Annotated in this window: 49 protein-coding genes and 1 pseudogene (2 of these 50 only partly in view); 29 read left to right on the top strand and 21 right to left on the bottom strand. The window is 55.1% G+C overall.

Features of this window, described 5'->3' with window-relative positions; genetic code table 11:
* A protein-coding gene (trpE, locus tag FOM92_RS04250; protein WP_143775522.1) for an anthranilate synthase component I crosses the window boundary here: on the bottom strand, nucleotides 1-970 show its 5' portion. The gene continues 506 nt to the left of window position 1, outside the view; 970 of the gene's 1,476 nt are visible here — the first part of the coding sequence; its start codon is at nucleotides 968-970; its stop codon lies off the left edge, out of view.
* Nucleotides 957-2,897, bottom strand: a complete 1,941-nt coding sequence (locus FOM92_RS04255) for a peptidylprolyl isomerase (RefSeq protein WP_143775523.1) — start codon at nucleotides 2,895-2,897, stop codon at nucleotides 957-959. The genes trpE and FOM92_RS04255 overlap by 14 nt, the downstream gene beginning before the upstream one ends.
* 155 nt (nucleotides 2,898-3,052) lie before the next feature.
* On the opposite strand from FOM92_RS04255, the gene tpiA reads away from it, so the two are divergent.
* The 3 genes from tpiA to FOM92_RS04270 all read left to right on the top strand — a co-directional run bounded on the left by tpiA (nucleotide 3,053) and on the right by FOM92_RS04270 (nucleotide 5,992).
* Complete coding sequence (gene tpiA, locus FOM92_RS04260; RefSeq protein ID WP_211347348.1) at nucleotides 3,053-3,799, top strand: triose-phosphate isomerase; 747 nt, start codon at nucleotides 3,053-3,055, stop codon at nucleotides 3,797-3,799.
* An 81-nt stretch (nucleotides 3,800-3,880) separates the two neighbouring features.
* Nucleotides 3,881-4,255 carry a preprotein translocase subunit SecG gene (gene secG / locus FOM92_RS04265; RefSeq protein WP_211347349.1) on the top strand — a complete coding sequence of 125 codons (375 nt, stop codon included), beginning with the start codon at nucleotides 3,881-3,883 and terminating at the stop codon, nucleotides 4,253-4,255.
* A 102-nt stretch (nucleotides 4,256-4,357) separates the two neighbouring features.
* Nucleotides 4,358-5,992, top strand: coding sequence for a CTP synthase (locus tag FOM92_RS04270; RefSeq protein WP_143775525.1), 1,635 nt, complete (start codon nucleotides 4,358-4,360; stop codon nucleotides 5,990-5,992).
* Between the two features lie 165 nt (nucleotides 5,993-6,157).
* Here the strand turns inward: FOM92_RS04270 and FOM92_RS04275 are convergent, their stop codons facing one another.
* Entirely contained in the window at nucleotides 6,158-6,640 is a 483-nt protein-coding gene (locus FOM92_RS04275; RefSeq protein ID WP_143776312.1) for an Hsp20 family protein, read from the bottom strand.
* 420 nt (nucleotides 6,641-7,060) lie between these two features.
* Between FOM92_RS04275 and FOM92_RS04280 the strand changes: the two genes are divergently transcribed.
* The 6 genes from FOM92_RS04280 (at nucleotide 7,061) to FOM92_RS04305 (ending at nucleotide 15,142) form a co-directional block, all read left to right on the top strand.
* Nucleotides 7,061-8,311, top strand: coding sequence for a lipoprotein-releasing ABC transporter permease subunit (locus FOM92_RS04280; RefSeq protein ID WP_143775526.1), 1,251 nt, complete (start codon nucleotides 7,061-7,063; stop codon nucleotides 8,309-8,311).
* Entirely contained in the window at nucleotides 8,304-8,975 is a 672-nt protein-coding gene (locus tag FOM92_RS04285; RefSeq protein WP_143775527.1) for an ABC transporter ATP-binding protein, read from the top strand. Before FOM92_RS04280 ends, FOM92_RS04285 begins: the two co-directional genes overlap by 8 nt.
* A 39-nt stretch (nucleotides 8,976-9,014) precedes the next feature.
* Nucleotides 9,015-9,503 (top strand): glutathione peroxidase, encoded by a 489-nt coding sequence (locus FOM92_RS04290; protein ID WP_143775528.1) that lies wholly within the window; start codon nucleotides 9,015-9,017, stop codon nucleotides 9,501-9,503.
* Between the two features lie 96 nt (nucleotides 9,504-9,599).
* A complete protein-coding gene (gene dnaE / locus FOM92_RS04295) occupies nucleotides 9,600-13,076 on the top strand; it encodes a DNA polymerase III subunit alpha (protein ID WP_143775529.1) in 3,477 nt (1,158 codons plus the stop codon).
* Nucleotides 13,077-13,103: 27 nt separating this feature from the next.
* Nucleotides 13,104-14,702 carry a long-chain fatty acid--CoA ligase gene (locus FOM92_RS04300; RefSeq protein ID WP_143775530.1) on the top strand — a complete coding sequence of 533 codons (1,599 nt, stop codon included), beginning with the start codon at nucleotides 13,104-13,106 and terminating at the stop codon, nucleotides 14,700-14,702.
* A gap of 2 nt (nucleotides 14,703-14,704) precedes the next feature.
* Nucleotides 14,705-15,142 (top strand): DUF1330 domain-containing protein, encoded by a 438-nt coding sequence (locus FOM92_RS04305; RefSeq protein WP_143775531.1) that lies wholly within the window; start codon nucleotides 14,705-14,707, stop codon nucleotides 15,140-15,142.
* Here the strand turns inward: FOM92_RS04305 and FOM92_RS04310 are convergent.
* Genes FOM92_RS04310 through FOM92_RS04325 form a run of 4 tightly spaced genes read right to left on the bottom strand, consistent with a single transcriptional unit; the run spans nucleotide 15,139 to nucleotide 19,266 of the window.
* Nucleotides 15,139-16,227 (bottom strand): PA0069 family radical SAM protein, encoded by a 1,089-nt coding sequence (locus FOM92_RS04310; protein WP_143775532.1) that lies wholly within the window; start codon nucleotides 16,225-16,227, stop codon nucleotides 15,139-15,141. The two genes, FOM92_RS04305 and FOM92_RS04310, sit on opposite strands and share 4 nt — an antisense overlap.
* A 54-nt stretch (nucleotides 16,228-16,281) precedes the next feature.
* Entirely contained in the window at nucleotides 16,282-16,809 is a 528-nt protein-coding gene (gene moaB / locus FOM92_RS04315) for a molybdenum cofactor biosynthesis protein B (RefSeq protein ID WP_143775533.1), read from the bottom strand.
* Complete coding sequence (locus FOM92_RS04320) at nucleotides 16,796-18,577, bottom strand: lytic transglycosylase domain-containing protein (protein WP_143775534.1); 1,782 nt, start codon at nucleotides 18,575-18,577, stop codon at nucleotides 16,796-16,798. Before FOM92_RS04320 ends, moaB begins: the two co-directional genes overlap by 14 nt.
* The gene (locus FOM92_RS04325) at nucleotides 18,535-19,266 is read right to left on the bottom strand and encodes a uracil-DNA glycosylase family protein (RefSeq protein ID WP_170226786.1); all 732 of its coding nucleotides are present in this window, start codon (nucleotides 19,264-19,266) and stop codon (nucleotides 18,535-18,537) included. Before FOM92_RS04325 ends, FOM92_RS04320 begins: the two co-directional genes overlap by 43 nt.
* Before the next feature lie 148 nt (nucleotides 19,267-19,414).
* On the opposite strand from FOM92_RS04325, the gene FOM92_RS04330 reads away from it, so the two are divergent.
* From FOM92_RS04330 to FOM92_RS04360, 7 genes are read left to right on the top strand one after another with little or no spacing between them, the layout of a single operon-like run.
* On the top strand, nucleotides 19,415-21,055 hold the full coding sequence (locus FOM92_RS04330) for an electron transfer flavoprotein-ubiquinone oxidoreductase (RefSeq protein ID WP_143775536.1): 1,641 nt from the start codon (nucleotides 19,415-19,417) through the stop codon (nucleotides 21,053-21,055).
* A complete protein-coding gene (locus tag FOM92_RS04335) occupies nucleotides 21,030-22,673 on the top strand; it encodes a tetratricopeptide repeat protein (protein WP_143775537.1) in 1,644 nt (547 codons plus the stop codon). The genes FOM92_RS04330 and FOM92_RS04335 overlap by 26 nt, the downstream gene beginning before the upstream one ends.
* The gene (locus tag FOM92_RS04340; protein ID WP_143775538.1) at nucleotides 22,673-23,509 is read left to right on the top strand and encodes a 4-(cytidine 5'-diphospho)-2-C-methyl-D-erythritol kinase; all 837 of its coding nucleotides are present in this window, start codon (nucleotides 22,673-22,675) and stop codon (nucleotides 23,507-23,509) included. Before FOM92_RS04335 ends, FOM92_RS04340 begins: the two co-directional genes overlap by 1 nt.
* Complete coding sequence (locus FOM92_RS04345) at nucleotides 23,506-24,252, top strand: N-formylglutamate amidohydrolase (RefSeq protein ID WP_246087142.1); 747 nt, start codon at nucleotides 23,506-23,508, stop codon at nucleotides 24,250-24,252. The genes FOM92_RS04340 and FOM92_RS04345 overlap by 4 nt, the downstream gene beginning before the upstream one ends.
* A 26-nt stretch (nucleotides 24,253-24,278) precedes the next feature.
* Nucleotides 24,279-26,000 carry a dihydroxy-acid dehydratase gene (gene ilvD, locus FOM92_RS04350; RefSeq protein WP_143775540.1) on the top strand — a complete coding sequence of 574 codons (1,722 nt, stop codon included), beginning with the start codon at nucleotides 24,279-24,281 and terminating at the stop codon, nucleotides 25,998-26,000.
* On the top strand, nucleotides 25,987-26,397 hold the full coding sequence (locus FOM92_RS04355) for a hypothetical protein (protein WP_143775541.1): 411 nt from the start codon (nucleotides 25,987-25,989) through the stop codon (nucleotides 26,395-26,397). The genes ilvD and FOM92_RS04355 overlap by 14 nt, the downstream gene beginning before the upstream one ends.
* Before the next feature lie 30 nt (nucleotides 26,398-26,427).
* Nucleotides 26,428-27,633 carry a class I SAM-dependent RNA methyltransferase gene (locus FOM92_RS04360; RefSeq protein WP_143775542.1) on the top strand — a complete coding sequence of 402 codons (1,206 nt, stop codon included), beginning with the start codon at nucleotides 26,428-26,430 and terminating at the stop codon, nucleotides 27,631-27,633.
* Between the two features lies 1 nt (nucleotide 27,634).
* Here the strand turns inward: FOM92_RS04360 and FOM92_RS04365 are convergent, their stop codons facing one another.
* The 5 genes from FOM92_RS04365 to FOM92_RS04385 form a co-directional block, all read right to left on the bottom strand.
* On the bottom strand, nucleotides 27,635-28,078 hold the full coding sequence (locus FOM92_RS04365; RefSeq protein WP_143775543.1) for an MAPEG family protein: 444 nt from the start codon (nucleotides 28,076-28,078) through the stop codon (nucleotides 27,635-27,637).
* An 11-nt stretch (nucleotides 28,079-28,089) separates the two neighbouring features.
* Nucleotides 28,090-28,509 (bottom strand): MAPEG family protein, encoded by a 420-nt coding sequence (locus FOM92_RS04370; protein ID WP_342778159.1) that lies wholly within the window; start codon nucleotides 28,507-28,509, stop codon nucleotides 28,090-28,092.
* A 73-nt stretch (nucleotides 28,510-28,582) separates the two neighbouring features.
* Nucleotides 28,583-29,788, bottom strand: a complete 1,206-nt coding sequence (locus tag FOM92_RS04375; protein WP_143775545.1) for a type III PLP-dependent enzyme — start codon at nucleotides 29,786-29,788, stop codon at nucleotides 28,583-28,585.
* 128 nt (nucleotides 29,789-29,916) lie between these two features.
* A complete protein-coding gene (locus FOM92_RS04380; protein WP_143775546.1) occupies nucleotides 29,917-31,071 on the bottom strand; it encodes a carboxynorspermidine decarboxylase in 1,155 nt (384 codons plus the stop codon).
* Nucleotides 31,071-32,279 (bottom strand): saccharopine dehydrogenase family protein, encoded by a 1,209-nt coding sequence (locus tag FOM92_RS04385; protein WP_143775547.1) that lies wholly within the window; start codon nucleotides 32,277-32,279, stop codon nucleotides 31,071-31,073. The genes FOM92_RS04380 and FOM92_RS04385 overlap by 1 nt, the downstream gene beginning before the upstream one ends.
* Nucleotides 32,280-32,332: 53 nt before the next feature.
* Here FOM92_RS04385 and FOM92_RS04390 point away from each other — a divergent pair, with 53 nt between their 5' ends.
* Entirely contained in the window at nucleotides 32,333-33,310 is a 978-nt protein-coding gene (locus FOM92_RS04390; protein WP_143775548.1) for a threonine ammonia-lyase, read from the top strand.
* Here the strand turns inward: FOM92_RS04390 and hemA are convergent.
* Entirely contained in the window at nucleotides 33,307-34,527 is a 1,221-nt protein-coding gene (hemA, locus tag FOM92_RS04395) for a 5-aminolevulinate synthase (protein ID WP_281285554.1), read from the bottom strand. The genes FOM92_RS04390 and hemA overlap by 4 nt on opposite strands.
* A 127-nt stretch (nucleotides 34,528-34,654) precedes the next feature.
* Complete coding sequence (gene murI, locus FOM92_RS04400) at nucleotides 34,655-35,458, bottom strand: glutamate racemase (protein WP_143775550.1); 804 nt, start codon at nucleotides 35,456-35,458, stop codon at nucleotides 34,655-34,657.
* A gap of 101 nt (nucleotides 35,459-35,559) precedes the next feature.
* Between murI and plsY the strand changes: the two genes are divergently transcribed.
* From plsY to topA, 3 genes are all read left to right on the top strand, one after another.
* On the top strand, nucleotides 35,560-36,159 hold the full coding sequence (gene plsY, locus FOM92_RS04405; protein WP_143775551.1) for a glycerol-3-phosphate 1-O-acyltransferase PlsY: 600 nt from the start codon (nucleotides 35,560-35,562) through the stop codon (nucleotides 36,157-36,159).
* A gap of 9 nt (nucleotides 36,160-36,168) precedes the next feature.
* The gene (gene dprA, locus FOM92_RS04410; RefSeq protein WP_143775552.1) at nucleotides 36,169-37,260 is read left to right on the top strand and encodes a DNA-processing protein DprA; all 1,092 of its coding nucleotides are present in this window, start codon (nucleotides 36,169-36,171) and stop codon (nucleotides 37,258-37,260) included.
* A gap of 80 nt (nucleotides 37,261-37,340) precedes the next feature.
* Nucleotides 37,341-39,881 (top strand): type I DNA topoisomerase, encoded by a 2,541-nt coding sequence (topA, locus tag FOM92_RS04415; protein WP_143775553.1) that lies wholly within the window; start codon nucleotides 37,341-37,343, stop codon nucleotides 39,879-39,881.
* Between the two features lie 16 nt (nucleotides 39,882-39,897).
* Here the strand turns inward: topA and era are convergent, their stop codons facing one another.
* From era to lepB, 3 genes are read right to left on the bottom strand one after another with little or no spacing between them, the layout of a single operon-like run.
* The gene (era, locus tag FOM92_RS04420; RefSeq protein ID WP_143775554.1) at nucleotides 39,898-40,791 is read right to left on the bottom strand and encodes a GTPase Era; all 894 of its coding nucleotides are present in this window, start codon (nucleotides 40,789-40,791) and stop codon (nucleotides 39,898-39,900) included.
* Nucleotides 40,788-41,456 (bottom strand): ribonuclease III, encoded by a 669-nt coding sequence (gene rnc / locus FOM92_RS04425; RefSeq protein ID WP_246087143.1) that lies wholly within the window; start codon nucleotides 41,454-41,456, stop codon nucleotides 40,788-40,790. The genes era and rnc overlap by 4 nt, the downstream gene beginning before the upstream one ends.
* The gene (lepB, locus tag FOM92_RS04430) at nucleotides 41,453-42,337 is read right to left on the bottom strand and encodes a signal peptidase I (RefSeq protein ID WP_281285555.1); all 885 of its coding nucleotides are present in this window, start codon (nucleotides 42,335-42,337) and stop codon (nucleotides 41,453-41,455) included. The genes rnc and lepB overlap by 4 nt, the downstream gene beginning before the upstream one ends.
* 111 nt (nucleotides 42,338-42,448) lie before the next feature.
* Here lepB and pgi point away from each other — a divergent pair, with 111 nt between their 5' ends.
* Both pgi and gorA read left to right on the top strand, forming a co-directional pair.
* Nucleotides 42,449-43,951, top strand: a complete 1,503-nt coding sequence (gene pgi / locus FOM92_RS04435) for a glucose-6-phosphate isomerase (RefSeq protein ID WP_143775557.1) — start codon at nucleotides 42,449-42,451, stop codon at nucleotides 43,949-43,951.
* 97 nt (nucleotides 43,952-44,048) lie between these two features.
* The gene (gene gorA, locus FOM92_RS04440; protein WP_143775558.1) at nucleotides 44,049-45,395 is read left to right on the top strand and encodes a glutathione-disulfide reductase; all 1,347 of its coding nucleotides are present in this window, start codon (nucleotides 44,049-44,051) and stop codon (nucleotides 45,393-45,395) included.
* Here the strand turns inward: gorA and FOM92_RS04445 are convergent, their stop codons facing one another.
* The 3 genes from FOM92_RS04445 to FOM92_RS04455 are packed head-to-tail and all read right to left on the bottom strand — an operon-like array spanning nucleotide 45,396 to nucleotide 48,399.
* Entirely contained in the window at nucleotides 45,396-46,022 is a 627-nt protein-coding gene (locus FOM92_RS04445; protein ID WP_143775559.1) for a glutathione S-transferase, read from the bottom strand.
* A gap of 4 nt (nucleotides 46,023-46,026) precedes the next feature.
* Nucleotides 46,027-46,965, bottom strand: a complete 939-nt coding sequence (gene trhO, locus FOM92_RS04450) for an oxygen-dependent tRNA uridine(34) hydroxylase TrhO (RefSeq protein WP_143775560.1) — start codon at nucleotides 46,963-46,965, stop codon at nucleotides 46,027-46,029.
* 27 nt (nucleotides 46,966-46,992) lie between these two features.
* On the bottom strand, nucleotides 46,993-48,399 hold the full coding sequence (locus FOM92_RS04455; protein ID WP_143775561.1) for a helix-turn-helix domain-containing protein: 1,407 nt from the start codon (nucleotides 48,397-48,399) through the stop codon (nucleotides 46,993-46,995).
* A 141-nt stretch (nucleotides 48,400-48,540) separates the two neighbouring features.
* On the opposite strand from FOM92_RS04455, the gene FOM92_RS04460 reads away from it, so the two are divergent.
* From FOM92_RS04460 to FOM92_RS04490, 7 genes and pseudogenes are all read left to right on the top strand, one after another.
* Nucleotides 48,541-50,067, top strand: coding sequence for an acyl-CoA carboxylase subunit beta (locus tag FOM92_RS04460; RefSeq protein ID WP_143775562.1), 1,527 nt, complete (start codon nucleotides 48,541-48,543; stop codon nucleotides 50,065-50,067).
* Between the two features lie 9 nt (nucleotides 50,068-50,076).
* Nucleotides 50,077-50,514, top strand: coding sequence for a methylmalonyl-CoA epimerase (mce, locus tag FOM92_RS04465; RefSeq protein WP_143775563.1), 438 nt, complete (start codon nucleotides 50,077-50,079; stop codon nucleotides 50,512-50,514).
* A 39-nt stretch (nucleotides 50,515-50,553) separates the two neighbouring features.
* Nucleotides 50,554-51,336 carry an enoyl-CoA hydratase-related protein gene (locus FOM92_RS04470; RefSeq protein ID WP_143775564.1) on the top strand — a complete coding sequence of 261 codons (783 nt, stop codon included), beginning with the start codon at nucleotides 50,554-50,556 and terminating at the stop codon, nucleotides 51,334-51,336.
* Nucleotides 51,337-51,420: 84 nt separating this feature from the next.
* Nucleotides 51,421-53,544 carry a methylmalonyl-CoA mutase gene (gene scpA / locus FOM92_RS04475; protein WP_143775565.1) on the top strand — a complete coding sequence of 708 codons (2,124 nt, stop codon included), beginning with the start codon at nucleotides 51,421-51,423 and terminating at the stop codon, nucleotides 53,542-53,544.
* Between the two features lie 114 nt (nucleotides 53,545-53,658).
* Nucleotides 53,659-54,666 (top strand): biotin synthase BioB, encoded by a 1,008-nt coding sequence (bioB, locus tag FOM92_RS04480; RefSeq protein ID WP_143775566.1) that lies wholly within the window; start codon nucleotides 53,659-53,661, stop codon nucleotides 54,664-54,666.
* Between the two features lie 232 nt (nucleotides 54,667-54,898).
* Nucleotides 54,899-56,921 (top strand): annotated as a pseudogene (locus FOM92_RS04485) (ATP-binding protein).
* 6 nt (nucleotides 56,922-56,927) lie between these two features.
* Nucleotides 56,928-57,332: an MAPEG family protein gene (locus FOM92_RS04490; RefSeq protein ID WP_143775567.1), complete on the top strand. Its 405-nt coding sequence runs from the start codon at nucleotides 56,928-56,930 to the stop codon at nucleotides 57,330-57,332.
* Nucleotides 57,333-57,342: 10 nt separating this feature from the next.
* On the opposite strand, the gene FOM92_RS04495 is transcribed toward FOM92_RS04490, so the two are convergent.
* On the bottom strand, nucleotides 57,343-57,671 hold the end of the coding sequence (locus FOM92_RS04495) for a cyclase family protein (RefSeq protein ID WP_143775568.1). 445 nt of this gene lie beyond the right edge of the window; the window shows 329 of its 774 coding nt (coding positions 446-774); its start codon lies off the right edge, out of view; it ends in the stop codon at nucleotides 57,343-57,345.

Below are 57,671 nucleotides of genomic sequence, written 5' to 3' on the forward strand. Positions count from 1 at the left end.
TCGGGTCGGCAAGCAAAGAGGCCTTGTTTTCCGCATCCTCGATGCTGTTCTTACCCCTCGGTCTTGTGCCCGCAATAGGCCGGATAGTGACTTCACCGCCACGGGCACGCACGAGTATTTCCGGACTTGAGCCAATCAGCGCAAAACCGGGAAGGTCGATGAAATAGAGGAAGGGGGACGGATTAATACGACGCAGCGCGCGATAGAGGTCGATTGGGGGCAGGGCAAAAGGCGCCGTAAAACGCTGGGCCAGAACAACCTGAAAGATATCACCCGCTTCGATATAATCCTTGGCCTTTGCAACCATTGTTCCGTATTTTCCGGCGGGCAACACCGGATTAAGCTGGACCGATTGCGGATCAAATTGTTCGGAGCCGGACAGATTTTTTACGATGGCCGCATCCAGTTGCCGTTCGGTTTCATCCAGACGCTCATGCGCCAAAGCGACAGCTTTTGCGTCATCAGCGCCTGTCCACACCGGCGACACCAGAAACATTTCATCCTTCAAACGGTCGAACACCAGTATGACTGTCGGCCGCACAAAGAGCATATCAGGCAATTCCAGCGAGGACTGGACCGCACGTGGCAGTTTTTCCACAAGGCCTATGGTTTCATAACCAAAATAGCCGACCAGGCAGGCGAGCGCAGGTGGCAGTTCCGGTGGTACATCCATGCGGCACCGGGTTGCCAGCGCGCGCAACGCATCCAGCGCCGGCAAAGGATCGGGTTCGAAAGCGTCCCGTTTGCTTAACCAATTCCGATTGATTTCGGCATTCTGGCCTTGCGCACGAAACACCAGGTCAGGAGCCAGTCCAATCAGGCTATGGCGGCCACGCGTTTCTCCGCCTTCAACCGATTCCAGGATAAAATCACCGCGCTCGGGCTCGAATAGCTTAAGTGCTGCAGATACCGGCGTTTCGGTATCTGCAATACGCTTACGCCAGACAAGAGCGGGTTTAGTTGTTGTCACGGTTGGTCAGGCGCGCCCGAAGTTCGGCGATGCCGTCGTCATTTTTCTTGACGCCCACATCCTTGGCAGCGGCCGCAATCAATTGTGCACCATATTCGGTCTGTAGCAGACCCGAAATTTCCTGTTTGCGTGCACGCAACATTTCGGCATTCCCGCTGGCGTCGCCTTTTACGACATCGGTCAGGTGCACGACATACCAACCACGGTTGCCGCCACCCTGCAATATTTTCGCTGTTCCCTTTTTCATCGCGAACATCATCGATAGCGGCGGTGCGATAGGCTGTCCCTGGCGCGAGAGATCGGCGCGGGTTCCCTTAATGGATTCGACCTGGGCACCCTGAATATTGGCGGCAGCCAAGGCCGCCTGAAGTGGTTGCCCGCCGTCAACGGCTTTGCGGATCCGGTCGGCGGCAGCGCGTGCGCTCTTTGCCCCTTCGGCAAGTGCCCATTGCTGCTGCACGATGGGACGCACGTCGGCGAGGGGGGGAGGGGCCGCTTCGTCAAAATCGGCCACGGCGATCATTGCAAATTTTTCGCCCGGCACAATTTCAACTAGCTGCGCTTCCCCATTGGTATCCAGTTGGAAAGCCGCCGGTAAAATCACCTGCATTTCAGGTATCGGTTTGTAGCCGGGGTTGGCGGTATTCTGCCCATTGGCCAGCAGTTTGGGCGATGTTTCAACCTTCAGGCCATTTTGCTTTGCCATATCGGTGATCGTCGCACCGTCGGCGAAGGAATCTTCGATTTCGGCCGTCATTTCCGTCAGCATCTCTTCGCTGCGCGTTTTAGTAAGCTCGGTCTCGATTTCTGCTCGGGCGGCAGCAAGCGATTTTGCAGCCACCTGATTGATCGCATCGACCCGAACGACCGTCCAGCCCAGCTTACCGCGTGCCGGTTTCGCAATGGTGCCTTTCGCGGCAGCGAAGACAGCGTCGGCAACAGCGGGAGATGCCGTTCCTGCCAGATTTGCTTTTGCAACATTGTTGGATGTGGTTACGGCAAGGCCAAGTCCATTTGCTACCTCGGCAAGCGATTTTCCGGCATTTACTTGCGCAACAACCGATTTTGCAGCCGCTTCTGTAGGTACGATGACCTGGCTGATATTTCGCGTTTGGGATGCGGCGTATTTGGCGGCATTTGCCTTATAATATGCCGCAATGTCTGCCTCGGATGGTTTTGCACGCGTGGCGATAATGGATTTGTCAAAAATCGCATAACTGATCGCCCGCTTTTCCGGGATCGTGAACTTGGCAGCATTGTCGTTATAATATTTCACCAAAACCGCTTCGCTAGGCGGATTTTGCGGAAAAAATGCCGTTGACGGAATGGATGCGACCTGACCCGAACGCTGCTCCAAAACAAGCGACGCATAGGGCAAAACCATGCCGTCGGGTGCTGGCGGGCCGCTGGCTGCTGTCGGAATGATCTGCTGCGCAAACAGATTTTGCGTAATATCATCACGGATCGCTTGCTCACTTACACCGATTTGCTGCGCAAAGGCGCGAAAAGCCTCGGCACTGAACTTGCCATCCAGCCCCATAGCGCCCGGGAGTTTCCGGATTTCCGAACCCACCAGACGATCACTGACCGCTACTCCATATCGCGATGCGAATTCGGCGAGGGCATAACGGTTGATAAGCTGCTCCAGAGTGGAATCGAGCCCGCCTCCTTCAACGAAATTGGCCATATCCAAAGTTGGGTTATTCTGACGCTCGGCCCGCAATCTATTGTCGAGCGCATCGTTCAATTCGCCCAAGGTGATATTGCGGTCGCCAACACGGGCAACATTTCCGCCACTAAGTCCGCCAAAGCTGCTTGATCCCGTTACATCCCCCAATGCGAATGCAATGGCGATCATCCCTACAAAGAGGAGTGCAATCACTGCCCCGAATTTAGAATTGATTAGCGAACGGATGGAACTGATCATGAACTGCGATTTCCCGACAAGTGGCGCGGATGCGTTGAATTTCGTGTCGCTTTAGGCGGCAAGGCACCGGCAATCAAGGGATAGACTTGCAGGAAATGCGGAAACGAGGGCATAGCGCGCTCAGAATCGGGATTATGCCAAACAGGAGCGGGATTATGCGCAAGTTTATTGTCGGTAATTGGAAGATGAACGGGACATCGTCAGACCTCTCCGAAATTGAGGCGATTGCGACAATGTCGGCCAACTATAAGACTTCAGTCGACAGTGCTTTATGTCTACCGGCGACATTAATTGATCGCGCAACCTCGCTTTTGCCTGCGTTTACTTTGGGAGGGCAGGACTGTCATATGCAGGTGTCCGGGGCCCATACCGGTTGCGTGTCGGCGGCAATGCTGGCCGATGCGGGCGCTACGCTGACACTGGTCGGACATAGTGAACGTCGCGCCGGACAGAATGAGAGCGATGCAGATATCCGTGGTAAAGCGGCTGCAGCGCATGTTGCCGGGTTGAAGGTCATTATTTGCGTGGGCGAAACACTGGAAGAACGTGACGCCGGCAAGGCCTTGGACATCGTTCTGGACCAGGTGCAGAAATCGGTGCCGGATAATGCGGCATCTGATTGGCTCAGCATTGCTTACGAACCTGTTTGGGCAATTGGTACGGGGCGCATACCCGAAGACTCGGATGTTGCCGAAATGCACGGAGCGATAAGGGAACAGCTTGTTGCCCGCTTTGGCATTGATGGCGAGAGCATGTCGATACTTTATGGCGGTTCAATGAATGGCGACAATGCCGCGATGCTTATGGCTATTCCAAATGTCGATGGCGGGCTGATCGGAGGTGCGAGCCTGACAGCTGCAAAATTCGAACCTATTTTGGCAGCAGCCGCAAAATCCGCTTAAGAGCATTGAAGATTGCAGGTGCGGTCGCTATGTGGGCCGCATCAACGGCAGACCGCCACATTTAACTGTTCGGAATTATTCATGGGTATTTTCCATTTCCTCATCGTCGTGCAGGCAATCATTGCAGCCTCTCTGGTCGGTGTAATCCTGATGCAGCGTTCCGAAGGTGGCGGTCTTGGCATGGGTGGTAGCCCGTCCGGCCTGATGTCGGCACGTGGTGCTGCCGATTTTATGACGCGTTTGACGACCATTTTGGCAACTTTGTTCATCCTGCTGTCTATCTCGCTCGCTTTTGTGGCAGCGCGTGAAGGTGGCACCGCAAAGATCGATACCTCGCTTGAGCGTACCGAAGTTCCCGCAGTGCCGACGGCGCCTTCGACCGCTGCTCCCGCTGCAGGCACCCCTGCACCTGCGGAACAGACGGCACCTGCAACTGAGGTTCCTCTCGACAAATAATCCGGTCGAACGCCTAAAATCGTTTTTTGCACATATTTATTTACGCAGGATAGATTCGCCCGCTTGTCTTTTTCGCTAAAGGCGGCTTAGGCCTTTACCCCCATGGCACGGTTCATTTTCATCACCGGTGGCGTGGTCTCCTCGCTTGGCAAAGGTCTTATGGCGGCATCGCTCGCGGCCCTTTTGCAGGCGCGTGGATACCGCGTACGCATCCGCAAATTCGATCCCTATCTCAATGTCGATCCGGGCACGATGTCGCCCTATCAACATGGCGAAGTCTACGTCACCGATGATGGTGCGGAAACTGACCTCGATTTGGGGCATTATGAACGTTTCACAGGCGTGTCCGCACGCCAGTCGGACAACATCACTTCTGGCCGCATTTACCAGACAATCATCCAGAAAGAACGGCGCGGAGACTATCTGGGCGCAACGGTGCAGGTGATCCCGCATGTGACCGACGCCATCAAAGAATTTGCAAAAGCCGAGACCGATGATCTGGATTTCGTCCTATGCGAAATTGGGGGCACTGTAGGCGATATCGAATCGCTGCCCTTTATTGAGGCTATCCGGCAATTGCGTAACGAATTGGGGCGGGAACGGACATTATCGGTCCATGTCACACTGGTCCCCTACATTGCCGCAGCAGGCGAGCTGAAAACCAAACCTACGCAGCATAGCGTCCGCGAGTTGACGTCGTTGGGGATTCAGCCGGATATTCTTCTTTGCCGGTGCGAGCATCCGCTACCCGATAATGAGCGCGCAAAGATTGCTGCCTTTTGTAACGTCCGAAAAGAGGCGGTTATCCCGGCGCTCGATGCGAAGAGCATCTATGCCGTTCCTCTGCAATATCATGCCGAAGGTCTTGATAACGAAGTCTTGCACGCCTTTGGCCTGGATTATTCGGGTGAGCCGGACCTGTCTCGCTGGGAAGATATCATAGAGCGCCAGTCAAACCCGGAAGGCGAGGTTACCATTGGCGTTGTGGGCAAATATGTTGGCCTGGCCGACGCCTACAAATCGTTGAACGAGGCGCTTGTCCATGGCGGATTGGCCAATCGGGTCAAGGTCAACATAAAATGGATAGATGCCGAGTTATTCGCGCAGTCCGAAGCCGAAATTGCGGCCGCGCTTGAACCCATGCACGCTATTCTGGTGCCGGGCGGATTTGGCGAACGCGGATCGGAAGGCAAAATCGCATCGGTTAAATTTGCGCGTGAACGGCAAGTGCCGTTTTTCGGCATCTGTCTGGGCATGCAAATGGCCTGTATCGAAGGCGCGCGCAACACAGCCGGAATTGCCAAAGCATCAAGCACGGAATTTGGCCCGACGGACGAACCTGTTGTGGGGATAATTACCGAATGGATGGCCGAAGAAGGTCTGCAGAAGCGAGAGGCTGGGGGCGATCTAGGCGGCACCATGCGGCTTGGCGCCTATGATGCAAAGCTGAGCGGCAACAGCCATGTGGCCAACATTTACGGCGCAAATGAAATTTCGGAACGCCATCGTCATCGTTATGAAGTAAACGTCCATTACAAGGACGCTCTGGAATCGGGGGGACTGGTTTTCAGCGGCATGTCGCCAGACGGAGAACTGCCTGAAATTGTCGAACGTCCGGAACATCCCTGGTTCATCGGGGTTCAGTTTCATCCGGAGCTGAAGTCGAAGCCTTTCGCTCCACATCCTTTATTCGCAAGCTTTGTCGAAGCTGCGGTCAAGCAAAGTCGTTTGGTTTGATAAGAAAATATTGACACATTGGCGTTAACGCATGTTGTTGTAACGGGGTGTCAATTCAGTTTCATATCCAGTGGGCCCAATTGCGACCCGGGCTGATTGGATGGGAAGGGCGCATATGTGCCCGGGGCGGTCGAGAAGTCGACCGCCCCGAACCATTTTCCTAAATCAGGCGACCTTGGAGCCCTTTTTCTTCGAATCATCATGTTCGATGACGGTGGGGATCGTCTGCTTGCCGATCTCGATCTTGCGCGGCTTCAATGCTTCCGGGACTTCACGGACCAAGGAAATCAACAACAGACCGTCGGCCATGTCGGCGTTGGTCACGTGGATATGGTCAGCCAGTTGGAAACGCCGTTCAAAATTTCGGCTCGCAATTCCCATGTGCAGGAAGTCACGATTGTCGTTGCTATCGGCATGCTTGCTGCCGGTCACGACAAGCAGGTTCTGCTGCGCGGTGATTTCGATTTCGTCGGGCTTGAAACCGGCGACAGCTACGGTGACTTGATAGTCGTTTTCGCCGGTCCGTTCGATATTGAACGGCGGATAATTTTCATTCTGGGCGATGCGTCCTGTGTTCTCAAGCAGCTCAAACAGGCGATCAAAGCCAACGGTGTTGCGACGGTAGGGGGTAAAATCAAAACGGTTCATGTCAAATTCTCCATCAAGCAATTTGGTTTTTTGCAGGCCCATAGCGGCACCTGCGGTCATGTCCGGACCCTTTTGGGCGTCCGAATGACAAGATGGTAAAGTCGGGAAATATTTCAAGAGGTCAAAAAACAAGGCCGCCCGAAAAATCGGACGGCCTCGCTCTGCAGCTTTGCTAGCGCAATATTTTCAGTCCTCTACCGATCCCCATCGGCGGGTCTGATTTTTCCCCCTGAACCCTCGGCCACATTGCGGTCGACGAATTCAACCGCCTTTTCCGCTCTAGACCGATTCTTTGCAAATGGAACCGGAGGTGAGACAGCGCTTTTTCAAAAGCTGTTGCAAGGCTGCAACAACGCTTGCCAGCGGCTTTGGCGACTCCTAAGAGCGCAACATGCCTGAAATGCTGAATAAAGACGCCTTATGATCCTCTCGCGTTACGAACGGATGGTCGCCCGCCGGTATCTCTTGCCGAACAAGGGCGAGGGATTCATTTTCCTGGTTGCGAGCATCAGTCTGGTTGCCGTCGCTTTGGGGGTTGCCGCCCTCATCATCGTCATGAGTGTGATGAACGGGTTCCGCGCGGAGCTTTTTGACAAAATTGTTGGCTTGAACGGGCACGCTGTTGTTCAGGGATATGGCGGACGCTTACAGGATTGGCGCCAGGTTTTGAAAGATGTACGCGCTACGCCTGGCGTTACCAGTGCGACGGCCCTGATCGAGCAGCCATTGCTGACGACCTACGAAGGACGGGTGGAGGCCATCCTTGCCCGCGGGATGTCGGTGCAGGATATCCAGAATAACGAAACCCTTGGCGGTAAAACCGTAGCCGGTGAACTTGGCGCGCTGCGCGCTGACGAAGACAAGGTCGCCATTGGTTCCCGCCTTGCCCAAAATTTGGGTGTTCAGGTTGGCCAGAGCATCACAATCATCAATCCGGCGGGACGAACGACGCCATTCGGTACTGTCCCGCGCGAGATTTCCTATGAAGTCGCAGCCATTTTCGAAGTTGGTGTCTATGATTATGACAAGGCCTTTGTCATCATGCCGATCGAACGCGCGCAGATTTTGATGCTGCTGGGTGACGAAGTCGGCATGATCGAGATCAAGACAAATGACCCGGACAAGGTGAATGAAATTCTGCGTCCGCTGTTGCACAAGATCGAGAATAAGGCGCTGATCGTCGACTGGAAAAGTATGAACGCATCCCTGTTCGAGGCGCTGGCGGTCGAACGGGTTGCCATGTTCGTGGTTTTGTCGATCATCGTGCTTGTGGCGGTGTTCAATATCCTGTCATCGCTCATCATGCTTGTACGCGCAAAGACGCGGGATATCGCGATATTGCGGACGATGGGTGCGTCGCGGAAATCCTTGTTGCGTATCTTCATGATGGTTGGGCTACTCATCGGGTCGGCGGGTATCGTGCTGGGCTTGATATTGGGGGCGGTGTTTCTGTATTTCCGGCAGTCGGTGGTCAATTTTGTGCAATTTGTCACGGGTCAGAATCTGTGGGATCCATCCATACGCTTTCTGACCGAATTGCCTTCCCGGACGGATCCGATGGAGGTTCTCGCAATTTGTGGACTGGCCCTGCTTTTCAGCTTCTTGGCTACCCTATACCCGGCTTTGAAAGCCGCCAGCACCGATCCGGTCCAGGTTTTGCGCTATGAGTAAAATTGTCGAAATATCCGATCTTCGCCGCGAATTCGTTCAGGGCGACGTTACTATTGAGGTCCTTCGGGGAATCAATCTGTCCGTGGGCGATGGAGAGCTTGTCGCACTTCTGGGTCCTTCCGGATCAGGGAAATCAACCTTGTTGCAAGCGATCGGGCTGCTGGAAGGCGGCTTTGAAGGTTCAATCCGACTCGACAATGAAGAGGTCAGTGCGAGCAGCGTGGACCGGCAGACCGAAATCCGGCGCGAGAAGCTGGGGTTTGTGTACCAGTTTCACCATTTGCTTCCCGATTTCGACGCCTTGGAAAATGTCGTTCTGCCGCAGTTGATTGCAGACGCGGCACCCGATCAAGCCGAGGATCGGGCAAAGCATCTTCTCGGGAAATTGGGTCTGGCTGAACGCTTGCACCATCGACCGGCAAAGCTGTCAGGCGGGGAACAGCAACGCGTGGCGGTTGCTCGCGCACTGGCGAACCGCCCCAAACTGGTTCTCGCCGACGAACCGACCGGTAATCTGGACGAGCATACCGCCGATATTGTTCTGGGCGAATTTATGGAACTTGTTCGGGGTGAAGGTTCGGCAGCGATCGTTGCGACACATAATGAGCGGTTGGCCGCCAAGATGGATCGTGTGTTCCGGTTGCACGAAGGTGTGCTAACATAGGCAACGTCTTGGACGAGTTATTCAGCAGGAGGAATGGAAATGGGTGTTTATGATTTCACGGTAAAGATGCCGGGAGGCCGTTCCGAGGCGATGTCCGAACATGCCGGAAAAGTCCTGCTCATCGTAAACACCGCATCCAAATGCGGCTTCACACCGCAATATGCAGGTCTTGAGGCGCTATATAAGAAATATGGCGTGCAAGGCTTTGAAGTGCTCGCATTTCCCTGCAATCAATTTGGTGCGCAGGAGCCGGGTGACGAAGAGGAAATCAAGAATTTCTGTTCCTTGACTTATGACGTGTCCTTTCCGCTCGCTGCGAAAATTGATGTGAACGGAAAGGATGAAGATCCGCTTTGGCATTATCTGAAGCAACAGCAAGCGGGCCTGATGGGGTCGCGTGGAATCAAATGGAATTTCACCAAATTTCTTGTTGATCGCAAAGGCAATGTCGTCGCGCGGCATGGTCCTCAGGTCAAGCCGGAGGCGTTGGCAAAGGATATTGAGCGGCTGTTGAAAGAGCCTGCCTGAATATCTCAAAAGCCGTCCTGTAAATGGCGGTTTGTCCACAGCGAACCGCCGGTCTGAATTTGCAAAAAGAGACATGTCCATATTAAGCTCTTCGCTATGAGCTATGTCCCCTTTGTCCCTCTGCGCGTTTTTTCTGCATACACGATGCTGGAAGGCGCCATTGAGCCAAAAGCCATAGGTGAAGCTGCCAAAAAGCTGGGATTCCCGGCAATTGCGATTTGTGATCGCAACGGACTTTATGGTGTCATGCCTTTTCAGGATGGGGCCAAGTCCAAGGGCGTTCAGCCGGTCATAGGAACATTGCTGGGTGTACGACGGCCCAGCAGTGACGGGCACTTCATTCGCGACTGGTTGGCGCTCTATGCACAGGATGAGCGCGGCTATCATAATTTGTGCCGACTGGTTTCGATGGCGCATCTGGATCGCCCGGAGGATTTCGACGCCCATGTAACTTTGGAGCAAATGGCCGAGTTTACCGGCGGGCTGATCGCCCTGACAGCCGGAGGCGAAGGCGGTTTGGCCAAACTTTTGGCCGATGGGCAGAATGATGCGGCCGCCCATTATCTCGAACATCTGCAGAGTCTTTTTCCCGACAGGCTTTATATCGAGCTTTCACGGCGGAACGATCCCGTCGAAGAGGCCGCCGAGAACGGCTTGATCGACCTTGCCTACCAACATGACATCCCTTTGGTCGCAACCAACCCTGCCTTCTTTGCCGAACCGGAGTTCTTTGACGCGCATGATGCGATGTTGTGCATTTCGGACGGTGAATATGTTGAGAATGCGGATCGCAGGCGGAGCATCCGCGATACGTGGATAAAAACCGGAAAACAGATGGGGGAACTCTTCGCCGATATCCCCGAAGCAATCGCGAACACTCTGGTTATCGCGCAGAGATGCGCTGTTTTGGCACCCTATCGCAGCCCAATTCTGCCCAGCCTTGCAGGGGACAGGGAGGCTGAGGAAGAACAACTGCGGGAAGATTCGCGTGTTGGTCTAGAAAAGCGTCTCGAGACCGCAGGCATAACCGACGAGGCGGCACGGAAAGTCTATTTTGACCGGCTGAAATTCGAAGCAGATGTCATCTGTTCAATGGGCTTTTCAGGCTATTTCCTAATCGTTGCCGACTTTATCAAATGGGCGAAAGAGCAGGACATCGCGGTTGGCCCCGGCCGTGGTTCGGGCGCGGGTTCGCTGGTTGCATGGGCGCTTACGATCACCGATCTTGACCCTATCAAGCTTGGCCTGCTGTTCGAACGCTTTCTGAACCCGGACCGTGTGTCGATGCCGGACTTCGATATCGACTTTTGTGAAACGCGTCGCGGCGAAGTCATTCGCTATGTCCAGAAAAAATATGGCCACCGGCAGGTTGCGCAGATCATTACCTTCGGAAAGCTGAAGGCGCGTGCGGTATTGCGGGACACCGGACGTGTGCTCCAGATGAGCTATGGCCAGGTAGACCGGCTGTGCAAGCAAGTGCCCAACCATCCGACCGATCCTTGGGATCTCAAGCGTGCATTGAGCGGGGTTGCTGAACTGCGCGAAGAATACAGGCGCGACGACCAGGTCAAAAGGTTGTTCGACCTCGCCATGAAATTGGAGGGTTTGCCAAGGCATAGTTCAACGCACGCGGCAGGTGTTGTCATTGGCGATCGCGAGCTGTCCGAACTGGCGCCGCTTTACCGTGATCCGCGGTCCGACATGCCCGTCACGCAGTTCGACATGAAATATGTCGAAAGTGCGGGATTGGTCAAATTCGACTTTCTGGGACTGAAGACGCTTTCTGTCTTGCAAAAGGCGAGCAAAATGCTGGCGAAGCGGGGTGTGCATATCAACCTCGACTTGCTGCCGCATGACGATCCCGAAGTGTACGAGTTGTTACAACGCGGCGACACGGTTGGTGTCTTCCAGCTGGAATCGGAGGGCATGCGCCGTACGCTGGCGGCCGTTAAACCAACGAATTTTGGCGACATTATCGCCCTCGTGTCCTTGTACCGACCTGGTCCTATGGACAATATTCCCATGTTCGGCCGCCGGAAAAATGGCGAAGAAGTAATCGAATATCCGCATCCTTTGCTCGAACCCGTTCTGAAGGAAACCTACGGGATTTTCGTCTATCAGGAACAGGTTATGCAGGCGGCCCAGATTCTGGCCGGATACAGTCTGGGCGAAGCAGATTTGCTTCGCCGGGCCATGGGTAAAAAGATCCAGGCAGAGATGGATGCCCAGCGGCAGAGATTTGTCACCGGCTGCGCCACACATGAGATTCCACCCAATCGCGCAAATGAACTGTTCGACTTGATCGACAAATTTGCGGGCTACGGCTTCAATAAAAGCCATGCTGCCGCTTATGCGGTTCTCGCCTACCAGACGGCTTGGCTGAAGACGCATCACCCGCAGGAGTTTTTTGCTGCGTCTATGTGCTTCGATATGCACCAGACCGACAAGCTGGGCATTTTCATTGACGATATGCGGCGTCTGGAGGTCACGTGTTTGCCGCCCGACATCAACCATAGCGAAGCCGAATATACGGTTGAAAGCGACCAAGAAGGCAGTCTCGCCGTCCGTTACGCACTGGGTGGTATCAAGAATGTAGGTGAGAAGGCGATGGAAGCGATCGTCGCCGAGCGCGAAAAGGGCGGGCTATTTGCCAATCTGGACGATTTTGCAAATCGTGCCGATCCCGGGCAGTTAAACCGGCGCAGTCTTGAAAATCTTGCCGCCGCTGGGGCCTTTGATTGCCTGGAACCAAATCGTGCGGCTGTGCACGCTTCTGCAGAAATACTTCTCGCCGCTGCTCAATCAGCGCGGGATTCCCGCGAAAGCGGGCAGGGTGGACTTTTTGGCGAAGGCGGTTCGGATATTGCAAAGCTCCGTATCGACAAGAATATTGAATGGTCTTTGGGCGAAAAAATGAACCGCGAAAAGGAAGCCTTTGGCTTTTATTTTTCCGCGCATCCTTGCTCGCAATATGATGCAATTGCCGCCAGCCACGGCGCAAAAAGTTATGCGACATGGCTGGATAGCGGTCCAATACCTGAAGGGGTGCGGCGCGCTGCAACAATCTCGGCATTGATCGAAGGCGTGCGGTGGCGGGAATCACGGAAAGGCAAGCGCTTCATGGTGGCTGATTTTTCGGATCAAAGCGGCCAATTTTCGGTGCGCTGTTTTGATGAGGCAGTAGGCGCAATGCTTTCCGAATGGGCGAAAGAGGCGGCTTGCCTGTTACTGCATTGCGAGATGGATCAACGCCCGGGGGACGAGGTTCCCAGCTTTACGGTCAAAAGCGCTAAGTTGTTGAGCAGCCTGACCAGTGTTTCCCGATTGAAAATGCAGCTCGACGTCACAAGCGAGCAAGCATTTGCAGAGCTGGCGGAGATTGTAGCGCCACTTCAGGGCGGCAAAAGCGAACTGGTCATCAGGACAAGGACGACCGATGGGCGCTGGACACATATAGTTTTGGGTCGACGATACCAGCTTGATGCATCGTTGCTGGACAAATTCAAGGCAATTGACGGCATCGCAAATGTAGAGCTTGCGCCCTTAGGTCCAGTTTTGGCATTGGTGCACTGAGAGCCTAAAAAAACAGAGGAGAGAGTGATGCGCGGCACCATGCAGGATTGGGATTTAAGGGTTACGCACCTGATCGATTATGCGGCGCGGGAGCATGGAACACGGGAAATCATTACCCGCTGGGCCAATGGAACGATTGAGCGGTCCAACTGGGCAAATGTCGCTGCGGAGGCACGGAAGTTATCGCAAGCCTTTGCCGGCTTTGGGCTTCAAAAAGGTGACCGTATCGCAACATTTGCGATGAACCATCACAGGCATCTGGCCGCTTGGTACGGGGCAATCGGATTCGGCGGTGTCATTCATACCGTGAACATCCGGTTATTCGATGAAGACCTGATCTACATCATGAACCATGCCGAAGACAAAGTGCTGATGTATGATGCGGCGTTTCAGCCGATCATTGACCGGCTAAAGCCGTATTTGAAAACGGTCGAGCACTATATCGTGTTCGATGACGCATCGAGCTACGATGCTTTGCTGGCGGCACAAGACGGCAATTATGAATGGGCAACGGGCGACGAACGCGACCCGTGCATGCTGTGCTACACCAGTGGCACAACAGGAAATCCGAAAGGGGTCTTGTACCAACATCGCTCAACCATGCTGCACGCAATGGCCGAAATAGCGCCGTCGATCTTCGACCTTAGCCCTCAAGCGACACTGCTTCCCATTGTGCCCATGTTCCATGCGGCCAGTTGGGGTCTGCCTTTTGCGGGTGCTGCGGCAGGGGTCAAATTTGTATTTTCGACCACCAACGAGGCCCCCATCCTTCATAAACTGATGCTGGATGAAGGTGTAACGCACAGCGCCGGCGTACCCACCGTGTGGCTGGCGATGTTCGGTCATCTTGATGCAGAAATCGCCGCAGGACGCTCCGGTTCATTGGGCAAATTGCGTCTTGTCACCATTGGCGGCTCTGCTGCACCGCGTGCGATGATTGAACGTCTAATGAAGTCGGGTGTTCGTGTTAGCCATGCCTGGGGCATGACCGAAACCTCACCCATCGGCACAATGGGCTCTCCCACGCCCAATTGGGATGAGCTTACGCTGGACGAGCAGATAGATGTGGTCTGCAAGCAGGGAAGGGTGCCTTTCGGCGTTGAGCTCCGTGTGATTGACAAGGATGGTAATGTTGCCCCGCGCGATGGTGTCACCTCAGGTGCGCTGCAAATTCGCGGTCCTTGGGTCATCAAACGCTATTTCAAGGCCGAAGAAGATGCGGTCGATCCGGATCAGTGGTTTGATACAGGCGACGTATCAGTCCTGCATCCCGATGGCACCATGCAAATTACCGACCGGGTTAAAGATGTGATCAAGTCCGGTGGTGAATGGATCAGTTCGGTGGAACTGGAAAATATCGCCGTAGGATGCCCGGGCATTGCCGAGGCAGGAGCCATTGGTGTTCCGCATCCTAAGTGGGATGAGCGCCCTGTTCTGATTGCCGTCAAAAAGCCGGGGGCCGAGGTGGATGAGGAGATGGTGAAATCCTATCTCGCCGAACGCATCGTGAAATGGTGGATGCCCGACCGCGTTTTGTTTGTCGATGAACTGCCCCATACCGGAACCGGTAAAATCCAAAAGGTTGCCTTGCGCCAGCAATTCAAAGATTTTGTGCTGGAGGGATGAGCATGAACGAGAGCTACATCGATCCGACACGTGAATCCTTTGACCTGTTCAAGCAGTTGCCGCGGGATGAGCCCATCAATATGCTCAACCTTCTGCGTTTTAACGTCAACGCCGCCTATCCTGAAGGTCACCCCAATGCGGCGCATGGATGGAGTGGTGCGCGCGCCTATGAAGAATATGGCAAGACGAGCGGACCGATCTTTCAACGCGTCGGGGGAAAGATTATCTGGCGCGGGAAAATGGAGGTCATGGTTACAGGACCGCAAGAAAACCAGTGGGATTCAGCATTTATAGCTTACTATCCCAACAGCGCGGCATTTCTGGAGATGGTAACGGACCCCGAATACCGCAAAGCTGTCGTGAACCGGCAGGCTGCGGTGCAGACAAGCCGGTTAATCCGGTTCAAACCGCTCGAGGGGAATGATACGACATTCGGTTAAAAGAGGTTGAGTTGCCCGCTGACATTGGGCGGCACAAAAAGATCGCTACGTACCGACCATTTGGATGAACCCAGGCCGTATCTGTTTTTGGCAATCCGCATACGGGTGCGGATCAATTCGGCCCAGGAACCTGTTCCACGCATACGGCTGAAAAAAGCGGGGTCATTATCCTTACCACCACGCAGGTCCCGGATGATATTCATGACCTTGGCCGCACGGTCCGGAAAATGGGTGTACAGCCACTCCCGAAAGAGTGGCGCTACTTCGTGCGGCAGGCGTATGGGAATCCAGGATACACTCTGTGCGCCAAATTCGGCCGCCGCAGCGACAAGATCCTCTATTTCGGTGTCTGTAATTGCTGGAATGATCGGTGCAATGTTCACATGTACGTAAACACCTGCATCTGCCAGTAACCGAACGGCTTCGAGGCGCTTATGGGGGCTTGATGCCCTGGGTTCCAATATTCGGGCCAATTTGCCGTCAAGTGTTGTAACCGACAAAGCAACGCCGGTCAGATTATCCTTGGCCAAATCGGCAAGCAGCAAAACGTCGTCGACGACCTTTGCCGATTTGGTCGTAATGACGATTGGATGTCGCGTTTCGACCATGACCTCTAAGATCTGGCGCGTGATCCTATATGTCCGTTCAATGGGCTGATAGGGGTCCGTGTTGGTGCCAATGGCGATTGGTTCCGGCTGATAGCCCTTTTTTGCCAGGGTTTTGCGGAGCAATGCCGCCGCCTGCGGCTTTGCGAAAAGTCGGCTTTCAAAATCCAGTCCCGGCGACAGGTCATGAAATGCATGGCTGGGACGTGCGTAACAATAAATGCAGCCATGCTCGCAACCCCGGTAGGCATTTACCGATCGATCAAAAGGCAGGTCGGGCGATGCGTTGAAACTGAGAATAGATTTAGGATGCTCTTCGGTAACAGTTGTCCGCAGGCGCGGCGCACCACCATCTTGCCACTCCCTTTCGTCGAGCCAATCGCCGTCCAATATTCGATCCGGTAAGTTGAAGCGCACCGGCACCCGGTTTTCGATCGCGCCTCTGCCTGACGCAGGTCTCGTGGATTTAGGATATGACACCCGGTCTCTATGCCAGAGCGATAAGAACAAATAAAGAACAAAAAGTCGCTTGGCTTAGGCTTCCCGCAGTCGCGGCATTAGTTCGACGAAATTGCAGGGGCGGTGGCGGCTGTCCAGTTGATGCACCAGAATCTGGTCCCAACCGTCTTTGACTGCTCCGTTGGAGCCCGGCAGGGCAAATATATAAGTCCCCCGTGCCAATACGGCGCAAGCACGTGATTGAACCGTGGATGTTCCAATCGAAGCAAAACTGAGCCAGCGGAATAGTTCGCCAAATCCCGGAATATCTTTCGACTTCACACGATCCAGCGCCTCGGGTGTAACATCACGTCCAGTAAGGCCGGTTCCACCGGTCGAAATGATCACGTCGATACGGTCATCATCAATCCAGTTATGCAACCGCGCGGTTAGCAACGTGACATCATCGCGGAGGATTGTGCGTTCGACAATCTTGTGACCAGCGGCAATGATGCGGTCTGCAAGAATATCTCCGCTCGTATCATCTTCTGCTGTGCGGGTGTCAGAAACCGTCAACAGCGCAATATTGACCGGTTTGAAGAGACGGCTTTCATCGAGCGGCAATGGAACCTCCCGTCATTCGCCGGGCAAGAACATTGCCGTTGCCATCGGGAAAGTTCGGCCAAAGATATTGCGCCAATCCCTTCAGGCTCCCCGATGCCTTGTTTTCGCGCATTTCGTAAATCCAGTAGTTGCGCAAAATCGTGGAGACATAACCCCGCGTTTCCCAATAGGGGATGGATTCGACAAACAAGAGCGGATCGCCATTATCGCGTATTTCCATATTCCAGCGGGAAAGGGGGGTGGGGCCCGCATTATAGGCTGCAATGACCTTGGGCAGAAGGCCTCCTGTCGACGGCATATCCCGAAGCTTTTCGAGATAGGACTGCCCATATTCCAAATTAACGGACGGACGGTCGAGCTCCGAAGCCACAAAACTGGCACCCCGGGCGCGGGCTATATCCTGCGCTGTTCCGGGACGGACCTGCATCAACCCGCGTGCACCGGCAGGACTGATAACGTCGGTCCGGAATGTGGATTCCTGAAGCGCGTGGGCGTACACCAACGCTGGCGTTACGCGCCATCCTCCCGTGGGTTCCCAATTGGGCATAGGATAGCGCGCCATCGCGTTGCTCTGGTCGCGTGAGGGGCCATAATGGCCCATCCAAAACTGGGTCGAGGCAAGATTGAGTGAACCGGCCAGTTGCGCAAGGTTGGCATGTTGCCGTGCATCACCGATTTTCGCCTGATGACGCAGGGCTTCGTCTGCCAGTTTGGTCTGACCTACCTCGGTCAGAGCAACGGCAAGGACTGCGTTTTCCTGATCTTTCAGAGCGTTCCAATCCAGTTTGGAAATCTTCGCTGCTTTCTTGGCGATAGGTTCCATTCCTAGGGATTCGCTGGCGAGCAGCCCGTAGAAGGTTTCCGGCAGTTTTGCGGCATGCTGCATGCGCGGCTGTACCTGTTGGGGCTGCTTGGCGGACATAGCGGCACGTGCGCTCCAAAAAAGTCCGGCGGCTTTCAGATCGTCATTCGATGCGAACCGGGCGACAGTGTCAAATGCTTCAAAGGCAGCTGGATAATCTTTCAGGCGCCACGACGCCAAACCATAGACCCAGGAAGCTTGCGTACCCCAGTCGCCACCGGCGGCCCGTGCAAGTGCGGCAACACGCCGTGCGGACTGGTCATCATTCTCGATATAATAGGACCATGCGACGCGGTAACGTAACTCAGTCACGGCATCTGTGGAAAGTTCAAATGCCTTGCTCTCCAAAAGCCGTTCAGCAGATGCGGGGTCATCATTTTTGATGAAAACCTGCAATTCACTGCGCAAGCCGTCATTGGCTGCATTTGCCGGAAGATCGCGTTTGGGTGCACCGCCCAGCCAGGAAAAGCGGCGGATACCGGGACGATCCGGCAACGCATCCGCCCCGCGCTTTTTTGCCATTGCGGCCAGCTGTTCGGCTTGCGGGAGATAAGGCGCGCTTTGCAACAATGCTTGTAAACGCTCGGCATCAACCTTCGGGCTGTTGGGTGCCAGATAATATTCAGCCCGCGCCATGGCGGCCATCGGGCCCTGCGGCGCCTTGTCGATCAGTTTTTCGGCTTCATCCCATTTCTGCGCCTTGATCGCCTGGTAAATGGCAATGAAGGTCTGTTTTTCGCTATTGTCCAACACGGTCGGGGCCGGTTGCGCCGAAACAATAGCGCGAAAACCCTCGCTCGTATTCGCCTGAACTGCAGTTAGGGGGATCAGCGCCGCTGCAAAAACTGCCAGTTGGAACTTTTTCACACTTGGGACCTTTTTGCGAACATCTGCAAATCCCGCCATGCCTGCGCTTTCAACGCAGGTCGTGCGATCAGGGTCCGCGGATGAAATGTCGTCAGTACCGGCAAGGTGATGCCGCCATGGTTAATATTCCCTAAATTTTGCCGTGCTTTCATCAGTTCTTCGCCCAGCAGTGCAAAACTTGCCGTCGAACCGAGTAAGATTACGGAACCCGGCCTGATAATCTCTATCTGGTGAAGCATGAATTTGGCGAGGTCCGCATATTCAGACTCCGGAATTTCACCCGTATAGGGCCGCGTCGTCGCCAAAGTCGCCCAATGACATTTATCAAGGTCGATCCCGATAGCATGCATCATACGCCGCAACAGCTGTCCGGAGGTCCCTTGCGTGAGCGAAGCGCGGTCAAAATCTTCTTCATCCGGCACATCGGAAACCAGCATGACTTCGGCTTTGGAAGGTCCTGCGGAAGGCAGATGTCGGGTTCCAAAGCCATTTCCAGGCAGAGGCGCGCCAGAGACAATCAGTTCACGCAATTTCTCGATGTCAGTCGGCCATTCCAGCTTTGGCTCGCTTGGTTTGATTTTTGCGACGACCGGGGCCGGTTGCGTCGAGAGAGGCAACTTGTCCGCGGTTTCATTGCGCACGCCGACGTCAAGCAAGTTGACAGGCAATTCGTCTACCGCACTGTCCACACCCGCCAGTTTCCACCACCCGCTAAGCGATTCAACCATGCGCGAAGCGTTAAATTGCCCCTGTTGCTCCATATTTCCCTTCAGACACCGGTTGACGGCGGGGTCAATTGCTTGGCATGGCAATATTCCGCAAGCTGTTCGGTAATCAGGATGGCCTGAATAGATGATGGGGTAAAGGAAAAAGGCGATGAGTGAACGGGAATCGATGCCTTATGACGTGGTCATAGTCGGGGCAGGGCCAGCGGGTCTTTCCGCAGCGATCAGGATTAAGCAGAAATCCCCCGAAACGAGCGTTTGCATCCTTGAAAAAGGTTCGGAAGTTGGTGCCCACATTCTTTCAGGTGCGGTCATTGATCCCAAGGCTTTGGACGAGCTTGTTCCGGACTGGCGTGATCAGGGTTGCCCGCTTGCCGAGGTGCCGGTGAATGATAACCAGCATTGGGTGATGACGAAGACGGGCAAGTTTAATGTGCCGCATTTCCTGACCCCAGGCTTTATGCATAACAAGGGCACCTATACCGGGTCTCTCGGAAATCTTTGCCGCTGGCTGGCCGGTCAGGCAGAGAATTTGGGTGTCGAAATCTTCCCCGGATTTTCGGCTGCCGAAATCCTGTATAACGAAGATGGGACCGTGAAGGGTGTAGCGACCGGAGATATGGGTATCGCCCGCGATGGTAGCCACAAGGCCGATTACATGCCGGGGATGGAACTCCACGCCAAATACACATTTTTTGCAGAAGGTGTACGGGGCCATCTCACGAAGCAGTTGAAGCCCAAATTTGCGTTGGATGCCAATTCGGAGCCACAGGTTTATGGCATCGGGATCAAGGAATTGTGGGATATTCCGCCGGAGCAGCATCATGCGGGGCGTGTCATCCATAGCCAGGGCTGGCCGCTGAGCGATGCCAATGGTGGTGCATTCCTCTACCATCAGGCCAATAATCAGGTGGCGTTGGGATTTGTCGTCTGGCTGAATTATTCCAACCCCTATTTGTCGCCTTTTGAAGAGTTGCAGCGCTGGAAAACCCACCCTGAAATCAAGAAAATCCTCGCTGGCGGCAAGCGCGTATCATACGGCGCACGCGCCATTAGTGACGGCGGGTTCCAGTCGGTCCCGAAGCTCACTTTCCCCGGTGGCGCATTGATCGGATGCACCGCGGGCTTCCTGAACGTCCCGCGCATCAAGGGTACACATACGGCAATGAAGTCGGGAATGCTGGCTGCTGATGCTGCCGTTGAAGCATTGTCGGCAGGTCGTGAGCATGACGAACTGATCGCCTATCAGGCCGGTTATGAAAATAGCTGGATTTACAAGGAACTGAGTATCGTCCGTAACGTCCTCCCGCTGGTGGAAAAATATGGCAATTTCTGGGGCACCATGCTGTCCGGCGTGAATATGTGGCTTGAAAATTTTGGCATAAAAATGCCGTTTACGATGAAGCATCATCCGGACCACAAGGCGCTGAAAAAGAAGACTGCGGCGACACCAATCGACTATCCCAAGCCCGATGGGGTATTCAGTTTTGACAGGCTGTCATCCGTATTCCTTTCGAACACCAACCATGCAGAAGATCAGCCTGTGCATTTGCAGGTCAAAAATCTTGAACTGCAGAAAAGCAGCGAATTCGACGAATTTGCAGGACCTTCGACCCGCTATTGTCCTGCAGGCGTTTATGAGTGGATCGAGGAAGCCGGAAAAGAACCGCGGTACCAGATCAACTCCCAAAACTGCGTCCATTGCAAAACTTGCGACATCAAAGACCCGAACCAGAATATCAATTGGGTATCTCCGGAGGGTGGCGGTGGGCCAAACTATCCAAATATGTAAAGCCTCGCTGGGCGTCGCGTTACTGGCTTTGCCAGTCGGCGCCCAGGCAAAGACCGAGAGTTTCGCCGATCAGTATGTTGCGGCGCGCGTTGCTGAAATCGGGGAGCAGGATCGCCTTGCGGTGCAGGGTTATCTGAAACTGCAGGCACGGATACCCGAAAGCGATATTCTTGCAGACCGCCTGTTTGATGCGTCTGTTCGTGCTGGTGATATGACAGCCGCCGTTCGTGCTGCACGGGCGCGGTCGCTTGCCAAACAAGGGACTGCTGAAACGGCACTTTTGCTGTTCGCCGATGCGTGGCGGCAGCGTAATTTGGACATGGCGGATTTGGCGGCTGATGAACTTGCATCGCGCGGAAGTCTCGCATTCATGTCGCCGGTACTGAAGCAATGGGTATCGATCCGGCGCGGCGATGCACCGGAATTTGCGGAGGTCGACCCTGCCGTTAATGGCGTGCTGGCCTATTACACAACCGATCAACGCATCTATTTTGATCTGGCGACCGGTCGATTGGCAAAGGCGAAACTGGGCTTGCGTTCTATTGCATCCCAGTCGGGCGATTATGTCCGGAATGTTCTGTTAGCCGGCGCAGAAGTCCTCTCCGGACCCAAGGATGACCCAGCATTCGCGCAAGCGCTGATGCGCGCAGCCGTGGGCACTTCGTCCGCAATGCAATCAGTTCCGAAGTCAGGTGGCAGATTGTCGCCCGACACGGGGTTGTCTGCCTTCTATGGCCGAATTTCGGCAGCGTTGGTTGAACAGAACCAACCTGAAGAAGGTCTGGTATTGGCACGTATTGCAACCTGGCTGGTACCAGAAAGTGTCGAGATGAAGCTCGCCCTTGCGAACGCATTGCAGGCAAACGCTTTGCAAGCGGAAGCGCTCCAGTTGCTGGCAACAGTGCCAGTGGAATCGCCATTATACTATTCGGCTTTTGAGAAGCGGGTCGATTATATGATTGCCGCGGGTCAGATCGAAAATGTCCTTGCTCTGACCAAATCAGAGTTGGCACGAAATCCGAAATCGGTCGCCACGCAATTACTTCGTGCGCGCGCTTTGCAGGCGGGCGGCAACACATCAGAGGTTGTGGCAATCTACAGCCAGATGACCCAGTCAGATGATTTTGCCACGCTGCCACCCCGTCAACAGGCGAGTTACCGTTTGTTATTGGCCTCCGCACTGGATCAGGCGAATAACTGGCCTGCCGCAAAGATTGAACTGGAAAAGTTGCTGATAGCGGATCCCAATAATGCGCAAGGGTTGAATTATCTGGGCTATGCCCTGCTGGAACGCGGCGGGGACAAGACAAAGGCCTTTGCGCTGGTCAGGCGTGCCTATGATATCAATCCGGAATCGAGTGCAATCACCGACTCGCTTGGCTGGGCTTATTATCTTCAGGGCAATGTAACGGCGGCGCTGCCTTTGCTTGAAAAAGCGGCGAAGGCTGCTGGTCCTGACGTTGCCATCAATGAACATCTCGGGGATGTATACTGGACAGTCGGGCGCCGCCGTGACGCTCGTTATGCCTGGCGCATCGCCAGTTACGGCACGGAAGGCGAAACGGCGGACCGCCTTTCACGCAAGATCGACATTGGACTGAACGGACGCACGCCCTAATGGCCGTTCATCACGCGACGGCCTATGCCAAGATCAATCTGGCGCTCCATGTGCGTAAAAGACGTGCGGATGGTTATCACGAGTTGGAAACGGTATTTGCGTTTCTCGATCAGGGCGATTCACTCTGGATGGAGCGCGCCGAGCAGTTTTCGCTGAAAGTGGAGGGACCGTTTGCCAGCAATCTGGAGGCGGATGATTGCACGGATAATCTGATTTATCGCGCCGCGAGATCATTTGGCGACGGGACCATTCCGAATGTGAGTTTCCGGTTGGACAAAAGACTGCCGATAGCTGCCGGATTGGGCGGCGGTTCGGCTGACGCAGCAGCAGCTCTTCGTTTGCTGAATGAAAATTATGGTGCGCCAGTCGGTTCAGAACGTCTCCATGCGATAGCCGCGCAATTAGGGGCTGATGTTCCGGCATGTATCGACAGTGTGGCCGTCGTTGGCCGCGGAACGGGAACCGACCTCGAACCAATACAAAATGATGTCAGCGGATTATACTGCCTGCTCGTGAATCCGAACATCGCAGTTGCGACCGGTCCTGTATTCAAGGCATGGGACGGTGTCGACCGCGGGCCTATGCCGGAAGGATCAGCAAAGACGATTTTGCTGCATGGCCGGAATGATCTGGAACCCATGGCACTCGACATGTGCCCGGAAATCGGAGAAATTCTACGGCGACTGGCGGCCGCCAATCCCATAGTTTCACGCATGTCCGGATCGGGCGCAACCTGTTTTGCGCTGTTCGATAATGCCGATGACCTTGTGCGGACGTCGAAGGAATTTTCACGACAATATTCCGGATGGTGGACAATGAGTGGACGTTTGCGGTGAAAGATCAGCCTTATAGAATAGTAGGCGAACCGGATCGCGGCGGCCTGTTGATTGTTGGTGACCACGCATCCAACCGAATTCCACAGGGCGTTGATCTTGGAATAGCGACACCTGAACTTCATCGCCACATTGCATGGGACATTGGCGTCGCCGATGTGGCAGAGTTGATTGTGGGGCAATATCCTTGTGCTGCATTTTTGGGAAATGTCTCGCGTTTGGTGACAGACCTAAACCGGTACCCTTCCGATGCGGACGTCGTGCCAAAACAAAGCGATGGCCTTTTCATTCCCGGTAACGACCTCTCTGAAGAGCAGCGGGAGGATCGTATCGAACGTTATTTCGTGCCTTATCACGACAAATTGACTGCAATCCTGTTTGAGCATCGACCGACGCTTATCCTGTCGCTGCACAGCTTTACGCCGTCTCTCGCAAGCCGTCCGAAAGAACAGCGTCCATGGGAGGTCGGGGTATTGTATAATGATGCCGAAGAACCATCCAAGCATGCCATCGCCTTTCTGGACAACGCGGGTATATGTGTCGGTGACCAGTTGCCCTATTCGGGAAAAATTCTGAACGCGACAATGAACCGGCATGCAGAGGCTAATGCTATTCCATATGTCGGCATAGAACTGCGCCAGAATGAGGTGGATCACCGGGCCGGTCAGGAAAGATTCGCACGCATTCTGATTGAAATGTGCCATTATGTTTCAGAAAAGCTTGGCTTGGGGCTGCAAAAGCCATAGAGGCGCGGCAGGATCAGGAGTTCAAAATGCCGCATCACTTTGACAAAACAAAATTGCCCAGCCGCCACGTCTCAGTTGGGCCGGAACGCGCACCGCATCGGAGCTATTACTACGCCATGGGCCTGACCGCCGAAGAAATTGCGCGGCCGTTTGTCGGTGTGGTTTCCGCAGGCAATGACAGTGCGCCGTGCAACACGACATTGGATGCGCAGGCTGATATAGCGCGCAAGGGTGTGGAGCAGGGTGGCGGCATGCCGCGACGGTTTAACACCATCACCGTCACCGACGGGATTGCCATGGGTCATCAGGGAATGAAATCCTCCTTGATCAGCCGTGAGGTAATTGCGGATTCGGTCGAATTGTCGGTTCGCGGCCATTGTTATGACGCGCTTGTCGGTTTCGCAGGTTGCGACAAATCACTTCCTGGCATGATGATGGCGATGCTGCGGCTGAATGTCCCATCGATCTTTGTATATGGCGGGTCGATCCTTCCCGGACGTTATCGGGACAAGGATGTTACCGTCAAAGACGTTTTTGAAGTTGTCGGTAAATATGCTGCGGGAGCATGCCCTTTATCCGAAGTTGAAGAGCTGGAGCGTGTTGCCTGTCCGGGGCATGGCGCATGTGGCGGGCAATATACCGCCAACACAATGGCCTGCGTAGGCGAAGCAATCGGCCTTTCGCTGCCGAACAGCAATATGGCACCTGCGCCCTATTCCACCCGCGACCAGATTGCCCATGCCGCGGGAGTGCAGGTCATGGATTTGCTCGCAAAGAACATCCGTCCACGGGACATCTGCACGCGCGAAGCGTTTGTTAATGCGGCGCGGATCGTTGCGGCGACAGGTGGCTCCACAAATGGCGCTCTACATTTGCCTGCCATGGCCCATGAAGCCGGCATTGCGTTCGATTTGTTTGACGTTGCTGAAATATTCAAAACCACACCCTATATGGCCGACCTGCAACCCGGTGGCCAGTTTGTCGCGCGCGACATGTATGATGCCGGCGGTGTCTATATGCTGATGAAGTCGCTGCTTGAAGAAGGGTTGCTGCACGGCGAATGCATGACGGTGACGGGTAAGACGCTCGGTGAAAATATTGCCGAGATTACATGGAATCCGAACCAGAAGGTCATCTATCCCGCCAACGCCCCCATTACACCGACAGGTGGTGTTGTGGGTCTACGGGGTACGCTTGCTCCTGACGGTGCAATCGTAAAGGTTGCCGGAATGGAACGGTTGAAATTCACCGGTCCTGCCCAAGTGTTTGATTGCGAGGAAGATTGCTTTGCCGCGGTCGAAGCCCGCGAAATTCGCGAAGGTTCGGTCATTGTAATCCGATACGAAGGTCCAAAGGGCGGCCCGGGCATGCGTGAGATGCTGTCTACGACAGCTGCGCTTTATGGGCAGGGCATGGGTGAAAAAGTTGCACTGATTACCGATGGACGTTTCTCCGGCGCGACCCGAGGCTTTTGCATCGGTCATGTCGGTCCCGAAGCCGCCGATTGCGGCCCCATCGCCCTGATTGAAGATGGCGACGAAATTGTGATCGATGCCGATTTGGGAATCATCGACCTGAACGTTGCCCCTGAAATACTGGACGAGCGGCGGAAAAACTGGAAACCGCGTGCAACCGATTATGCATCGGGCGCATTATGGCGTTATGCCCAGAATGTCGGACCTGCTTTTCAGGGTGCTGTGACACATCCAGGCGGCGGTGCCGAGACCCATGTCTATGCAGACATCTAGAGCCGCGTTTCTCCTGTCACTGGCTTTAACGCTCGCTGCCTGTAGCGGTGCGGACGACCTTGATCAGGCAGAACGCGACGCGGCCGAGGAGGCTGCCGCCGCTGGCAAAGTCGAATGCGCCCTTGCCGGAGCAACTACATTCGAACGTGTTTGTACAACGGAGCAGATCGGCAGCAGCGAGGGCATGTTGCTGATCATTCGTCACCCCGACGGAGGATTTCGGCGCTTTGACATTTTGACCGATGGTCGTGGCCTTGCTCCTGCGGACGGTTTTGACGAAACCCGCATTACCGTGCTGGATGAAGGCATGATTGAAGTGCGTTCGGGCGACGATAAATATCGGCTGCCTGCGCAGATAAAGGGTGCAGACACCGATCAGGGCAAAGACGCAGGTTGATTGCTGACGGCTTCACGGGCATGGGGCGCTATGACCGTTAGTGAAGAAATCATCAGGGTAGCCGCCCGCGGAGATGGTGTGACCGCAGAGGGCCGCTATGTTGCCCATGCCGCCCCTGGGGACCGGCTCGATCCCAAGGGTGGCTTGATCCATGGCCCCCATCACGCGACGCCGCCGTGCCAGCATTTTCCTTTATGCGGTGGGTGCCAGTTGCAGCATCTCGATGAAGAGAGTTTGCGCGGCTTTATTGCAGATCGTGTGACCCATGCTTTGGCAACGCAACAGGTTGATATCGGCGAAGTCATGCCTGTCCATTTGTCGCCACCGTCGACACGGCGGCGCATAGCCGTGCGATCCGCCTGGGCGGGCAAACAATTACAGCTGGGTTTCAGCACAGAAAAAAGCCACCGGATCATTGATTTGCGCCAATGTGACGTCATGGCGCCGCAATTATTTGCTTTGCTCAAGCCGCTACGGGAATTGCTGGGGCCACGGCTGAACCGGGCAAGACAAGTTCAGATCAAAATGGCGGTGGTGGACCAGGGAACAGATGTTCTCATCGAAAACTGGATCGCCTATGATCTTGATACGCATGAGACGCTGTCGGAATTTGCAAAAGCGCATCGTCTTGCCCGCCTGTCGCTAGACGAAGGCTATGGCCCCGTGCCGTTTTGGGAGCCTGAACCTGTTACCATTACCCTGAATGCTGTTCCTGTGGCCTATCCACCTTATGGATTTCTTCAGGCTACCCCCGATGGTGAAGCAGCACTTGTGGCGGCGGTGCATGAGATTGCAGGTTCGAAGACCATTATCGCCGACTTGTTTGCAGGTCTGGGTACTTTTGCACTATCATTCGATAATCGCCAGAAAGTTTACGCGGGCGAGGCTGATCGTGAAGCTATAGCAGGCCTGAAGGCCGCCGCGGGCAGGGCCGGTAGAGCGGTTTTTGCCGAGCACCGGGATCTGTTCCGGCGTCCACTCAGCTTTGAGGAATTGAACAAATTCGAGGTGGTAATTCTCGACCCGCCGCGTGCGGGCGCCAAGGAGCAGATTGCCCAACTTGCGGCGTCAAAAGTTCCCGACATTGCCTATGTCAGTTGCAACCCTGCAAGCTTTGCGCGTGATGCCAAAACACTTGTTTCTGCCGGATACAGGTTGCAGCGGATCTGGCCGGTGGGACAGTTCCGCTGGTCAACCCATATCGAGCTGGTCGGGCATTTCAGCCGTCCAGCCTGATTTAATGCATGAAGATCGCCATTGCTGCATGCGTCACCAGCATCATCAGGGCTATGGTTGAAAGCACAAACAGCAAAAACCGGACGACTACCCGGTTGACCAGTATCTGCACCAAACTATGTGCGATACGCAGTCCGACATAAGCCCATGCAATGGTGGCATTCAGGCCGTCACCCTGTCCGATAATCGCAAGCACTATTGAAATTGCATAAAAGACTGTAGGGGCTTCGTGGAGGTGATTATAGTTATCAGCGACCCAAGACGCCTTGATCTCGCCCTTTGCGGTCAAATCACTCCGTAAGCCGCCACCTGTCGATCCGACCATGTTGACGCCATCGATTCCGGCACGGTTCATGGCAGGAATACGCGTCGCATACATCCAGATCCAGACGATCATTGTCCATATGGCCAGTGCGACCACTGGCTCCAATATTGCACTTGTCATTGTCATTCCCCCTAAAGTGTTGCGAGTACCGCGTGTACCGCCAGAAACAGCAGGCACAATGTCGATGTCAGAAAGATCGCAAACCGAACCATGACCTTGTTGACCGTTGATTGGTAGATCGAATGGATGATGCGCAGGATCACATAGGCCCACGCCGCGATGACGGTGATGGGCGTGGCGGTTCCCGTTAGGAACAGGATGAACACCGTCGGATAGAATATGGTCGGCTGTTCCATTAAATGCGAATAGTTATGCGATTTCCAAGCCGCCGATGGAGGTAGCTTGGGATCGATATCCTGACCACGAAGCCCCGGTGCGACGGGCTCTTTATTGCCGAGCTTTGCGGCGGCGCTGAAGCGCGCATAGGCAAGCCAGAACAACATGATCAACGACCAGAGAACCAGCACCGCAGCGGGTGTTAATATAGACATGCCCATAGATTTCCCTCCTCAATTATGAACATTGAGGAGGGTGCGTCACCGCTATTCAATTGTCAATTGCAGCCTATTTTTTAGACGCGCGTGCGTGGCGGTTTGTGTCGCCGACATCATTGGCTGCCGACCGTGAGTAAAGCGTGGCCATAGGCTCATCTTCAACCACTACGGTTTCAGTTTCGCCAAAACCGTTGAATTCAGTCCGCATGGCACATCCATAGGCACCAAGCATGCCGACCTCGATATAATCGCCTGCCTTAACATCATCCGGCAAGACAAATGGACCTGCCATATGATCCATATCGTCGCAGGTTGGACCATAAAAGCTGAACTCAGCCATTTGTGTGCCGATCGAAGTGTCCGAACGTTGCAACTGGACAGGGAAACGCCAGCCCACATGCGCGGCATCAAACAGCGAACCATAGGCACCGTCATTGATATACAACTCGTCCCCGCGGCGCTTTTCGACGCGGACCAGAAGAGACGCATACTCAGCGCACAAAGCCCGGCCAGGTTCGCACCACAATTCGGCGGAGTAGCTGATGGGAAGGTCTTCAAATGCGTTGTGGATCACGTCGAAATAGGTTTCGAGCGGGGGAGGTTCCATACCCGGATAAACCGAAGGGAAGCCGCCACCCACATCGACAATGTCGACCGTTACAGATGCCTGTACGATCGCCGCACGAACATGTTCCATCGCATCGGCAAATGCGGCGGGTGTCATGGCCTGACTGCCAACGTGAAAACAGATGCCCAGAGAATCCGCGACCTGACGGGTTGCGACCAAAAGATCGGCGACTTCCGAAGGGTCGGCACCAAATTTCGATGCAAGGCTTAGCTTTGCATGTTCGGACGAAACGCGGATCCGCACGCACAATTCCAGATCCGTTGCGCCGTTGGTGGCACGAACGATCTTCTCAAGCTCGTCATGGCTGTCGAGGCTGAACGTCCGGACACCATGATTATGATAGGCCTGTGCGATAGCGCGTTCCGACTTCACGGGATGCATGAAGCAGAGTTTCGCGTCAGGCAGGAATTTGTTCACCAGCCGGACTTCACCCAGCGATGCCACATCAAAATGGGTGATCCCGGCATCCCACAGCAGCTCAAGCAGCGCGGGCGAAGGATTGGCCTTCACGGCATAAAGCGACTTTCCCTGAAACTTCTCAACGAAGAAACGGGCGGCGCGCGTCGCAGCGTGCGGGCGAAGGAGCGTGATTGGTTCGTCCGGGCGAAGGGCGCGGACTACAGCAAGTGCGTCAGTGTTCTCGTACAACTCAAGGGACCCCCAAAAAATAAACGGAAACAACAAGGCTGCCTTGCGGTTATTGGAAGTCCCCCTGGGGCAGCGGATGAGCGCATTATGAAAAACAGGGGGGGTTGTAAAGCGATTCGCGCAGTTTTTTAGCTGAGGCGGTCGCGGAACTCGGTCCAGTCGAACTGGCGTACGCATTTCAGTTCATCGGTCTCGCTATTCCAGAGCCAAATGGATGGCAAAGGTACTCCGTTAAAGGTGTTCGTTTTCACCATGGAATAGTGCGCCTGATCGAGAAAGGCGAAGCGTGTTCCGGGCACTGCCTTTGTTGGCAAGCGGTAATCTCCGATGATATCGCCCGCCAGACAGGATGGCCCGCCCAGTCGGATGACAGGACCATCATCCCGCTCACCGAGCATTGCCGGTCGATAGGGCGCCTCAATAACATCGGGCATGTGGCAGGTCGCACTGATGTCGGTTATTCCGACACCGACGCCATTTTCAAATACATCAAGCAGCTCGCCCACCAATATCCCTGCATCCAGCGCTACGGCCTCCCCCGGCTCCAGATAAATATCCAGGCCGGTTTCCGCGCGGACTGATTTCAGGAAATCGATCAGCTCTTCGCGTTGATAATCTGCACGGGTAATATGATGGCCGCCGCCAAAATTGAGCCATTTGATCTGGTCAAAATAAGGCGCAATTTTGGGTTTCAGGGAATCCCATGTCCGTTTGAGGGGAACGAAATCCTGTTCGCACAGCGTATGAAAATGCAGTCCCGATACGCCATCGAGATGCTCCGGCTTCAGCTGGCTGACAGGAAAGCCTAGGCGTGATCCAGGGGAACACGGGTCATATTTAGCGACCTCACCTTCGGCATGCTCCGGATTTATGCGTAGGCCGACATCGGTGCTATCGTTCAGGAAAGCAGTAAAGCGTCGGTGCTGATTAGGACTGTTGAAAATCACATGATCCGAAATGCCTACAATCTCCGCCATATCGGCCTCTTTGTAGCCGGCGCAATAGGTCGCAATTTCGCCGCGATATTTCTCATTTGCCAGTCGAGCTTCCCACAGGCCGCTGGTGCAGACGCCATCAAGATACTCGCCGATGACCGGTGCCAGTTCCCACATGGAAAAGGCTTTCATGGCGGCCAAAATCTTGACTCCAGATCGTGCCTTTACATCTGCCAGAATGGCAAGGTTACGACGTATGGCAGCCTCATCCACCACAAAGGCAGGGGAAGGGACACGATGAAGATCGAAATGCGCAAAAGCGCCGGGATCACCCGCTTTGGTTTCCATTAGAACTGCAAAGGTCCATCAAGTTCCTTCACCTGCCAAGGCAAGCCGTGTGCGTTCAGCATGTCCATGAAGGGGTCGGGATCAAACTGCTCCATGTTCCAAACACCCGCGCCGGTCCATTTGCCGGTCACCAGCATTGCCGCGCCGATCATCGCGGGAACGCCCGTTGTGTAGCTGACAGCCTGGTTGCCGGTCTCGGCATAAGCGTCTTCGTGATCGCAGATATTGTAGATATAGAGCGTCTTCTCTTTGCCATCCTTACCGATGCCGGTCGCGATGCAGCCGATATTGGTCTTGCCTTTGGTCGTCGGGCCTAAGCTCGCCGGTTCCGGTAGAACGGCTTTCAAGAACTGCAATGGAATGATTTCCTTGCCTTCGTACATAACTGGATCAATCCGCGTCATGCCCACGGCCTGAAGGACGTTAAGATGGGTGATATAGGCATCGCCAAAGGTCATCCAGAACCGGATCCGCTTGATCTCGGGCAGGTGGGTTTTCAGGCTTTCGATTTCTTCATGATACATCAGATACATGTTCTTCGGGCCAACGCCTTCGAAATCGAAACTCTGCTTTACCGACATTGGCGGGGTTTCGACCCAATCGCCATTTTCCCAATGCCGCGCCACGGCCGTCACTTCGCGGATGTTGATTTCCGGATTGAAATTGGTGGCAAAGGCCTGACCGTGATCACCGCCATTGCAATCCAAAATGTCGAGCGTGTCGATCCGGTCGAAATGATGCTTTTTCAGATAGGTTGTGAACACGCTGGTGACACCGGGGTCGAACCCGGAGCCGAGCAGTGCGGTCAGGCCGGCGTCTTTGAAACGGTCCTGATATGCCCATTGCCAATGATATTCGAATTTTGCGACATCCAGTGGCTCGTAATTGGCCGTGTCCATATAATGCACGCCTGCCGCCAGACATGCTTCCATGATATTGAGGTCCTGATATGGCAAGGCAAGGTTCACAACCAATGCCGGTTTGATGCTGTTCAGCAGCGCTGTTGTGGCGGCGATGTCATCGGCATCCAGGCCGTAAGTGTCGATGTCCACGCCTGTGCGGGACTTTACCGACTCCGCAATTGCGTCACATTTGGATTTTGTCCGGCTCGCAAGGCTGATGTGGCTGAATATGTCAGTGTTCATCGCCATCTTGTGGACTGCCACCGAACCTACGCCGCCTGCGCCAATTACCAACACCTTGCTCATTCGCCCGTTCCTTTTATCAGGGATTCGTTAGCGCACGCATATAGGGGCCTTTTATGACAGAACAAGAATTGCTCTCGCCAAATCGCAAGCCTAGCCGTGAGGGCGTGCTGCGTGCAATGGATAAGGTAGCAGAAATACTGCCCCAAACACCACTTTTGCCCTTGGACGTCGACGGGGTCACTTTGTGGTGCAAGGCCGAGATGCTTCAGCCAATCGGCGCCTTCAAAATACGGGGTGCCTGGCATCGTTTGACCGATTTAACACAAGAGCAGCGCAGCAAGGGCGTCGTCGGCGTTTCCAGCGGGAACCATGCGCAAGGTGTGGCTTGGGCAGCAAAGCGCTTGGGCGTCGCGGCAACCATTGTCATGCCTTCCAATGCCCCCAAGATGAAATTGGCAGCAACGCGCGCGCTGGGTGCAAATGTAGTGCTTTATGATCGCGCAACCGAATCGCGCGATGCTGTCGCTTCCGAATTGATCGCCCGTAATGGCGGCACTTTGGTGCACGCCTTTGGCGATCCATGGGTAATCGAAGGGCAGGGCAGTGCCGGCCTGGAAATCACGGCCCAATTGCAAGCCTTTGGCCATGACGGGCCTGACCAGATCGTCGCCTGTTGTGGTGGCGGAGGCCTTGCCGCAGGGCTTTCCTTAGCGTGCCCTGATGCCGAGATGGTAATTGTCGAACCCGAAGGATGGGACGACATTATCCGTTCGCTCGACGAAGGCAAAATACTGCCTGTCGAGGATCTGACATATCCTACCCAATGCGACGCGCTTCAGACGCCGCAGACATATCCGATTAACTTTGAAGTCTTGCAGCGCAGGGTTTCAAAAGGCGTTACGGTATCCACGCAAGAGGTCGCCGCAGCCATGCGTCTCGCATTTGAAAAACTGCACCTTGTCGTTGAACCGGGCGGAGCTGTTGCGCTTGCAGCGGTCCTGGCCGGAAAAATCCCGTTGAAACCCGTAACCGCCGTGACGCTTTCAGGCGGAAATGTGGATCGCGAGACCTTTGTTCAGATGATCGGCTAGGCTGCCTGGGCTACGCGCAGTTCAAAGCGCTCCCAGATTTCTACCAGGGCGTCGGTCAGTTCACGCATCATGGTTTCATCATGTTGCGGACCCGGCGTAAAACGAAGGCGTTCGGTACCGCGCGGCACGGTCGGATAGTTGATCGGCTGCACATAAACGCCATATTCGGCCAGCAACGTGTCGCTGATCTTCTTTGCTTTGACCGGATCTCCGACCATCAAGGGGACGATATGCGTGTTGCTCATCATCACGGGAAGCCCGGCATCGGCAAAAAGCTTTTTCAGCATAGCCGCATTGGCTTGCTGCGCATCACGTTCTTCGCTGGATGCTTTCAGATGTTTTACAGCTGCCAGCACACCTGCCACCAGAACCGGCGATAGCGACGTCGTAAAAATGAAGCCCGGCGCATAGCTGCGGATGACGTCGACGATTTTCTGGTCGGCGGCAATGTAACCGCCCATAACGCCAAAGGCTTTCCCAAGTGTTCCTTCGATGATTGTAACGCGGTCCGCCACTCCGTCACGCTCGGTAATACCGCCACCGCGTGTGCCGTACATGCCGACAGCATGCACTTCGTCGCAATAGGTGAGAGCGTTATATTTGTCGGCCAGATCGCAAATGGCCTCAATCGGAGCCACGTCACCATCCATGGAATAGACGCTTTCAAACGCGATCAGCTTAGGCGCTTCCGGATCATCCGCAGCCAGCAATTCTTCCAGATGGGCGAGATCATTGTGGCGCCAGACGCGTTTTTCGCATCCTGCGTTCCGGATACCGGCGATCATCGACGCATGGTTCAGCTCGTCGGAATAGATGATGCAGCCGGGCAAAACCTTGGCCAACGTCGACAGGGTCGCGTCGTTCGAAACATAACCCGAGGTGAAAAGCAAAGCGCTGCCCTTGCCATGCAGGTCCGCGAGCTCTGCTTCCAGTTCCACATGGTAATGGGTGTTTCCGCCGATGTTCCGTGTGCCGCCTGATCCAGCGCCAACATCATGCAAAGCATCTTCCATAGCGGAGATGACCTTGGGGTGCTGTCCCATGCACAGATAGTCGTTTGAGCACCATACCGTAATCGGCTTGGGACCATTATGTCCGGCAAAACAGCGCGCATTTGGGTAGGCACCCTTGTTGCGCAGAATGTCTATGAAAACGCGGTAGCGACCCTCGGCATGGAGACGGTCGATAGCTTTTTCGAAAACAGCATCATAATTCACGGAACATAACCCCGATTTGCGCTGCCGAAGCAGCATTTAGTCGCCCATAATCGCCGGAAATCTAAAAATCCAGCGCGAACGACTTGCAATAACCGTCGTTCGGATATGCTCTATCGGAAATTATTGCTTAGAGTGATTTGATCTGGGTCAAACCGTAGGAATGTAGCGCTGCCCGTAAATTCTCGACATCGGCCAGTGGTCCCGTTGTCACAAAGATACCTTCAGACGCTTCATCCGGCCAATCCTGTCCTTCCGTCAGATGACATATTCGCCGCGCTATTCCCTGAGAGCCATCCACGAAACGCATTTTAGGGCAAGCCATCGACAACTCATCCTGCACAAGTGGGAAATGCGTACAGCCGAGCGCCGTTACATCCAGCCGGTCCCCGTCGGGAAGCAAGGTCAGGCCTTGCATCGCTCGCAAAAAAATCGCCGGATCAGGCGTTTCCCCGCGTAGCTTGCTTTCGGCTGCATGCACAAGTTCCGGCGCAGCATGGCGTAACAAAGTCATGCCGGGTGCATGCGCCGTTTGCAGGCGGTCAACATAGGCCTGCCTTATCGTCGCGGCCGTGCCTAGCAGGCCGATAACGCCTGTATGCGTGGATTCTGCTGCCGGCTTGATCGCTGGTACCGTGCCAACCACCGGCACATCCAGCGCCGCGCGAACATGCGACAGCGCAATGGTGCATGCGGTATTGCACGCGATTGTAACAAGCCGTGGCCGGTACCGCTCGACCAGGCGCCCAAGCAGCGCGGGCACACGCGCCATAATCTCAGCCTCGCTCTTGGTGCCATAAGGCAATCCAGCGTAGTCAGCCGCGTAGATGATGGGTGCTGTCGGCAAACTTTGCCGTACGGCCTGAAGCACGGAAAGGCCGCCGATCCCGGAATCGAAAAACAATAGCGGGGCGTCTTTGTCGATCGGAGGCATAGGAGTGTGTTATCTGTGGCAAGAGTATATGGCAACCCATGCTCCCTTGAGCCTGTAGAACAAAACAGCTACATAATACAGTAAGTTAGAGGATTCGGAACATGACAACCTTTTGGCTCAATACGATTATTGCGTTGGTTTTGGGCTATGGGCTTGGCTCCATTCCGTTCGGGCTCCTGCTGACAAAGGCGGCGGGCGGAGGTGATATCCGTTCCATCGGCTCGGGCAACATCGGTGCAACCAACGTACTGCGTACCGGGCGGAAGGGACTCGCGGCGCTGACCTTGGTTCTCGATTTGCTTAAGGGCTTTGCCGCCGTCTGGGTCGCGAACCATCTTCTCCCGGGTGGAGAACTCGCCGCGGCCGCAGGGGCCTTTTTTGGTCATCTCTACCCCGTGTGGCTCAAATTTAGGGGCGGCAAAGGGGTGGCTACCTATGCAGGCATCATGTTCGGCCTCTTTTGGCAGGGAGGTGTCGTTTACGCGATCACTTGGATCGGCGCCTTGCTCATTTTCCGCATATCGTCTGTGGGCGGATTGCTGGCGGCGCTGATGGCCCCGATCGCCGCTGCCTATTTTGACCGCTATGATCTGGTACCGCTCCTGTGCGCGTGTACGCTGATCATATTCTGGAAGCATCAGTCCAATATTCGCAATCTGGTCAATGGCACCGAACCCAAGATCGGCAAAAGCAAAGACTGATCCTGTCCTATGCCGAACGGCAAAGATGTCATTGATAAACTGCGCCTGATCCGGACGCCGCATATCGGTCCTGTGTCCTACCGACAGCTTTTGGGACGGTTTGGCAGTGCAGGCGCGGCGCTGAATGCGTTGCCAGAACTTGCTATGCGTGGCGGGGGCAGGAGTGTCGCTATCGCGAGCCGGGCGATGGTGGAAAAGGAAATCGAATCCGTTGCGGCTTTGGGAGGCCGCCATTTATTCATCGACGAAACGGACTATCCGCAAGGGCTTTTGCATATCGAAAATGCCCCGCCGGTTTTGACGGTCAAAGGGAGGATGGATCTGCTGGATCGTCCGTTGGTGGCGATGGTTGGTGCGCGCAACGCATCGGCGGGCGCTTGCCGCTTTGCACGGACCCTGGCGTTTGATCTTGGGCAAGGCGGCATAACCGTCGTGTCCGGACTGGCCCGCGGAATAGACACAGCCGCCCATGTTGGATCGCTCGATACCGGTACGGTCGGCGTCATAGCCGGCGGAATGGATATCTATTACCCACCTGAAAACCGCGAATTGCAGGATGCTATTGCCGATAATGGATTGTTGATCGCCGAACAGCCGCCACATACCGAACCGCGTGCCCGACATTTCCCATATCGCAACCGCATCATTGCCGGTTTGGCCAGAGGCACAGTGGTCATCGAGGCCGCTCCCAAATCCGGATCGCTGATTACGGCACGCCTGGCCGCAGACGCTGGCCGGGAGGTCATGGCTATTCCGGGGTCGCCGCTGGATCCGCGATCGCATGGATGCAACCAGTTGATACGCGAAGGGGCAACCCTCGTACAGAATGCATCCGAGATTGCGGAGCTGATCATGCCTCTGGACGGCCGTATGACGTTTAACGCGTCACCGCCACAGCCTGTGCAGCTTTCATTTGAAGGCGAGAGCGAACCTGCCCGTCGTGCTGTCGCCGACCTTTTGGGAATGAACTATGTTGCGGTTGACGAACTGGTGCGCCAATCAGGCGGCAGTCAGGCAGTGGTCCAAACCGTTTTGCTTGAGCTGGAATTGTCCGGAAGACTGGAAAGGGGAGCAGGCGGAAAAGTGCGATTGACAGCATGAATTTTTTGGCTTGACGGCACACTGTTAACCCCATCAGCCTATACGCGTACGCGAGAGATTTTGGAAAAGTTCATAATATCATGCAATTAGTCATTGTTGAATCACCTGCCAAAGCCAAGACAATCGAGAAGTATCTGGGCTCCGGATACAAGGTGCTGGCGTCTTACGGGCATATTCGGGATTTGCCACCGAAGGACGGTTCGGTTGATCCAGACAATGGTTTTGAAATGCTGTGGGATAATTATGGCGACAAGGCGAAACAGCTAAAGGCGATTACTGACGAAGCAAAAAAGGCAGATGGCCTGATCCTTGCGACCGATCCTGATCGCGAAGGTGAGGCTATCAGCTGGCATGTCCAGGAGGTGCTGGCGAAGAAGAAAGCGCTCCCCAAAAATGTGGGGCGGGTAACATTCAACGCGATTACCAAAGCGGCTGTGACCGAAGCGATGGAGCGGCCACGCGAGCTCGATATCGACTTGATCGATGCCTATCGTGCCCGTCGCGCGCTTGATTACCTCGTCGGATTCACACTTTCACCTGTGTTGTGGCGTAAGCTGCCCGGCGCAAAATCTGCTGGACGTGTGCAATCCGTGGCGCTCCGCCTTGTTGTTGAACGCGACCGGGAAATCGAGGCATTTCGTCCGCAGGAATATTGGTCCGTAAAGGCCAATATGGAGCATAAGGGCCAGAAATTCGATGCGCGTTTGACCCGCCATCTTGGTGCCAAGCTCGACAAGATGGATCTTAAAACAGAGGGCGAGGCTGAGCAGGCACGCCTCGCGGTCGAGACGGGGACTTTCCACGTAGAAACGGTGGAAACAAAACCAGTCACCCGCAATCCGCAGCCGCCATTCACCACCTCTACATTGCAACAGGAAGCCGCCCGAAAACTCGGCTTTTCGGCGAGCCACACCATGCGTATTGCGCAGGGCCTCTACGAAGATGGTGCCATTACCTATATGCGTACCGACGGCGTTCAAATGGACGGTAGTGCCATTTCCGCAGCACGGAAAACCATCTCGGACCGATTTGACAGTGGTTACCTTCCGGAAAAACCACGCATCTATCAAACCAAAGCCAAAAATGCGCAGGAAGCGCACGAAGCGATCCGTCCAACCGACTTTGCCAAAGACAAGGCAGGTTCCGGCGATCATGGCAGGCTTTATGACTTGATCTACAAACGGGCGATGGCGAGCCAGATGGCGTCGGCGCGTTTGGAACGCACGACTGTGGATATGCTCGACGGCACTGGGCAAACCGGCCTTCGCGCAACCGGCCAGGTCATGAAATTTCCAGGATTTCTTGCTGTTTATGAAGAGGGACTGGACGACAGCGAGGGTGAGGATAGCGCGATATTGCCGCCGATGACGACAGGCGATGCGCCTGCGAAACATTCGGTGGAAAAGACCCAGCATTTCACCCAACCGCCGCCCCGCTTTTCCGAGGCGACTTTGGTCAAAAGATTGGAAGAACTGGGTATTGGCAGGCCTTCAACCTATGCATCGACCATCCAGGTGCTAAAGGACCGGGCCTATGTCCGCGTCGAGAAAAACCGTTTCTTTGCAGAGGAATCGGGGCGCTTGCTCACCGCATTTCTGGAACGTTTTTTTGAACGCTATGTGGCTTATGACTATACCGCCGGTTTGGAAGACCAGCTGGATGATATCAGTGGTGGCCGTGCCCAGTGGCAAGCATTTCTGGAAAGTTTTTGGCGCGATTTCAAACCGAAGACCGTAGAGGTAATGGACCAGAAGCCGTCGGATATCACGGCCGAACTCGACAAGTTTTTGTCGCCCTACCTCTTCCCCGAACGTGAAGATGGCAGCGACCCGCGTCTATGTCCAAAATGCGGTGAAGGCCGGCTTGCCCTGCGCGGTGGACGATTTGGCGCTTTTGTGGCCTGTTCCAACTATCCGGATTGCAAATATACCCGCAAATTCGCGCAACCCGGCGGCGACAACGGAGAGGATACTGGACCGGAAGTTCTGGGTGTCCATCCTGAAACCCAGTTGGAGGTCAGCCGAAAATCGGGACGCTTTGGTCCTTATGTCGAAATGGGCGAGGGCAGGGATGCCAAACGTGCCTCAATCCCGAAAGATGTACCGGCAGAGGATTTTGATCTCGAATGGGCGGTCAAGTTGCTGTCGCTTCCGCGCACAATCGGTCTCCATCCCGAAAGTGGGGAGCCGGTGACGGCATCCATTGGACGATATGGACCATATCTGGCGCATGCCGGGAAATATGCGCGCCTTACCTCGACCGCAGAAGTATTTGAAACGGGCATGAATAGCGCGGTCGTGAAGCTTGCCGAGGCGGCGGCAAATCCCGGTCGCGGCCGTGGCGCAGCGCGCGCACCTTTAAAAGAGCTCGGAAAGCATCCGCGTACCGATGCTGAAATCAAGCTGATGGAAGGTCGCTTCGGTCCCTATGTGACTGACGGGACAACGAATGCGACGCTGCCCAAATCGATTGCGCCAGACGCCCTCACGCTGGAAGAAGCGGCGCAATTGATCGATGCACGGGCAGCCATGCCGGCAAAGGGCAAAGCGAAAAAGAAAGCGGCACCTAAGAAAAAGGCGCCTGTTAAAAAGGCGAAAAAGGAAACCGCCAAGGCCAAATGAGATGGGGTAGCCTAGGCTACTCCACCCATTCCAGCCCGATATCCCGATACAGACTGCGGTCTTCGTCCCATTTTGCGTGGACTTTGACATGCAGATAAAGGTGCACGCGCACGCCCATCAATTTTGACAGCTCGGTCCGTGCAGCCTCGCCGATTGCTTTAATACGGGTCCCGCCCTTTCCCAGAACGATCGCTCTTTGCGTAGGGCGAGCCACCAATATCTGTTGATGGATTTCGAGCGATCCATCCTCCCGCTCAATATATTTTTCGGTTTCAACCGCACTGGCATAAGGCAGCTCTTCATGAAGCTGCAGATAGAGCTGTTCACGCGTGATTTCCGATGCAATCAGGCGGTCGGTAGCATCAGATACCTGGTCTTCCGGGAAATGCCATTCGCCCTCCGGCATGGCATTGGCCAGCGCATGTTTAAACTCTTCCAACCCATCACCAGTGGTCGCGCTGATGTAGTAGATTTCCTCGAACGCACAGATATCTGTAATCTTTGACGTCAGCGACAGAAGTTTTTCCTTGGCCGCGATATCGACTTTGTTCAGTACAAGCCATTTGCGCTCGGGCCGGTCTTTCAGACTTTGCAGAATCTTCTCGACCTTCGGTCCTGCGCCCGCCCTGCCATCGACAATGAGCGCAATGAGATCGGCATCGCCGGCACCGTCCCAGGCCGCAGCGACCATCGCCCGGTCCAGACGGCGCTGTGCGGCGAAGATTCCCGGCGTGTCGACCAATATGATCTGTGTTTCCCCTTGCAAGGCGACGCCCAGCATGCGTGTCCGGGTGGTTTGGGCCTTAGGACTTACAATAGCGACCTTTTGCCCGACCAACGCGTTTACGAGCGTCGATTTACCAGCATTAGGCGCACCAATAATGGCGACATGACCGCATTTTCTGGTCATGCGTAAGCCTCCAGAAAGGCGAGGGCAGCGGCCGTTTCGGCGGCCTGCTTGCTGTTGGCCATCGCGCTGACCGGATCAAATCCCTTGACGGTAACGGTAATTTCAAAGCGCATGGCGTGAGGTGGGCCTTCCTTCTTTGTGATTTGGTAATCGGGTACTTTACGCCCATTGGCCGCGCACCATTCCTGCAGCGCGGACTTTGGGTGTTTGGGCGCGCCTTGCGCCGTTTCGATCATTGTGCCCCACAGCCGTTCAATCAAAATGCGCGCGGCATCAAGACCATGATCAAGATAAAGCGCACCGATTATCGCCTCCATTGCATCGCCCAGCACGTTGTCGCTTTGTTGCGCCCCATCGTCTCGGGCCTGTTTACCGAGCCGGATATAGCTGTTGAGATTGATCTGCCGTGCAATTTCGGCGCATGTACTGCCCGCAACAAGTGCGTTCAAGCGATGCGAAAGGCGGCCCTCTGCTTCATCCGGATAACGGCGATAGAGCATTTCCGAAATGACCAGCCCCAAAATGCGATCGCCGAGAAACTCCAGACGCTGATAGTCCGGTTGACCTGTGCTTCCGTGGGTCAGGGCACGGTTATACAGTTCGATATCTACAGGCTTTTCCGGCAGCAGATCAGCCAGCCAGTCGGCTTGGGACTTCTCGGTCAAAATCCTTGTCCAATCCGTTCTGGCCGCGCGGCGCTGAACCATGTCCAGGGCAAAATCCAGCGTGAGGATCCGTCAGTCGAAAACACCGTTACCAGCGCACGTCCGACCAGATATTCCTGTGGAACGATACCGATGGCTTTGCCGTCCGCCGGAAAGCGGCTGTCGGCACTGCGGTCGCGATTGTCCCCCATCAGGAACAGCATGCCCTCGCCAACGACAAAGGCTTCGGTGTCATCACCCGGCAAAGCGTCGTCGAGGTCCAGAATTTCATAGGATTTACCCTCGGGAAGCGTCTCCCGGTAGCGCGGATAACGGCATTGTGTGCCGCCATTCTTCGCCGGTTCTTCAAAATCCGGACGCCAGCAAGGAAATTGTGTCCCTTCAAGCGATGCGGCTTCTTTCATATTGTCTGTGACAGGAATGACCAGATCGGCGATGCGCTCTTTCTTGACAGCTATACCGTTGATTTCAAGCACGCCGGCGCGCATCTGGATTACGTCGCCGGGCAGACCGATGACCCGCTTTATATAATCATCCTTCAGCGATGGTGGTGCCTTGAACACGACCACATCGCCCCGCTTGGGCTCTGATGCGAATATCCTGCCCGGTATCAGCGGCAACGAAAAAGGAAGGCTGTATTTCGAATAGCCATAGGGCCATTTCGCGACCAGCAAATAATCACCGATCAACAACCGGGGTTGCATGGATTCAGAAGGAATATTGAATGGCGAGACGATGAAACTGCGCAGGATAAATACGAACAGGGCGAGTTTCAGTAGAAATGTTCCATATTCGCGCCATTCCGACGCTGATTTGCCTCCTGCATCGGCACTTTTCCCGTGAACGGCGGCACCTTCGGGTTGTTCTATCGTTGATGTCACATAATCTCGCAAATTAACTGTCATTTTCGGACGTAAGGACTGGCCTTCTAATGCCAAGCCGCGCTATTGGCCAGTGCCGAGATTCCAACATGAAATAAGCTAGGATTACAAATGACCGACAGCAACTGGACGCAACTGGAAAACCATAAGGCGCCAGCCCTCCTTTCTTTGTTCGAAAGTGATGCGGATCGTGTTGCCAAACTGACGGTCGAACTTGCTGGAATCCGCTTTGATCTGTCCAAGACCCATCTGGATGACACTTTGTTGCCCGGCTTTTCGGCTCTGGCGGATGAAACTCAATTGGTGGCTGCAAAAGAGGCTTTGTTCAGCGGTGCAATTGTCAATCCCACCGAAGGACGGGCGGCGGAACATTCTGCGGAGCGTGGCACCGGTAATCCGGATGCTGTCGCCCATGCGCGCGAATTGCACAACCGGATGCGCAGCCTGATCGACGCGATCGACGCCGGAGCGCTTGGTGAGATCGAGCATGTGCTGCATATCGGCATTGGCGGCTCGGCGTTGGGTCCCAAATTGTTGATGGACGCGTTGGGCCGGGAAGATGTCCGCTATAATGTAAAGGTCGTCTCCAACGTCGATGGCGCGGCATTGACCGAGGCGGTTGCAACCATGGATCCTCACAAGACCATCGTTGCTGTGGCATCAAAAACATTCACGACCACAGAAACACTGCTCAACGCCAGCAGCGCGATCGAATGGATGCGTAAGGGGGGTGTTACAGACCCCTATTCGCAATTTGTCGCACTGACCGCCTATCCTGAAAAAGCGATTGAGTGGGGCATCGACGAAAGCCGTGTCCTGCCATTCAATGAAGCGGTCGGCGGACGCTATTCATTGTGGTGTTCCATCGGTTTTCCCGTCGCACTCGGACTGGGATGGGCAGCTTATGAAGAACTGCTGGAAGGTGCCGCCGCTATGGACAGGCACTTTCGCACGGCGCCTACTTTGGAAAATGCGCCTACTTTGGCGGCATTTTCCGATCTCTATTATGCCCAATGCCGCGGTTGCCAGACCCGTGCGGTTTTTGCCTATGACGAGCGGCTACGCTTGCTTCCGGATTATCTCCAGCAATTGGAGATGGAATCGAACGGCAAATCGGTGACGACACAAGGCGCACCACTCGGCCGCCACAGTTCGCCTGTCACATGGGGCGGCGTGGGTACCGATGCACAGCATGCCGTTTTCCAGCTTTTGCATCAGGGCACGCATTTGATCCCCGTCGAATTCATTGCCAGCAAGACACCCGGGCATGATTTCGACAGCGCGCATCACGAGGCTCTATTGGTCAACTGCTTTGCACAGGGTGCCGCGTTGATGACCGGTCGTGCTTCCGATGACCTTGCCCGGAATTATGAAGGAAACCGGCCGTCTACAACATTGCTTCTGGACGATGTGACCCCGGGTACGGTTGGTGCGTTGATTGCTTTTTACGAGCATCGCACCTTTGCAAATGCAGTGATGCTGGGGATTAACCCGTTCGACCAATTCGGTGTGGAACTGGGCAAGCAGATCGCCAAAGAAATCGGAGAAAACGGCCCAAGCGGCTTTGATCCATCAACGACCGCATTGATCGAGGCGGCGTTGGGGGATTTGTAACGTTGATTGTATGTATCGATAACTGTGGCGAACAAAAGCCATTGGTGACCGTCTTTCCTGAACCCCACATGGGTTCGTGAACTGAAAGCAATATTCCATGTCCGACTTTGACTATGATCTTTTCGTAATTGGCGCAGGATCCGGCGGGGTTCGTGCCTCCCGCATTGCGGCTTCGCATGGCGCTCGCGTTGCAGTGGCGGAGGAGTACCGAGTCGGCGGGACATGTGTCATTCGCGGATGCGTTCCTAAAAAACTGCTCGTCTATGGGTCGCATTTTGCCGAAGATTTGGCGGATGCACGACGTTTTGGCTGGGATACCGATGGCGCAACATTTGATTGGCCGACGCTGCGCGATAATGTCGCTGCGGAGGTGGACAGACTGGAAGGCCTGTACGGCCAGACATTTACAAACAACAAGGTCGAAGTATTCCATGAACGCGCGACACTATCGGGACCGCACAGCGTAAAGCTGGCAAGCGGACGCGAAATTTCGGCAGGTACAATTTTGATCGCTACCGGCGCATGGCCGTCCATACCAAATGTGCCCGGTGCGGACCTTGGCATTACATCAAATGAGGTTTTCCATTTGCCCGCGCTGCCCAAGCGCGCCGTGATCGCAGGCGCAGGTTATATCGCCAATGAATTTGCAGGCATTTTCAACGAGCTGGGCGTGGAGGTAACTCTCGTCACACGTGGCGACAAAATGTTGCGCAGCTATGATCAGGAAATTGTCGAGAAACTTGTCGGTATTAGCCGGGAAAAGGGCATCGATATCCGTATGAACTTCCCGTTCAAGGGTGCGCAGAAGCAGGCAGATGGCTCAATCCTGATTGACGGCGGCGATGCCGGAACAATTGAAACTGACCTGTTGATGTGGGCAATTGGTCGTGTGCCCAACACGGCAAATCTGGGCCTTGAAGTTGTGGGTGTTGCGGTCGATGCTGCGGGGGCGGTTGTCGTGGGCCCGGATAACCGGACAAATGTCGAAAGCATTTATGCCGTCGGGGATGTAACGAACCGCGTTCAGCTTACACCTGTAGCCATTCGCGAAGGGCATGCCTTTGCGGATAGCGTCTTCGGCAATAACCCGCGGACGATCGACTATAGCTGTATTCCCACTGCGGTGTTTTCCAACCCTCCCATTGCGGGCGTGGGCATGACCGAAGAAGAGGCGCGGGCTAAACTTGGAGATATCAAAATCTACCGCAGTGATTTCCGGGCGATGAAAAATGTGCTGGCTGGCCGGGATGAGCGTGCGCTTTACAAGATGATCGTCGACGGCGCGACCAACAAAGTTGTCGGGCTGCACCTCATTGGACCTGACAGCGGGGAAATATTGCAAGCCGCAGCGATCGCCGTGAAGGCGGGACTTACCAAGCAGGCGTTTGATGACACCGTCGCACTGCATCCCAGTATGGCGGAAGAGCTTGTCCTGATGAAATGATCAGGGAAAATAGGTTGGCGGATCGCCCGTGCGCCATTGCGGATAACGTGTCATGATGGCGCGAAACAGCGGTGAAGTGACGAGATTTTCCAGCCAACGCTTCAAATCGGGCAACGGCAATGCATCGAACCAATTCGGGTCCGTTGCGGCAAACTGACGGACAAACGGGAACAATGCGATATCGGTAAAGGCCGGTCGTCCTGGTCCCAGATAACCGCCGTTGACCACCCGCTCGTTCAACAATTCCAGATGCGCCAAGGCTGCATCGCGGTTGGCAATTCCATCCGGCAAATCATAACGGCTCGGATATTTGTAACGGTCCAGATGGTGCTTAAACGGACCATCATTTGTGACGATCAGTTCTTCATCAACATGGTCAAGCCAGAGTTCCGGATCATTATGCGCAAGCGCCCAGCGCATGATGTCGAGACTTTCGTCCAGCACGCGTGCACCATCCACCAATACGGGTACCGTCGCTTTGGGTGATGCTTCGTGCAGTTCCTGTGGCTTGTCGCGCAATACAACTTCGCGAAGTTCTACATTTACTCTGCTGACTGCAATCGCCATCCGCGCCCGCATCGCATAGGGACAGCGACGAAAACTGTAGAGGAGAGGTCGGGCTGACACGGCCTTAGGACGCGCGCGGATTGACGCCGATATGCTGCTTGCCCCGCTTTGACGCGAGCGCAATCTGTTTCTGGCGTTCGGCGTAGCGCTGACGATCAGATTCGCTTCGCTTGTTGAAACAGACAGGGCACGAAACGCCTTCCTGATAAGCAGGTGAACGCTTGTCTTCTTCCGAAATGGGGTGGCGGCATGCGCGGCAGAGTTCCTTGCTGCCGAGCTCAAGGCCGTGCTTTACCGATACGCGGTCATCAAACACGAAACATTCACCCTGCCACTTGCTTTCTTCTGCGGGAACGGTTTCGAGATATTTCAATATGCCGCCTTCGAGATGGTAGACCTCGTCTATCCCTTCGGCCTTCAGAAAGGCCGTCGATTTTTCACAGCGGATCCCGCCGGTGCAGAACATGGCAAATTTGGTTTTACCTTGTGCCAGACTTTCCCGGTTTTCCCGAAACCATTGGGGAAAATCGCGAAAAGCTTTGGTGCGTGGATCGATCGCGCCTTCAAAGGTACCAATGGCCACTTCATAGTCATTACGCGTATCGATCAGCACCGTATCCGGATCCGTAATCAGTGCGTTCCAGTCCTCCGGCTGTACATAAGTGCCGACTTCCCGCGTGGGATCAATGCCCTCGACACCCAGCGTCACGATCTCTTTTTTCAAACGGACTTTCATCCGGTAAAAGGGCATTTCTTTCGCATGGGAGTACTTGACATCCAGATCGGCGCAGCCCGGCAATGTCTTCAGAAAAGCGACAACTGCATCGATACCTTCCGCATTCCCCGCAATGGTGCCATTCACTCCTTCATGCGCGATAAGGATGGTTCCCTTGATGCCATGCGCATTGCACAGTTCCGCAATCTGGGGTTGGAGACGGGCAGGCTCGTCAAAGGCGGCGAAACGATAGAGCGCGGCCACCTTGATAGGATAGGGTTGGGACATGGCGCGCCTATAGGCAATCAAGGCTTTTCAGGCAATGCGGTACGGTACAACGTCGCGCAGGTTGGGATCAACGATAATCGCCCGGTCGCTCGGCGGGAAGGCGCGCTGGTCACAATCATTTCGCGGGCAAATACGGCATGAGGCGCCGATAGGCGTAGCCGCCTGAGGCGAAGCGAGGTCGAGGCCGTCGGCATAGATAAAATCCCGCGCATGTTCGATCTCGCAACCCAATGCCACCGCATAACGGCGCGGGGCGCGGGCATAGCTTCCCGAGGGTTTAACGAGCCCCTTGGCCATGGACACATAACGGACACCATCGGGCGTTTCTGCAAGCTGGACCAGAATACGGTCCGGAATGGCAACAGCCTCATGCACAATCCACAAGGGACAGGCACCACCGAAGCGCGCAAATTGCAAGCGCGTGGCACTATGGCGTTTTGTGATGTTGCCGGCCATGTCAACGCGGCAGAAAAAGAAGGGTAGGCCGCGCGCACCCGAACGTTGCAAGGTAGAAAGCCGATGGCAGGCCTGTTCAAAGCTGACACCGAAAACCTGTCGCAGCCGGTCGATATCGTGGCGCAAGTTGCGGGCCTCTTGGCGGAAGCGGTTATAGGGCATTAGCAGCGCTCCCGCCGCATAATTTGCAAGGCCCACGAACAGCAATTGCTGCGACGAATGATTGCGAAGCCCGGCACCTTCGACAATCGCGGAAATGTCATCCCGTAATGCCAATGCGACAAGTTGGTGTGCCAGTTGAAATCTTTGGCTTTCCGCCGGTTGGCTCTGGTCAATCTGCAATTCGCCGGCACCGCTATCATATTGGCGCAAGCCCGAATGTGCAGTGTAAATGAGCGATATTGCCAACGCGTCGCGCAGATAGCCTTCAATGGCATCAGCCGATGGCGAAACGGTTTTGCCCGTCAGCTTTTCCGCGAGATCTTCGGCAGCACGGTCCAGCCGGTCGACATAATTCCCTGCCATATGAAACCAGTCGCGGACCTCTTCCCAGGGGAGGCGGCTCCCGCCCGCATTTTCGCTCGCCAGTGCTTCGTCGACGATCTGAAGCCTTTCACCCGTCCGACGATAGGCAGCGTGCAGGGCGACAAACTGGTCGGCCAAAGCCGGTTGTTGCTCGGCAATGCGGGTTAACTGGTCAACGGACAGGGGCGCTGGAAAAAGCGGATCGCTCGCTGCTTCCCGCAGCGCCGCGAAGCGCCGGGTGGTCGCATCTTCCTCGACATCTTGCCAGTCCATCGGGAAATCGCGGGACAGCATCTCAAAAAGAGTGGGGGTAAGTGGACGATCATCATGTTCCAGTTGTGAAAGGTATGATACGGAAATTCCCAATTGGGCGGCCATTTCCGATTGCTTCAATCCTCGGGCAGTGCGGAGATTTCGCAACTGCGTTCCTGCAAAAACCCGGCGCCTTGCCATAATGTCCCCTAACTCTGCTTAAGCCATAAGTTCTGCAGTGTAGTTTAGTTTGCAAAATGGCACTTCGCAACTTTGCAAATTCACATTGGACTTTGCCCTGTATCTGACGCAAGAAGCCCACTTGGATTATGGGGGATTGCCATGTCGGCAAACATTGCTGAACTTGAAAAAAGACGTGCCGCTTCGAAAATGGGCGGTGGGCAGAAGCGTATTGATGCACAGCATGCGAAAGGCCGACTGACGGCGCGCGAGCGAATTGATATCCTGCTGGATGAAGGGTCGTTCGAAGAGCTGGGCGCCTATGTCGAACATAATTGCACGGATTTCGGCATGGCCGATCAGAAGATCCCGGGCGATGGTGTCGTTACCGGCAGCGGCACGATTAACGGCCGTCTTGTCTACGTCTACAGCCAGGATTTTACCGTGTTCGGCGGCTCACTTTCCGAAGCGCATGCCATGAAAATCTGCAAGGTCATGGACAATGCAATGAAGGTCGGCGCGCCGGTCATCGGTCTGAACGACAGTGGCGGCGCACGTATTCAGGAAGGCGTGGCGAGCCTTGGCGGCTACGCCGAAGTGTTCCAGCGCAACGTGCTTGCGTCCGGTGTCGTTCCGCAGATCAGCCTTATCATGGGCCCCTGTGCAGGTGGCGCCGTATATTCCCCGGCGATGACCGACTTTATCTTCATGGTCAAAGACAGCAGTTACATGTTCGTCACCGGCCCGGACGTGGTCAAGACCGTCACCAACGAAGTCGTAACGCAGGAAGAACTTGGCGGCGCCGTGTCACACACGACAAAATCGGGTGTGGCCGACAATGCGTTTGAGAATGATATTGAGGCGTTGCTGTCGGTACGCGACTTTTTCGATTACCTACCGGAAAACAATCGCAGCGGGGTTCCTGAACGTCCGACGGAAGATCCATGGGACCGGATGGAGCCCAGTCTCGACACGCTGATCCCGCCCAGTGCGAACCAGCCCTATGATATGCATGAACTCATCCGCAAAACGGTGGATGAGGGTGATTTCTTTGAAGTGCAGCCTACCCATGCGGCGAACATCATCATTGGTTTCGGCCGTATCGAGGGACGGACCGTTGGCATTGTCGCCAATCAACCCATGGTACTTGCCGGCGTGCTGGACATTAACAGCAGCCGGAAAGCGGCGCGTTTTGTGCGTTTTTGTGATGCCTTTGAAATTCCGATCGTGACCTTTGTCGACGTTCCCGGTTTCTTGCCCGGTACGGCGCAGGAATATGGCGGCATTATCAAACATGGTGCCAAGCTGTTGTTCGCTTATGCCGAGGCAACGGTACCGAAAATCACCGTTATCACGCGCAAAGCCTATGGCGGTGCCTATGACGTGATGGCGTCCAAGCATCTGCGCGGTGATTTGAACTATGCATGGCCAACAGCCGAAATTGCGGTGATGGGCGCAAAAGGCGCGGTGGAGATCATCTTCCGCGGATTGGGTCCTGAAGAAATTGCTGAGAAAACCAAGGAATATGAAGACCGCTTTGCCAATCCATTCGTGGCGGCCAGTAAGGGTTTCATCGACGAAGTAATCTATCCGCATTCGACGCGCCGGCGCATAGCGCTTGGTTTGCGGAAATTACGGAACAAGGGGTTGGAAAATCCCTGGAAGAAGCATGACAATATTCCGTTGTGAGGATTTCTCATGAAACTAGGTCGCCTCAACCATATCGGCGTCGCAACGCCCTCCATCGCTGATAGCATTGTCTTCTATCGCGATGTGATGGGTGCAACGAAAATCCATGAACCCTTCGATCTTCCCGAACAGGGCGTCAAAGTATGCTTTGTCGATACACCGGGTGCGGATGGAGCTTTGAACGGGACGCAAATCGAGTTGATTGAACCATTGCCCGGAAATGCATCTATCGCCGCTTTTCTGGAAAAGAATCCCGCCGGTGGACAGCATCATGTCTGTTATGAAGTGCCGGATATCCATGTTGCAAAGGCCGAGTTTGAGGCGCTGGGCAAACGGGTACTGGGCGAGCCGCGCATTGGTGCGCATGGCACGTTGATATTCTTTGTACATCCCAAGGATATGGGGGGTGTATTGACCGAGATTATGGAAACACCGGAACATCATTAAATGGCCCGTCCCGTTCGCGGGAAAGGGAAGGGAGCAAGAATGACTTATACCACGATAAATCTGGATGTCGTTGACCAGATCGCGACGATTACACTGAACCGGCCCGAGCGGCTCAATGCCTGCTCGCTCGATATGGCCGACGAGATTTCGGATGCTCTGGACCGTCTTGAAGATGCGCGTGTGCTTGTTATCACCGGCGCCGGTCGTGCCTTTTGCTCGGGCGCCGATCTTGCCGCGCGCAGTGATCGTCCGGTTACGGGCGGGCAGGGCAGCTATATTGCGCTAACCGAGAAATATAATCCGATGATCACCAAATTGCTGCGGCTCAACATACCGGTTATTACTGCAATCAATGGGCCGGCTGCTGGTGTGGGATGTTCCATCGGCCTTGTCGGTGATTTTGTGCTGGCGGGCAAAAGCGGTTATTTCCTGCAGGCATTCGTCAATATTGGTCTGGTTCCCGATGGCGGTTCGACATGGCTGTTGCCGCGGCTAGTTGGAAAGGCACGCGCCACACAAATGATGATGCTGGGCGAAAAGATTTTTGGTGAGCAAGCCGCAGATTGGGGTTTGATCTACAAATGTGTTGCTGACGAAGCGCTTGCCGACGAAACCAAGGCGCTCGCAGCACGGCTCGCAACGGGGCCGACCCTGGCCTATGCCACGATGCGTAAGAATATTTTGACCGCACTTGAACATGGTCTTGCCGACACATTGCAGGCCGAAGCCGAAGGCCAGCGGATTGCAGGCTCCAGCGCAGATGCCCGCGAAGGCGGGATTGCATTCCTACAGAAGCGCAAGGCGGAGTTTAAGGGAGCTTAGATCTCTCTCTCACCAACTATAACTGGCCTGTAAGCGGGCAGGTTTTCGTGTCCTCTCCCGATGGGAGAGGGGGATAAGGGCAAAATGACAAGTTACGACGATTGGAAAAAGGCGGCGGATAAGGAGGTCAAGGGCAAGGACCTGACCTGGCACACGCCAGAGGGTATTGCCGTCAAACCGCTCTACACCGCCGACGATGCAGGCGATCCGGGCCTGCCCGGTTTTGCGCCCTTTACGCGTGGCGTGCGTGCATCCATGTATGCAGGACGCCCCTGGACCATTCGCCAATATGCGGGTTTTTCGACCGCGGAGGAATCCAACGCATTTTATCGCCGTAATCTGGCCGCGGGACAAAAGGGGCTTTCGGTTGCGTTCGACCTTGCGACCCACCGTGGCTATGACAGCGACCATCCTCGCGTTGTCGGTGACGTTGGCAAGGCCGGTGTTGCGATTGACAGTGTCGAGGATATGAAAATCCTCTTTGACGGCATCCCGTTGGACCAGATGTCGGTCAGCATGACGATGAACGGCGCGGTTATTCCCATCCTCGCCTTCTTCATTATCGCAGGGGAAGAGCAGGGCGTTGCGCAGGCGCAGCTGGATGGAACCATACAGAATGATATTCTGAAGGAGTTCATGGTCCGGAACACATATATCTATCCGCCCGAACCATCGATGCGGATTGTGTCCGACATTATCGCCTACACCAGCGCACATATGCCGAAGTTCAACAGCATTTCGATCTCCGGCTACCATATGCATGAAGCCGGGGCGACGGCGGTGCAGGAACTGGCCTTCACCATCGCGGACGGCAAGGAATATGTGCAGCGCGCTATGGCGAGCGGCCTTGACATTGATGCCTTTGCCGGGCGGCTGTCCTTCTTCTTCGGCATCGGCATGAACTTCTTCATGGAGGTGTCAAAACTTCGGGCAGCCCGCACGCTTTGGCACCGGGTCATGGATGGGCTGGGTGCAAAGGACGAACGTTCCAAGATGCTTCGGACCCATTGCCAGACATCCGGCGTGTCGTTGCAGGAGCAGGATCCGTATAACAATGTGATCCGTACCACGATCGAGGCGATGGCCGCGACCCTGGGCGGTACCCAGTCGTTGCACACTAACGCGCTTGACGAGGCGATTGCATTGCCCACGGACTTTTCCGCGCGGATTGCCCGCAACACGCAGATTGTGCTGGCGGAAGAAAGCGGAATCACGAAAGTCGTCGATCCGCTGGGTGGTTCCTATTATGTCGAGGCACTGACCGCCGAGCTGGTCGATCAAGCCTGGAAAATCATCGAGGAAGTGGACGCCTTAGGCGGCATGACCAAAGCCGTGGCATCGGGCATGCCCAAGCGCTTGATCGAGGAGGCAGCCGCAGCGCGGCAGGCGCGTGTCGATAAAGGGGAAGACGTCATTGTCGGCGTCAACAAGTATAAGCTGGCGAGTGAAGAGCAACTTGATACGCTGGAAGTGGATAATGATTTCGTGCGGCAGGGCCAGATCGCACGGCTCGCCAAGACCCGTGCTGCCCGTGATGAGGTAGCATGTCAAAATGCGTTGAAGGCCCTGACCGAAGGGGCAAAGAGCAACGGGAATCTGTTGGCACTTGCGGTGGATGCCGCCCGCGCCCGTGCAACTCTCGGTGAGATTTCCGATGCGATGGAGGCTGTGTTCGGCCGTTATGCGACGACACCGGTTCCGGTGCAGGGCATATATGGCAGCGCGCACGAGTTTGACACACGCTGGGCACAGGTTCTGGATGGCGTAAAGGCCGTTGAACGGCGTCTGGGGCGCAAACCCAAACTGCTCGTCGCCAAGATGGGGCAGGACGGTCATGACCGCGGCGCCAATGTGATCGCGTCGGCCTTTACCGATATGGGCTTTGAGGTGATCAGCGGACCGCTGTTCCAGACTCCGCAGGAAACGGTCGTTCTGGCCCTTCAGCATGATGTCGACGCCGTCGGTGCGTCCAGTCTGGCCGCCGGACACAAGACCTTGATCCCGGAACTGATTAAGGGTCTTCGAGAGGCGGGCCGCGGGGATATCAAGGTAATTGCGGGTGGTGTTATCCCGCCACAGGATTACGACTTCCTGCGTGAGGCTGGCGTTCAGGGCATCTATGGCCCTGGCAGCAACATTGTCGAATGCGCGGTGGATGTACTGACTTTGCTGGGGCACAATATGCCGCCAATCGGTGAAGCCGCTTGATAATGCTTTTCTTGGCCCGGCGCGAAGAAATGGCGACAAGAGGCGTCATACCAAAACCCCTAGCGGCACATAAATGTCCGCCATCATCATGAATTTAAGAGGCAAGTAAAAGAAATGACTGTCCGTACCGACTGGACCCGTGAAGAAATCGCCGCGCTGTTCGACCTGCCCTTTGACGAGCTGGTTTATCAGGCTGCGACCGTTCATCGCGCGCATCATGCCGTTGGGGAAATCCAGCTATGCACTTTGCTGAGCATTAAAACCGGCGGATGCCCCGAAGATTGTGGCTATTGCAGCCAGTCGGTGAAGGCCGACAGCGGGGTCGAGGCGACCAAGCTGATGGACGTCCAGGCCGTTTTGCAAAAGGCCGCACAAGCCGCCGATGCGGGATCGCGCCGTTTTTGCATGGGGGCCGCATGGCGAAACCCCAAAGACCGCGACATGCCCGCAATTGTCGAAATCGTGAAGGGCGTGCGGGACATGGGCATGGAAACCTGCATGACCCTTGGCATGCTGACCCCGAAACAGGCGGAGATGCTCGCCGAGGCCGGACTCGACTATTACAACCACAATATCGATACCTCGCCCGAGCGTTATAACGAGATCATTACGACGCGCACCATGGAAGACCGACTTGAAACGCTCGACCATGTACGCAAGGCTGGCATCAATGTGTGCAGCGGCGGCATTGTCGGGATGGGCGAAACGCGCGCCGATCGCGTCGGCTTTATCCATACCTTGGCGACATTGGAACAACATCCCGAGAGCGTTCCGGTCAATGCGCTTGTGCCCGTAAAGGGAACAGTGCTCGGCGATATGCTGGCCGACACACCATTGGCAAAGATCGACGATATTGAATTTGTCCGCACGATTGCTGTCGCACGTATCACCATGCCGATGAGCATGGTCCGACTGAGTGCAGGACGCGAAAGCATGTCGGAAGCGACGCAAGCGCTGTGCTTCATGGCGGGCGCCAATAGTATCTTTACGGGCGACAAGTTGCTGACGGCGGCCAACGCCGGAGATGACAAGGATGCCGCGATGCTCGCAAAGCTGGGGCTTGTGCCGATGGTGGCAGAAGAACCGCTGAGGGCGTGCAAGACGTTGGAGGCGGCGGAGTGATGCATAGACGTACAGGGCTCTTTGTCTTTTTCTCTTTTAGTTATTGGCTAATCGCATTGCATTTATGCGGAGCGCTGAGCTTCGCTTCGATATGTCATTATCCCGATGAGCCCGGATGCCAAACGGACATGACATTGCCGATTGTGGTCATTTCGATTTTCACCATAACATACTGTTTTATAATTTTATACTTCACACGGCATATTCGCCGGATACGGAGCAAGGTGCGCTAATGTTCAAAAAAATTCTCATAGCTAACCGTGGTGAAATCGCGTGCCGGGTTATAAAAAACCGCGCGCCGCATGGGCATACAGACGGTCGCGGTCTATTCGGATGCCGATGCGCGGGCACCTTTTGTGCAGATGGCGGATGAAGCGGTCCATATTGGTCCTTCACCTGCTGCCCAGTCCTATCTGATTGCCGAAAAGATCATCGAAGCGTGCAAGACCACTGGTGCGGAAGCGGTGCATCCAGGATATGGTTTTCTGTCGGAACGCACCAGCTTTGCCGAGGCATTGGAAGCAGAGGGCATCGCTTTTATCGGCCCGCCGGTTAATGCGATTGCCGCCATGGGCGACAAGATCGAATCCAAAAAGCTCGCCATGCAGGCGGGCGTCAACGTCGTACCGGGCTTTGTTGGGGAAATTGACGATACCGAACATGCGGTGCGGATCTCCGAAGAGATCGGATATCCGGTGATGATGAAGGCCTCCGCTGGCGGCGGCGGCAAGGGTATGCGGCTTGCCTATAGCGAGCAGGACGTCCGCGAAGGTTTTGAGGCGGTCAAACGCGAAGGTCTCAACAGCTTCGGCGACGACCGTGTGTTTATCGAGAAATTCATACTCAATCCCCGCCATATCGAAATCCAGATACTGGGCGATAAGCATGGCAATATTCTCTATCTGAATGAACGCGAATGCTCGATCCAGCGCCGTCACCAGAAGGTCGTTGAAGAAGCCCCGTCGCCTTTTGTCACGCCCAAAATGCGCAAGGCCATGGGTGAACAATGCGTCGCGCTTGCACGGGCGGTCGGCTATTATTCGGCAGGCACGGTGGAACTGATCGTGTCCGGCGCCGACCCGAGCGGCGAGAGTTTCTATTTCCTTGAAATGAACACCCGTTTGCAGGTGGAGCATCCTGTTACCGAATGCATCACAGGCATTGACCTCGTCGAACAGATGATCCGCGTCGCTTACGGCGAAAAGCTGTCCATGACGCAGGATGATATCAAGATCGACGGTTGGGCAATTGAAAACCGTGTGTATGCAGAGGATCCCTACCGTGGGTTCCTGCCTTCGACCGGTCGTCTGACGCGCTATCAACCCCCTGTTGCTGGCTGGACGGATGATGGCGCCGAAAATGGCCGCCGCGGTGTTGGTGGTATCCGCGTTGATGACGGCGTTTATGACGGCGGTGAAGTCAGCATGTTCTATGATCCGATGATCGCGAAGCTGATAACCTGGGGTCCGAACCGCGACGTGGCTGCGGATTTGCAGATCGCTGCGCTGGATCGTTTCGAGATTGAAGGTCTGGGTCACAATATCGACTTTGTCAGTGCGATTATGCAGCACCCGCGTTTTCGATCCGGCGAATTGACGACCGGCTTCATCGCAGAGGAATATCCGGACGGGTTTCATGGGGCAGCGGCAGACGCTGGCCTTATCAAGTCACTCGCGGCGATCGCCGGCTTTATTGCAACGGCAGAAGCCGATCGCGCACGTCAGGTCGACGGACAGCTGGGCGGCACGCTTCCGCCACCATCGCGCTGGCAGGTCAAGATCGGCGATGCGGTGCATGACATTGAAATGGACGATGGGGCTATCGTCGTCGACGGTGAAGAATTTGCCCTGTCGATGGAATATGTCCCGGGCGACCGCTTGGTGGAAGCGGAAGTCTGGGACGAGGAACTGGCGGTCAAGGTTGTGAAGACCCGGACAGGCTTTAAGCTAACGACCCGGGGTGCAAGCCATGTTGCCCGCGTCTTGCCTGGACATATCGCGCATCTTGCATCGCATATGATCGAGAAGATTCCGCCTGATTTGTCCAAATATCTGATCTGCCCGATGCCGGGCTTGATCACCGCCGTGCATGTATCTGTCGGTGACAAGGTCGAGGCGGGACAACCGCTTGCTATTGTCGAGGCGATGAAGATGGAAAATATCCTGCGCGCGGAAAAGGCAGGCGTGGTAAAGAGCATTCACGCCAGCGCGGGTGAAAGCCTTGCCGTTGATGCGGTGATATTGGAAATGGAGTAACTCAACATGACGCTGCCCGTAACCGCCTTTGTCGCCGCCATTTGCGCGATCATGTTGCTGATCACCGCGATTGATACGGTCCGGCACCGGATGCGGGCGAAAGTTGCCTTTGGCGACAATGCGGATCAGGGTATTATCAGCGCAAGCCGGAGTCATGGTAATCTTGCCGAGCACGCCCCAATCGTCATCCTGTTACTGGCCTTCCTCGAAATGAGCCGCGCCAACCATATGGGCTTGATGGCGATCGGCGCACTGTTCTTGGCCGGACGCATCTCGCATATCATTGGGCTATATGCGAAGGTGGAGCCTGGAAAACCGCCTTTGCCCCGCAGCATCGGCGTCATCCTGACGTGGCTGACACTTGCAATCTTGAGTGGCTGGACAATCGGCCTGTTGGCGGTCAGCAACTAAGGCCTGACCCTCAAACTTCATCCAATATGGCAACGGCGCGTATCCAGCCTGCACTCGCACGTTCGATCTTTACCGGAAAGCAGCTCAGCGTCCAGCCAAAGGCGGGCAAGGATTCCAGATTGGTCAGCTTTTCGATCTGGTAATAGGGCGTAATCCGTCCGGCTTTATGTCCTTCCCAAATGATATCCGGATCACGCGTTTCGGCCCACCGGCGTGCGGTATGGCTGAACGGCGCATCCCAGCTCCATGCGTCGGTACCTACGACCTGAACGCCATGTTGTGTAAGATACAGGGTCGCTTCGGCCCCCATGCCACATCCCTGATCGGTGAAATTTTCCG

This window comes from Sphingorhabdus contaminans, from assembly GCF_007280415.1.
Classification (GTDB): domain Bacteria; phylum Pseudomonadota; class Alphaproteobacteria; order Sphingomonadales; family Sphingomonadaceae; genus Sphingorhabdus_B; species Sphingorhabdus_B contaminans.

Bases quoted from the DNA above. Each gene is read 5' to 3' on its own strand.
- FOM92_RS04255 (WP_143775523.1), bottom strand. From the start codon at position 2,897: ATGATCAGTTCCATCCGTTCGCTAATCAATTCTAAATTCGGGGCAGTG.
- tpiA (WP_211347348.1), top strand. From the start codon at position 3,053: ATGCGCAAGTTTATTGTCGGTAATTGGAAGATGAACGGGACATCGTCA.
- secG (WP_211347349.1), top strand. From the start codon at position 3,881: ATGGGTATTTTCCATTTCCTCATCGTCGTGCAGGCAATCATTGCAGCC.
- FOM92_RS04270 (WP_143775525.1), top strand. From the start codon at position 4,358: ATGGCACGGTTCATTTTCATCACCGGTGGCGTGGTCTCCTCGCTTGGC.
- FOM92_RS04275 (WP_143776312.1), bottom strand. From the start codon at position 6,640: ATGAACCGTTTTGATTTTACCCCCTACCGTCGCAACACCGTTGGCTTT.
- FOM92_RS04280 (WP_143775526.1), top strand. From the start codon at position 7,061: ATGATCCTCTCGCGTTACGAACGGATGGTCGCCCGCCGGTATCTCTTG.
- FOM92_RS04285 (WP_143775527.1), top strand. From the start codon at position 8,304: ATGAGTAAAATTGTCGAAATATCCGATCTTCGCCGCGAATTCGTTCAG.
- FOM92_RS04290 (WP_143775528.1), top strand. From the start codon at position 9,015: ATGGGTGTTTATGATTTCACGGTAAAGATGCCGGGAGGCCGTTCCGAG.
- dnaE (WP_143775529.1), top strand. From the start codon at position 9,600: ATGAGCTATGTCCCCTTTGTCCCTCTGCGCGTTTTTTCTGCATACACG.
- FOM92_RS04300 (WP_143775530.1), top strand. From the start codon at position 13,104: ATGCGCGGCACCATGCAGGATTGGGATTTAAGGGTTACGCACCTGATC.
- FOM92_RS04305 (WP_143775531.1), top strand. From the start codon at position 14,705: ATGAACGAGAGCTACATCGATCCGACACGTGAATCCTTTGACCTGTTC.
- FOM92_RS04320 (WP_143775534.1), bottom strand. From the start codon at position 18,577: ATGGCGGGATTTGCAGATGTTCGCAAAAAGGTCCCAAGTGTGAAAAAG.
- FOM92_RS04325 (WP_170226786.1), bottom strand. From the start codon at position 19,266: ATGGTTGAATCGCTTAGCGGGTGGTGGAAACTGGCGGGTGTGGACAGT.
- FOM92_RS04330 (WP_143775536.1), top strand. From the start codon at position 19,415: ATGAGTGAACGGGAATCGATGCCTTATGACGTGGTCATAGTCGGGGCA.
- FOM92_RS04340 (WP_143775538.1), top strand. From the start codon at position 22,673: ATGGCCGTTCATCACGCGACGGCCTATGCCAAGATCAATCTGGCGCTC.
- ilvD (WP_143775540.1), top strand. From the start codon at position 24,279: ATGCCGCATCACTTTGACAAAACAAAATTGCCCAGCCGCCACGTCTCA.
- FOM92_RS04355 (WP_143775541.1), top strand. From the start codon at position 25,987: ATGCAGACATCTAGAGCCGCGTTTCTCCTGTCACTGGCTTTAACGCTC.
- FOM92_RS04360 (WP_143775542.1), top strand. From the start codon at position 26,428: ATGACCGTTAGTGAAGAAATCATCAGGGTAGCCGCCCGCGGAGATGGT.
- FOM92_RS04365 (WP_143775543.1), bottom strand. From the start codon at position 28,078: ATGACAAGTGCAATATTGGAGCCAGTGGTCGCACTGGCCATATGGACA.
- FOM92_RS04370 (WP_342778159.1), bottom strand. From the start codon at position 28,509: ATGTCTATATTAACACCCGCTGCGGTGCTGGTTCTCTGGTCGTTGATC.
- FOM92_RS04380 (WP_143775546.1), bottom strand. From the start codon at position 31,071: ATGGAAACCAAAGCGGGTGATCCCGGCGCTTTTGCGCATTTCGATCTT.
- FOM92_RS04385 (WP_143775547.1), bottom strand. From the start codon at position 32,279: ATGAGCAAGGTGTTGGTAATTGGCGCAGGCGGCGTAGGTTCGGTGGCA.
- FOM92_RS04390 (WP_143775548.1), top strand. From the start codon at position 32,333: ATGACAGAACAAGAATTGCTCTCGCCAAATCGCAAGCCTAGCCGTGAG.
- murI (WP_143775550.1), bottom strand. From the start codon at position 35,458: ATGCCTCCGATCGACAAAGACGCCCCGCTATTGTTTTTCGATTCCGGG.
- plsY (WP_143775551.1), top strand. From the start codon at position 35,560: ATGACAACCTTTTGGCTCAATACGATTATTGCGTTGGTTTTGGGCTAT.
- dprA (WP_143775552.1), top strand. From the start codon at position 36,169: ATGCCGAACGGCAAAGATGTCATTGATAAACTGCGCCTGATCCGGACG.
- topA (WP_143775553.1), top strand. From the start codon at position 37,341: ATGCAATTAGTCATTGTTGAATCACCTGCCAAAGCCAAGACAATCGAG.
- era (WP_143775554.1), bottom strand. From the start codon at position 40,791: ATGACCAGAAAATGCGGTCATGTCGCCATTATTGGTGCGCCTAATGCT.
- pgi (WP_143775557.1), top strand. From the start codon at position 42,449: ATGACCGACAGCAACTGGACGCAACTGGAAAACCATAAGGCGCCAGCC.
- gorA (WP_143775558.1), top strand. From the start codon at position 44,049: ATGTCCGACTTTGACTATGATCTTTTCGTAATTGGCGCAGGATCCGGC.
- trhO (WP_143775560.1), bottom strand. From the start codon at position 46,965: ATGTCCCAACCCTATCCTATCAAGGTGGCCGCGCTCTATCGTTTCGCC.
- FOM92_RS04455 (WP_143775561.1), bottom strand. From the start codon at position 48,399: ATGGCAAGGCGCCGGGTTTTTGCAGGAACGCAGTTGCGAAATCTCCGC.
- FOM92_RS04460 (WP_143775562.1), top strand. From the start codon at position 48,541: ATGTCGGCAAACATTGCTGAACTTGAAAAAAGACGTGCCGCTTCGAAA.
- mce (WP_143775563.1), top strand. From the start codon at position 50,077: ATGAAACTAGGTCGCCTCAACCATATCGGCGTCGCAACGCCCTCCATC.
- FOM92_RS04470 (WP_143775564.1), top strand. From the start codon at position 50,554: ATGACTTATACCACGATAAATCTGGATGTCGTTGACCAGATCGCGACG.
- scpA (WP_143775565.1), top strand. From the start codon at position 51,421: ATGACAAGTTACGACGATTGGAAAAAGGCGGCGGATAAGGAGGTCAAG.
- bioB (WP_143775566.1), top strand. From the start codon at position 53,659: ATGACTGTCCGTACCGACTGGACCCGTGAAGAAATCGCCGCGCTGTTC.
- FOM92_RS04490 (WP_143775567.1), top strand. From the start codon at position 56,928: ATGACGCTGCCCGTAACCGCCTTTGTCGCCGCCATTTGCGCGATCATG.